General features: G+C 72.7%; 37 protein-coding genes and 1 tRNA gene (1 of these 38 only partly in view). 20 read left to right on the top strand and 18 right to left on the bottom strand.

The window, feature by feature from the left end:
- Positions 1 to 573 precede the first annotated feature (573 nt).
- From WME96_RS07205 to WME96_RS07195, 3 genes are all read right to left on the bottom strand, one after another.
- Positions 574 to 963: a tautomerase family protein gene (locus tag WME96_RS07205; RefSeq protein WP_437289427.1), complete on the bottom strand. Its 390-nt coding sequence runs from the start codon at positions 961 to 963 to the stop codon at positions 574 to 576.
- Positions 964 to 1,003: 40 nt separating this feature from the next.
- Positions 1,004 to 2,200 (bottom strand): FIST signal transduction protein, encoded by a 1,197-nt coding sequence (locus WME96_RS07200; protein ID WP_437289426.1) that lies wholly within the window; start codon positions 2,198 to 2,200, stop codon positions 1,004 to 1,006.
- 221 nt (positions 2,201 to 2,421) lie between these two features.
- Positions 2,422 to 4,386: a D-glucuronyl C5-epimerase family protein gene (locus WME96_RS07195; RefSeq protein ID WP_437289425.1), complete on the bottom strand. Its 1,965-nt coding sequence runs from the start codon at positions 4,384 to 4,386 to the stop codon at positions 2,422 to 2,424.
- Between the two features lie 383 nt (positions 4,387 to 4,769).
- Between WME96_RS07195 and WME96_RS07190 the strand changes: the two genes are divergently transcribed.
- The 5 genes from WME96_RS07190 to WME96_RS07170 all read left to right on the top strand — a co-directional run bounded on the left by WME96_RS07190 (position 4,770) and on the right by WME96_RS07170 (position 13,706).
- The gene (locus WME96_RS07190) at positions 4,770 to 7,913 is read left to right on the top strand and encodes a beta-propeller domain-containing protein (protein ID WP_437289424.1); all 3,144 of its coding nucleotides are present in this window, start codon (positions 4,770 to 4,772) and stop codon (positions 7,911 to 7,913) included.
- A 157-nt stretch (positions 7,914 to 8,070) separates the two neighbouring features.
- Positions 8,071 to 9,237, top strand: coding sequence for an RtcB family protein (locus WME96_RS07185; protein WP_437289423.1), 1,167 nt, complete (start codon positions 8,071 to 8,073; stop codon positions 9,235 to 9,237).
- A gap of 216 nt (positions 9,238 to 9,453) precedes the next feature.
- Positions 9,454 to 11,241: a Rieske 2Fe-2S domain-containing protein gene (locus WME96_RS07180; protein ID WP_437289422.1), complete on the top strand. Its 1,788-nt coding sequence runs from the start codon at positions 9,454 to 9,456 to the stop codon at positions 11,239 to 11,241.
- A 252-nt stretch (positions 11,242 to 11,493) separates the two neighbouring features.
- Positions 11,494 to 12,381 (top strand): serine/threonine-protein kinase, encoded by an 888-nt coding sequence (locus WME96_RS07175; protein WP_437289421.1) that lies wholly within the window; start codon positions 11,494 to 11,496, stop codon positions 12,379 to 12,381.
- Between the two features lie 5 nt (positions 12,382 to 12,386).
- Entirely contained in the window at positions 12,387 to 13,706 is a 1,320-nt protein-coding gene (locus tag WME96_RS07170; protein WP_437289420.1) for a GNAT family N-acetyltransferase, read from the top strand.
- A 30-nt stretch (positions 13,707 to 13,736) separates the two neighbouring features.
- Here WME96_RS07170 and glgX read toward each other — a convergent pair whose 3' ends face one another.
- Entirely contained in the window at positions 13,737 to 15,866 is a 2,130-nt protein-coding gene (gene glgX, locus WME96_RS07165; protein ID WP_437289419.1) for a glycogen debranching protein GlgX, read from the bottom strand.
- 68 nt (positions 15,867 to 15,934) lie between these two features.
- Positions 15,935 to 16,189 carry a hypothetical protein gene (locus tag WME96_RS07160; protein WP_061619349.1) on the bottom strand — a complete coding sequence of 85 codons (255 nt, stop codon included), beginning with the start codon at positions 16,187 to 16,189 and terminating at the stop codon, positions 15,935 to 15,937.
- Between the two features lie 612 nt (positions 16,190 to 16,801).
- On the opposite strand from WME96_RS07160, the gene WME96_RS07155 reads away from it, so the two are divergent.
- Positions 16,802 to 17,935, top strand: a complete 1,134-nt coding sequence (locus WME96_RS07155) for a hypothetical protein (RefSeq protein ID WP_437289418.1) — start codon at positions 16,802 to 16,804, stop codon at positions 17,933 to 17,935.
- A gap of 223 nt (positions 17,936 to 18,158) precedes the next feature.
- Here WME96_RS07155 and WME96_RS07150 read toward each other — a convergent pair whose 3' ends face one another.
- Together WME96_RS07150 and WME96_RS07145 are read right to left on the bottom strand one after the other, a co-directional pair.
- Entirely contained in the window at positions 18,159 to 19,340 is a 1,182-nt protein-coding gene (locus tag WME96_RS07150) for a glycosyltransferase family 4 protein (RefSeq protein WP_437289417.1), read from the bottom strand.
- Between the two features lie 14 nt (positions 19,341 to 19,354).
- Complete coding sequence (locus WME96_RS07145) at positions 19,355 to 20,467, bottom strand: glycosyltransferase family 4 protein (RefSeq protein ID WP_437289416.1); 1,113 nt, start codon at positions 20,465 to 20,467, stop codon at positions 19,355 to 19,357.
- A gap of 230 nt (positions 20,468 to 20,697) precedes the next feature.
- Here WME96_RS07145 and WME96_RS07140 point away from each other — a divergent pair, with 230 nt between their 5' ends.
- The 4 genes from WME96_RS07140 (at position 20,698) to WME96_RS07125 (ending at position 25,089) form a co-directional block, all read left to right on the top strand.
- Complete coding sequence (locus WME96_RS07140) at positions 20,698 to 21,594, top strand: hypothetical protein (protein WP_437289415.1); 897 nt, start codon at positions 20,698 to 20,700, stop codon at positions 21,592 to 21,594.
- A gap of 40 nt (positions 21,595 to 21,634) precedes the next feature.
- Complete coding sequence (locus WME96_RS07135) at positions 21,635 to 22,714, top strand: nucleotidyltransferase domain-containing protein (RefSeq protein ID WP_437289414.1); 1,080 nt, start codon at positions 21,635 to 21,637, stop codon at positions 22,712 to 22,714.
- A complete protein-coding gene (locus tag WME96_RS07130; protein ID WP_437289413.1) occupies positions 22,714 to 23,430 on the top strand; it encodes a hypothetical protein in 717 nt (238 codons plus the stop codon). The genes WME96_RS07135 and WME96_RS07130 overlap by 1 nt, the downstream gene beginning before the upstream one ends.
- A gap of 201 nt (positions 23,431 to 23,631) precedes the next feature.
- Positions 23,632 to 25,089 (top strand): ATP-binding protein, encoded by a 1,458-nt coding sequence (locus WME96_RS07125; RefSeq protein WP_437289412.1) that lies wholly within the window; start codon positions 23,632 to 23,634, stop codon positions 25,087 to 25,089.
- Here WME96_RS07125 and WME96_RS07120 read toward each other — a convergent pair.
- From WME96_RS07120 to WME96_RS07110, 3 genes are all read right to left on the bottom strand, one after another.
- Positions 25,086 to 26,318, bottom strand: a complete 1,233-nt coding sequence (locus WME96_RS07120) for a glycoside hydrolase family 113 (RefSeq protein ID WP_437292283.1) — start codon at positions 26,316 to 26,318, stop codon at positions 25,086 to 25,088. The two genes, WME96_RS07125 and WME96_RS07120, sit on opposite strands and share 4 nt — an antisense overlap.
- Positions 26,319 to 26,370: 52 nt before the next feature.
- Positions 26,371 to 28,377 (bottom strand): protein kinase domain-containing protein, encoded by a 2,007-nt coding sequence (locus tag WME96_RS07115; RefSeq protein WP_437289411.1) that lies wholly within the window; start codon positions 28,375 to 28,377, stop codon positions 26,371 to 26,373.
- Between the two features lie 294 nt (positions 28,378 to 28,671).
- Positions 28,672 to 29,010 (bottom strand): transcriptional regulator, encoded by a 339-nt coding sequence (locus WME96_RS07110; RefSeq protein WP_437289410.1) that lies wholly within the window; start codon positions 29,008 to 29,010, stop codon positions 28,672 to 28,674.
- A gap of 201 nt (positions 29,011 to 29,211) precedes the next feature.
- On the opposite strand from WME96_RS07110, the gene fusA reads away from it, so the two are divergent.
- Positions 29,212 to 31,323 (top strand): elongation factor G, encoded by a 2,112-nt coding sequence (gene fusA, locus WME96_RS07105; protein ID WP_437289409.1) that lies wholly within the window; start codon positions 29,212 to 29,214, stop codon positions 31,321 to 31,323.
- Between the two features lie 64 nt (positions 31,324 to 31,387).
- Here fusA and WME96_RS07100 read toward each other — a convergent pair whose 3' ends face one another.
- Positions 31,388 to 32,935, bottom strand: coding sequence for a L,D-transpeptidase (locus WME96_RS07100; RefSeq protein ID WP_437289408.1), 1,548 nt, complete (start codon positions 32,933 to 32,935; stop codon positions 31,388 to 31,390).
- A gap of 302 nt (positions 32,936 to 33,237) precedes the next feature.
- Between WME96_RS07100 and WME96_RS07095 the strand changes: the two genes are divergently transcribed.
- Positions 33,238 to 33,311: transfer RNA gene (locus WME96_RS07095), tRNA-Arg, on the top strand.
- A 136-nt stretch (positions 33,312 to 33,447) separates the two neighbouring features.
- On the opposite strand, the gene WME96_RS07090 is transcribed toward WME96_RS07095, so the two are convergent.
- Positions 33,448 to 34,506 (bottom strand): GNAT family N-acetyltransferase, encoded by a 1,059-nt coding sequence (locus WME96_RS07090; RefSeq protein WP_437289407.1) that lies wholly within the window; start codon positions 34,504 to 34,506, stop codon positions 33,448 to 33,450.
- Between the two features lie 70 nt (positions 34,507 to 34,576).
- Between WME96_RS07090 and WME96_RS07085 the strand changes: the two genes are divergently transcribed.
- The 3 genes from WME96_RS07085 (at position 34,577) to WME96_RS07075 (ending at position 37,712) form a co-directional block, all read left to right on the top strand.
- Positions 34,577 to 36,034 carry a PLP-dependent aminotransferase family protein gene (locus tag WME96_RS07085; RefSeq protein WP_437289406.1) on the top strand — a complete coding sequence of 486 codons (1,458 nt, stop codon included), beginning with the start codon at positions 34,577 to 34,579 and terminating at the stop codon, positions 36,032 to 36,034.
- A gap of 458 nt (positions 36,035 to 36,492) precedes the next feature.
- The gene (locus tag WME96_RS07080) at positions 36,493 to 36,990 is read left to right on the top strand and encodes a Kazal-type serine protease inhibitor family protein (RefSeq protein WP_437289405.1); all 498 of its coding nucleotides are present in this window, start codon (positions 36,493 to 36,495) and stop codon (positions 36,988 to 36,990) included.
- Positions 36,991 to 37,049: 59 nt separating this feature from the next.
- Positions 37,050 to 37,712 carry a methyltransferase family protein gene (locus WME96_RS07075; RefSeq protein ID WP_437289404.1) on the top strand — a complete coding sequence of 221 codons (663 nt, stop codon included), beginning with the start codon at positions 37,050 to 37,052 and terminating at the stop codon, positions 37,710 to 37,712.
- Positions 37,713 to 38,014: 302 nt separating this feature from the next.
- Here WME96_RS07075 and WME96_RS07070 read toward each other — a convergent pair whose 3' ends face one another.
- Positions 38,015 to 39,337 (bottom strand): serpin family protein, encoded by a 1,323-nt coding sequence (locus tag WME96_RS07070; RefSeq protein ID WP_437289403.1) that lies wholly within the window; start codon positions 39,335 to 39,337, stop codon positions 38,015 to 38,017.
- Positions 39,338 to 39,683: 346 nt separating this feature from the next.
- Between WME96_RS07070 and WME96_RS07065 the strand changes: the two genes are divergently transcribed.
- Positions 39,684 to 40,169, top strand: coding sequence for a gluconokinase (locus WME96_RS07065; protein WP_437289402.1), 486 nt, complete (start codon positions 39,684 to 39,686; stop codon positions 40,167 to 40,169).
- Positions 40,170 to 40,236: 67 nt separating this feature from the next.
- On the opposite strand, the gene WME96_RS07060 is transcribed toward WME96_RS07065, so the two are convergent.
- Complete coding sequence (locus WME96_RS07060) at positions 40,237 to 41,631, bottom strand: hypothetical protein (protein WP_437289401.1); 1,395 nt, start codon at positions 41,629 to 41,631, stop codon at positions 40,237 to 40,239.
- A gap of 249 nt (positions 41,632 to 41,880) precedes the next feature.
- On the opposite strand from WME96_RS07060, the gene WME96_RS07055 reads away from it, so the two are divergent.
- Both WME96_RS07055 and WME96_RS07050 read left to right on the top strand, forming a co-directional pair.
- A complete protein-coding gene (locus WME96_RS07055; protein WP_437289400.1) occupies positions 41,881 to 43,113 on the top strand; it encodes an NAD-dependent epimerase/dehydratase family protein in 1,233 nt (410 codons plus the stop codon).
- Between the two features lie 205 nt (positions 43,114 to 43,318).
- The gene (locus WME96_RS07050) at positions 43,319 to 46,246 is read left to right on the top strand and encodes a GAF domain-containing protein (protein WP_437289399.1); all 2,928 of its coding nucleotides are present in this window, start codon (positions 43,319 to 43,321) and stop codon (positions 46,244 to 46,246) included.
- 636 nt (positions 46,247 to 46,882) lie between these two features.
- On the opposite strand, the gene WME96_RS07045 is transcribed toward WME96_RS07050, so the two are convergent.
- The 4 genes from WME96_RS07045 to WME96_RS07030 all read right to left on the bottom strand — a co-directional run bounded on the left by WME96_RS07045 (position 46,883) and on the right by WME96_RS07030 (position 53,389).
- A complete protein-coding gene (locus tag WME96_RS07045) occupies positions 46,883 to 47,200 on the bottom strand; it encodes a hypothetical protein (protein ID WP_437289398.1) in 318 nt (105 codons plus the stop codon).
- 847 nt (positions 47,201 to 48,047) lie between these two features.
- Entirely contained in the window at positions 48,048 to 50,198 is a 2,151-nt protein-coding gene (locus WME96_RS07040) for a response regulator (protein ID WP_437289397.1), read from the bottom strand.
- Between the two features lie 696 nt (positions 50,199 to 50,894).
- The gene (locus WME96_RS07035; protein ID WP_433934328.1) at positions 50,895 to 52,010 is read right to left on the bottom strand and encodes a prephenate dehydrogenase/arogenate dehydrogenase family protein; all 1,116 of its coding nucleotides are present in this window, start codon (positions 52,008 to 52,010) and stop codon (positions 50,895 to 50,897) included.
- Positions 52,011 to 52,168: 158 nt separating this feature from the next.
- A complete protein-coding gene (locus tag WME96_RS07030; RefSeq protein WP_437289396.1) occupies positions 52,169 to 53,389 on the bottom strand; it encodes a serine/threonine-protein kinase in 1,221 nt (406 codons plus the stop codon).
- 97 nt (positions 53,390 to 53,486) lie between these two features.
- On the opposite strand from WME96_RS07030, the gene WME96_RS07025 reads away from it, so the two are divergent.
- Both WME96_RS07025 and WME96_RS07020 read left to right on the top strand, forming a co-directional pair.
- Complete coding sequence (locus WME96_RS07025; protein WP_437289395.1) at positions 53,487 to 53,852, top strand: MYXO-CTERM sorting domain-containing protein; 366 nt, start codon at positions 53,487 to 53,489, stop codon at positions 53,850 to 53,852.
- 222 nt (positions 53,853 to 54,074) lie between these two features.
- Positions 54,075 to 57,671, top strand: partial view of a sensor histidine kinase gene (locus tag WME96_RS07020; protein WP_437289394.1) — the 5' portion only. 1,476 nt of this gene lie beyond the right edge of the window; the window shows 3,597 of its 5,073 coding nt (coding positions 1-3,597); the start codon lies at positions 54,075 to 54,077; the stop codon falls past the right edge of the window.

The following is a 57,671-nucleotide window of genomic DNA, read 5'->3' as shown; positions in this document are numbered from 1 at the left end:
GCCCGCGGCGCGCAGCGCGATGCCTGCAGCCGGCCGACGCGTCGTTTCAAGGCGATCTGCGCCGCTCGGCGTCACGGCCGGCGCGACGCCTGCGCCGCAGCATCGCGTGATCGCGATTCTCGATCTCGTGATGCTGGCCTGGCAGATGTGGCGTGAAGAGCGCCCTGTCGCCGCGTGGACCGGTGTTCGATCGTTCGTCGCTCATCCAGGAGGGTGGGCGGAGCGCGCAAGGGAGCTCCGATCACCCGTGGCCGACATGGCGATTCGGCCTTGACATCCTCGAACCGTTTTGCCTCTACCCTCCCCTGCGCCGGCCCCGCCGCCGCTGCCGGTGCCCTCGCCGGCTCCACCGATCCTGCCCGCGCCGATCGCGCCGGAACCGACGCCCAGCCCATCCCGGGAAGAGCGGCCGGCGGCGGCGCGGCAAGCGGGAGGAAGCAGGTCAGGAAAGCGGCGACCCATGACCCCGCAGTGTACACCCGGTGGGCAGGGGTCGGGAAGCCGGATGACGGCCGGAGCGCTCACGGAACCGCTGCGGCGCACCGCGGCATACGGGGGCCCGGGAGCACGGAGCTATAGATTGACCTTGTAGTTCAGCTTGACCTCGTCGCCGTGCATGCCGCGAAACCCCCAGTCGTGGGGCGGCGACTCCGAGATGCAGATCTCGATGTCCTGATGATCGATGCCGACCTCGTCGCGGATCCTGTCGAACAGGAGCCGCACGAGCTTCTTCTTCGTCTCGACGCTGCGGCCGGTCATCATCGATATCTCGATGATCGTGTAAGCGTCGGTGCGCCCGCCCGGGGCCAGCATGTCCTCGCGCTCCATCGGGAAGAAGCGGTGCGCCCGCTTGTCCTGCGGGAGCTGCAGCGCCTCCATGACGCAGGCGTGGATCACCTTCGAGAGGGTCTCCTTCACCGGGTTGAGCCTCTCCTTGATTCCGTAGATCTTCACTTGAGACATCGATCGTTCTCCTGGAGCGCCGGGCGAATCGAGCCGTGGGCTACTGCTCCTCTTGCCCGAGCAGGACGACGGCGATGGACAGGTTCGCGTGCTGGTTCTTGCCCCGGACGAAGCACCCCTGTTCGCCGAACGCGAACGTGCCGAGGAACGGCGTCGGGCCGAGCGCGGCGGTCACCCCCTGGACCACGCGATCGATGTCGTCGCGCACCGCGAGCATGCACCCGGCGCAGAAGATCACGAGCGCGCCCTGCGGCCGGAACGAGGGCCGCGCGGACGAGAGCGCGGCGCTCGCCACGGACTGGACGCGCTCGAGCAGGTCGTCCCGCGTCGCCTTCATGAGCACGAGCTCGTCCCCCTCGTTGATGTGCACGCCGAAGGTCAGCGCGTTGTCCCCGTCCACCGTGTTCGGGTGGATGAGCAGGAACTGCGGGACCTTGCCCGCCCACCCGGCAGGCCGGCCGAGGGGGCAGAGCGTGCTCTCCGCCCCGATGGAGCCGCCGCCGAGCTGCGCGGAGAACGCGCCGCCGGTCCAGCGGTCGTAGACCTCCGCGGCCGGGAGCCCGTCGATCTCGGGCACCCGCCGCCCCTCGGAGCGGGTGACCCAGCCCCGGCGCTCGGTCGGGGTGTATCCGGAGCTGAACGCACAGGCGATCTCGCCCGCAGGGTACAAGGCCGACAGGAGCACCGCGCCGCGGTGCGCCTGCCCCCGCGCGAGCTGCGACAGCGCCCCGTCGAGCGAGTTCGCCGCGGAGGAGCCGCCGAACACCGGCACGTCCGGCCCCACCGCGTCCTCGATCCCGCAGAGGACCTGCTCCTCCACGCCGGGCGGCGCGGTCAGCCAGAACAGCGCCGGCGGCTTGCCCGCCCGGTCGGCGTCCTCCATCGCGCGGCGCGCCGCGCGGGTGGCCGCCGCGCGCGGCGCGTCGCCGACCGGCTCGGCCGCCGCGCCATAGGCGCCCTGCGCGTCCGCGACGCCGAGCACGGCCAGGCCAGGCCCCCCCGCGCCGTGGACCCCGGCAGAGGTCATGACCGAGAGACACGAGCTCGAGCCGTGGACCCGGACCGAGGGCGGGAGCGCCGCCGTGGCGCGCGCGAGCGCGTCGAGATCATGAGACTCGGTGTAGCTCAGGAAGACGTGGTCCGGCTCTCTGCCCAGGCTCGCGCGGAGCGCGGACATGGCCTCCGCGAACGCGACATCGGTCGAGCCCGCCGTGGAGGACGCGGTGGCCACCTTCATCGTCCCTGCCGCCCCTCCAGCGCCCGCACGGCTCCCCCGCGGAGCCTCCCTCGCCCCGGCATCCCCCTCGGGGAAAGCGCCGTCAGTCCTGCTCCGATCGTTGCTGTCCATCGGCTCTTGACCTCCTGCCGTGCCCCGAGGATCGGGTCGATCACGCCCGATCTCTATACACCAACCCGCGCCGGGTCGGCGGGATTCGAGCGCAGGAGTGCGAGCGACCCTCAATCGTCCGGATCCTCGCGCCGCGGCCCGGACTGCCCTGCGGCGGCCTCCTCGCCCTCCTCTCCGTCCTCCGCGGAGTCTTCTGCGGAGAGCCCGGCGTTCGCCGCGTCCGCGGCCTCCGATTCCGCGGCGAGCGCCATCCGATCGGCGAGGGGCCGCTCCGGCAGCGTGAGCAGCGGGCCATCGCCGAGCTCGCTCATCATGTTGAGGTACGCGTTCATCGCGTGGCACACCGAGTCGGTGCGCACGTAACGATCCCTGACGCTCCAGAACACCCCGCCGGCGGACGCCTGCGGGTTCTTCACCACGAACGAGTTCTCCGGGCCGTATGTGTATTGCAGGAGCAACCGGATCGCGGCGACCACCGCGTCCTTGTAGCGATCGCAGCCGTCCCTGCCCTTCTGGCGGCAGTGGTGATAGACCTCCGACATCACCTCGGCGAGCCAGCCTGTCCCGCTGCTCGACAGCGATCGCTGCCAGCGGCCGTAGCGGTAGGCGTCCTCGGGCCTGCGCCACTGCCGCTTCACGAGGTCGTCGGCGCAGCGGAACACGGCCTGCTCGGCGCGCTGATCGCCGCTCGCCTTCGCGAAATCGAGCAGCGACTGGACCGCCCACGAGCTCGAGATCGGGTTCGGCTTCCTGTAGTCGTCGCCGAGGAAGCAGCCCTTCTTGGCGATCCTGGCGAGCAAGAAGTCCGCGGTCTGCGCCGCGGCGTCGAGGTACTTCTTGTTGTTCGTGGCCCGGTAGGTGCGCGACAGCGCGGAGAGGACCTGTCCGGTGTAGAGCATCGACTCCTTGCCCTGGACCTTCCACGCGCCCCCCTCCTGCCCGCTCAGGGCCGAGCGCACGCTGCCATCGGGCCGCTGCATCGCGATCAGCCAGTCGGCCGCCATCACCGCGGACTCGAGGTACTTCTTCTCCTTGGTCAGGGCGTGGAGCTCGACCAGCGTGAAGATCGACTTCGACGCGGTGCCGACGACGAGCCGACGCTCGGGCCGCTTGCGCTCCAGGTCGAACGCGTAGAAGAAGCCGCCGGCCGTGCGATCGCGCATCTCGCGGCTCTGCATGCCCATCATGAAGCCCGCGGCCTCTGTCGCGAGGCGGAGCAGGCGCTCGTCGGGCTTGTAGGCGTGCAGCTTCAGCAGCGTCAGCGCCGTCGACGCGGTGTAGATCGTGTGGAGCTCGTTCTCGAACCGGTCGGCAGGGGCATGGTAGTACTTGTGAACCCCCTTGTGCTGCGGGTCGATGACGCGCAGGAGATAGCCCTTGCCGTCCTCGATGCGCTTCGCGAGGAGGGCCTTGTCGAGGAGGCGGACCGGCACGAGGCCCTGGGTGAGCTCTACCCCCTTCCCCTTGCCCGCGACGCTCTCGACGCTCTCGACGCTCTCGACCATGGACTCGTGATGATCCGGCAGCTCCACGACGAGCCGCGCGCCGGCGAGCGCCTCGCGCGTGCCGCCCGCCGCCGCCACCGCCCGGCGCGCGGCGCCCTTCAGCGCGACGCAGAGCCCCGCGTCCGACGCGTCGCCGCGCGCGATCTGCTTCCCCTCCTGAAAGCCCATCACGACGGCGCGGAAGGGGCGTTTGGACGACAGGGACAGATCGCATGTCACCTTGTCGCCGCCCGCGATCACCTGGCGGACGAAGGCCACGGTGCGATCGCGGAAGGTGCCATTGTCGAGCTCGGCGCCCGCGCCGCCTCCCTCCGCGGGCTGGATCGCCGGATCGGGCACCCGGGACAGATTCGCGGCGATCTGGGCCGCAAAGCGGTCGTCCCCTGGCGGCGGGGCGGCCTTCCGGGCCTCCTGGGCGCTGGTCGACGCGGCCGGAGCGGCGGCGGCGGCGGGCTTCGCAGCCGCGGCCTCCTCGCCGGGCTTGCGGCTGTCGCATCCGGTCGTGAGCGCCGAGGACACGGCGGCCAGCGCCGCCAGGGTTGCGATGGTGAGAGCGCGAGCAGACGGCATGGACAAGTACCCCGGAAGAAGCGATTTCGACGCGTATCAGCAACTCCGAGGCTCCGCAAGGCCGAAGCCGGGCGGGGCACGCGGCCTCGCCGAGGTCGAGCGCGCGCCTGGCTGTCGGGGGCACAGCGATGCTCACATCGGCGCCATTTGTGCGCACAACCAGGCTTGTCTTGTACGTACGCGACCGCCTGTGACAGCCGCGCAGCAGCGTGGTTCCTCGATGAACTCAGGCTATTTCTCACTTGCGCCGAACGCCGCGCGGGGGCGATATAAGCTACTTTCGCTCCCTCATCGGATACGAGGGAAAGGGGCCAGGTGGCGGGATGAGATTCTTAACACAACGCAACGCGGCGTTAACATGCTGGCTGGGGGGGTCGCTCCTCGTGATCGGCCCGGGGTGCACGGCCGGAGCGGATCGCGCGCCGACAGGCGACGTCGCCGAGAGCGCGGCAGATTTCCTCAGCGGCACGACGTCATTCGTGTCGGCGGACGATCTGCCCTCGGTGTTCTACGGGGAAGAAGAGGAGGAGGAAGAGGAAGAAGAGGAGGAGGAAGAAGAGGAAGAAGAGCGCGAGCTGGAGGAGGGCGACATCTACCGGGTCCTCGGGGGCGGGCACCTCCTGAACCTCAATGGCTATCGGGGACTCCAGGTCATCGACATCCATGATCCGGGGAGCCCGACGATGGTCGGGCAGATGCAGGTCGCCGGGAGTCCGGTCGAGATGTACGTCGACGGCGATCGCGCGATCGTGCTGATGAACAACTGGGTCGGGTTCCGCGCCACGCCGGGCAGCCTCGCCATGGAGCGCCGCGCGGGCGGGGCCGTCCTCCTCGTCGACATCTCCAACCGGAACGCGCCCAGGCTCCTGTCGCAGTTCGACGTGCCGGGGTACATCCAGACGAGCCGGTACGCGAACGGCGCGACCCGGGACGCCCTCTACGTGGCCAGCACCGACTGGGGGTGGGTCGACCTGGGGAACGGCGAATACGAGTATCACAACCAGGCGGTGGTCAAGAGCTTCGACGTGACCCAGCGCGGGCTCACCGAGCGCAGCCAGCTCGACCTCGGGGGGTACGTGACGGACATCCACGGCGAGGGAGACGTCCTGCTTGTCGCGCGCGGCCCCGAGGGCTGGGATTACGAGAACAGCCAGGTGTCGATCGTCGACATATCGAGCATCGACGGCTCGATGGCGCTGCGGGATACGGTCACGGTGGACGGCTACGTGCGCTCGCAGTTCCACATGGACTTCCGCGACGACACGCTGCGCGTCTTCTCGGGCCCGCAATGGGGCGGAGGGGTGAGCCACCTGCAGACGTGGGACGCGTCCGATCTCGACCATCTCACGCCGATCGACGACGAGGACTTCGGCGAGGGAGAGTCGCTCTTCGGCGCGGTCTTCCTCGACGACCGGGCGTTCGCGGTCACCTACTTCCGCACGGACCCGTTCCACGCTTTCTCGATCGATCCCCGCGGGAACATCGAGGAAAAGAGCGAGTTCATCGTCTCCGGCTGGAACGACTTCCTCCGTCCGGTGCTCGGCGCGACCCGGCTCATCGGGATCGGCGTGAACGACGAGGGCGGCGGGCGCAGGCTCGCGGCCAGCCTGTACGACATCACCGATCTGACCAACCCGAACCCGATGATCGCGCGCTCCGAGGTGGCCGGGGACGATGACGGCTGGAACTGGTCGGAGGCCAACTGGGACCACCGCGCGTTCACCGTGCTCGACGGGGCCGTGCGCGTGGCCGCGCCGACCGGCGAGACCGAGACGGGCCTCGTGCTCCTGCCGTTCTCCGGCTGGAGCGAGGAGGAAGGCCGGTGGAGGCAGAACTCTGCCGTGCAGATCTTCACGTACTCGAGCACGACCCTAACCCGCCGCGGCGTGATGAAGCACGCCTCCCCGGTGCGCCGCTCGTTCCGCGCCGGCCGGGACACCGCGGCGAACGTGTCGGAGACGCAGCTCAGCCTCTACGATCAGCGCGATCTGGACGACCCGGAGAAGCTCGGCGAGCTCGACCTCGCGCCCAACTACACGACGATCCTCGGGTACGGCGACCACCGCGTGCGCATCCGCAACCCCGAGCAGGACTCCTGGGAGCGCGAGCCCGACCAGATGGCCGTGGCGGAGGTCATCGACGCGTCGGACGTGGCCGACGTGGCGACGCCGCTCGCGACCTTCCCGGTCACGCCCGACGCGAGCTACTACAAGATCGGCGACGACCTGCTCGCCGTCGTGACCTCCAGGTACGTGGACTGGCCCAGGTACGAGACCACGATCAGCGTCGTCGATCTCTCGAACCCGCTGCGGCCGCGCGCGGCGGGGCAGCTCGTCACGACGGACCTGCCCCCGACGTACGGCCGTTATTACGACTACTACGATTACGCGCCGACACGGGTCCACCCCACGAACAGGTCGCTCACGTTCGCGGGCAAGACCGACTCCTGGGCCGAGCTCGGCCCGGCAGAGCGCTGCGAGTCGTACGTCACCTACAGCCACGGCGACTACGCCTGCTCCGGCGTGGACAACTGCAGGTACTACACCGGGCAGCGCACCTGCCAGTCCGTCGACGGCGGGCCGGAGTACTGCACGGGCGGGTTCGCCGCGTGCACGACGCGGCTCGGCGAACGCGACGTCTGCACGCCCGTCCTCGACGAGGCCGCGCTCGACGGGGTGCTCGAGTCGTCATGCTACGAGGGCGAGGCGCGCCGCCAGATCCGGCAGATGACCGTCCACGTGGTCGACCTCTCGGACCCGGATCACCCGGCCCTGGCGCCGCCCGTCGCGCTCCCGGCCGACGAGGACGCGGTGAGAACGCTGGCGCACGAGGGCAACCTCTATGTGTCCGTCAAGCTGCCCGCCGTGGTGCCCGACGACCCGCGCCCCCACGCGCGCTACTTCGTCCGGCGCGTCGACCTGTCCCGCCCCGGAGCGCCCGTCCTCGGCGCCGCGATCAACGTCCCCGGCGAGGCCCTCGCGATCCGCGGGACGAAGGTGTTCACGCGTGACCGGGTGTGGGGGAGCTACTTCATCGAGCCGGCGATCGCGCGGTCGACGCTCTTCAACGGGCGCGCGCACCTGAACAACTACCAGGAGCTCGCCGGCAAGACGATCGACGAGACCATCCTCATCGACCAGCACCAGCGGGCCCTCATGACGTACGGCGAGCGGATCTGGCCGTCGTACTGGCGGTGGAGCTACGGCTACGAGTCCGGCAGCCTCGCGATCCTGAGGCCGAGCGACACGATCTCGTCGACCGGGTTCGACGTGCTCTCGGAGACGCCGACCGATCGCTGGATGACGCTCATGCCCTTCACCGCCGAGCGCCGCGCGTTCTTCAACGTGTATAGCGGCACGCTGATGGTCGATTACGAGGACCCGCGCCAGCCGGTGGCGCAGGCGTTCTTCACGGGCGCGTGGTACCCCGAGCTGCTGGTCGACCGGGCCCGGGACGAGGTCCTCGTCGCCGCGGAGCGGTACGGCATCCACCAGATCGATCTCGACGTCTCGAACCTCCTCCCGTAGCGCGCGCAGCGCGCATCCCCCTCCGGCACCAGGCCCATCGCGGCGCGCTCGTCGACAGGCGGGCGACAGCCCTGCCGAGCTCGGCGAGCGCGCCGCCTCACCGCCGCGACCGGAAGGCCAGCGCTGCGGGCGCCGCGCGGCGCGCTATCCTGCCGGCATGGGACCCGCGCAGATCAAGGGCAGGAACGTCGACATCAAGATGTGGACCCGGCCGGAGGAGGTCGAGCAAGTCGCGCTGGAGCAGCTCCGCAACATCAGCGCCCTGCCCTGGGTGTTCCACCACGTCGCCGCGATGCCCGACGTCCACTTCGGCAAGGGCGCGACCGTCGGCTCGGTGATCGCGATGCGCGGCGCCGTCGCGCCGGCCGCCGTGGGCGTGGACATCGGCTGCGGGATGGGCGCGCTCCGCACGAACCTCAGGGCCGCCGACCTGCCCGACGACCTCAAGCGGATCCGCAGCGACATCGAGCGGGCGATCCCCGTTGGGTTCGCCGCCCACGACGCGCCGCCGAAGGAGTTCGCGGGCCTGCCGCTCTGGGAGGAGTTCTCGAGCCTGACCCCGAAGGTCAAGGGCCTGTTCACGAAGGCGCGCTGTCAGCTCGGCACGCTGGGCGGCGGCAACCACTTCATCGAGCTCTGCCTCGACACGGAAGGCGGCGTGTGGCTGATGCTCCACTCCGGCTCTCGCAACATCGGGAAAGAGCTGGCCGAGATCCACATCGCCACGGCGAAGAAGCTCGCCCACAACCGCGACCTGCCCGATCGCGACCTCGCCGTGTTCCTCGCCGGCACCCCGGAGATGAAGGCCTACCGTCACGACCTCTTCTGGGCGCAGCGGTACGCGCGCGCGAACCGCGAGGCCATGTTCCACCTCGCCGAGGGCGTGCTCCGGCGGCACTTCCCGCAGCTCGAGATCCAGGAAGCCATCTATTGCCACCACAACTACGTGGCCGAGGAGCACCACTTCGGCGAGGAGGTGCTGGTCACGCGCAAGGGCGCGATCCGCGCGGGCAAGGGCGAGCTCGGCATCATCCCCGGATCGATGGGCACGCGCTCGTACATCGTCCGGGGCCTCGGCAACCCCGAGGCGTTCGAGAGCGCGTCGCACGGCGCGGGGCGCAAGATGAGCCGCGGCGAGGCGAAGCGGCGCTTCACCGTCAAGGACCTGGCCGCGCAGACGGCCGGCGTCGAGTGCCGCAAGGACGGCGGGGTCCTCGACGAGATCCCCGCCGCCTACAAGCCGATCGAGCGGGTCATGGAGGACCAGCGCGATCTCGTGGAGATCGTCGCCGAGCTGCGCCAGGTGATGTGCGTGAAGGGGTGAGCGGGGTCCGGGGCGGAGAACAGGCGCGATGACCGGCGAGCCGGCGGGCAGGCGACCGGCGCGCCGCCGCCGATGTCTCTCGGTGTCTTTTCCGCGGCAGGCCGGATTCACGGTCCCTCCCCGCCCTGCCGTCGGCTACGATCGCGTCGCCGGCGCGACGCACGCCGCGGTCGGACGCCGCGTTCGCCGCTGCGTGCGCGGCCGCGCGGAGACGTCATGAAGTCGGACTGGATCGATCTCGGCCCCCTCTCCGAATTTCCGGCGGAGGAGCCGGTGCTGCGCAAGGACGACGCCGGGCGGCGCTTCGCCTGCGTGCTCCGGGGCGGCGAGGTCCACGCGCTGGACGACCGGTGCCCCCACCAGGGTTACCCGCTCTCGCAGGGCGCGCTGCGCGGCGGCGTTCTGACCTGCGCGTGGCACAACTGGAAGTTCGACATCGCCACCGGCGCCTGCTCGTTCGGCGGCGAGCCGGTGCGGCGCTACGCCACCCGCGTCGACGGCGGGCGCGTGCTCCTGAACCGCGCCGTCGACACCGCGGCCGAGGTGCGGCGCCTCGTCGCCGGCCTGCGCGAGGCGGTCCGGCGCGACGAGCCGGCGCGCGCCCTGCGCGAGGGCCTCCGGCTGGGGGCGCTCCGGCTCCACCGGGCCGAGACGGGCCTCGGCAGCCTGCACCTCGCGTTCGAGGTGCTCGCCAGGGACGGGGCGGAGCGCGCCGAGCACGGCTTCGATCACGGCCTCGCCCTGCTCGCGGACCTCTGCACCTGGGTCGAGCGCGGCTGGGTCCCCGCCGAGGAGGCGTTCGTGGTCGCCGCCCACGCGATCGGCGAGGCGTCGGCCCGGCTCGGCCCGCGCGGCAAGGGCGCCGGCAAGGCCGGCGGGAGCTCGGCGCTCGCGCGCATCGCCGACTTCGAGCTCGACGAGCCGGAGAAGGTGAGCGAGGCGCTCGCGGCGGAGCGGCGCGACGAGGCCGAGGCGCGGATGCGCGAGCTGATCGAGGTCCGCGGCACGGCCGGCGCGCGCCGGGCGCTCCTGCCCTTCGTCGCGCAGCACCTCCACGACTACGGGCACGGCGCGATCTTCCTCTCCAAGGCGCTCGAGCTGGCCGAGCGGTTCTCCTCCGCCGCGGACGAGGTCCTCGCGGCCTCCACGGTGCAGCTCGCCTGGGCCACCGCCGACACGAGCTTGCCGCCCTTCGCGGCCACGCGCGCCGCGCTCGCGCGCGTCGCCGAGCTCCCCCTGCCCGCGCCCGAGGGCGCCGCGGCGCCGGCCGCCCCGCTCGACCCCGCGGAGCGCGCCGCCTTCGAGGCGGAGGTGCTCGCCGGCGAGCGCCAGGCCGTCGAGGCGACCGCGCGCTGGCTCGCGCGCGGCGCCGGCCCGCTCGCGCTGCTCGGCGCGATCGGCCACGCCGCGGCCGTCCGCCTCGCGCGCTTCGATCCGGCCTGGGAGCAGCGCCTCGACGCCGAGGTCGGGGTGCTCGACGTCACCCACGCCGTGACCTTCGCGGAGGCGGCGGCCGCGCTCGGCCGCGACGCGCTCCCGCGCGAGGCCGCGCAGCTCGCCGTGCTCGCGGCCGGCTTCGTCGGCAAGCTCCGCAGCGCGGACGCCGCCGCGCCGGACGCCGCGACGCCGTCCCTCGCCGCGCCAGCCCCCACCCCGCGCGCGTCCGGCGGCGCGCTGCTCGAGGCGGCGGCGGCGCGCGACGTCGGCGGGGCGCTCGCGATCGCGCGGCAGCTCGACGGCGAGGGGCGCCGCCGCGCCTTCGCCGAGCTCGCCCCGTTCGCCGCGCTCGACGCCGCCGTGAGGCCGATCTTCACCGCGCACGCCGTGAAGACGCTCGAGGCGCTCCAGCGGCTCGAGTCGTCCGATCCGCGGCCGGACGGCGCCTACCTGGAGGCGCTGCTCGCCTACCTCGTGCCCGTCCGACGGGAGCTCCACGTGCGGCGGATCGCGGCCGTGGCGAGGAAGTTCATGTCCGATGGCCGGCCCCCGGAGGGGCTGTACTGAGCCGCGCGCGCCCTCCCTCGAGGGGCGCCGACGCGGCGCACACGCGCCGGCGCGACGCGACAGCGACGAGCGCGAGCGGAATCCGATCGGGACGACGACGCGCCGGGGGCGCGAGCGACGAGAGCGTGGTGAGAACGTGCAGACAACGCGTCGGCGACGCGACAACGCGATAGCCGCCGCGCTCCGCGCTGCCCGCCGGGCCGATTCCCGCCTTGTGGCCAGCGGAGGACGCTTCATGCATACTGGCCATCCATGCGGCTCGAGCCCGGTTCCCACGTAGCGCCGCACCTCACGCTCGTGAGCCTGCTCAGGATGGGCGGCATCGGCAGCATCTGGGCGGCGCGCCACCTCGGGCTCGGCAAGGACGTCGCCGTCAAGTTCATGTCCGCGTCGCTCGCGACCGACCCGACCGCGGTCGCCCGGTTTCACCGGGAGGGCGCGCTCATGGCCAGGATCAAGAGCCCTCACGTGGCCGAGGTCCACGAGCACGGCGTCGCCGAGGACGGCCTCCCGTACATCGTGATGGAGCTGCTCCGCGGCGAGGAGCTGTCCGACCGGCTCGCGCGCGCCGGTCGCCTCTCGCTGGACGAGACGGTCTCCATCGTGTCGGAGCTCTGCGACGGCCTCGCCGCGGCGCACACGCTCGGCATCATCCACCGGGACATCACGCCCGAGCACGTCTTCCTCGCCGACGTCGGCGGGAGCACCAGCGTCAAGCTGCTCGACTTCGGCGTGGCGCGGGGCGACATCGACCCCGACGGGACCACGCTGACGGCCACGGGCGCGGTCGTCGGCAGCCTCGTCTACATGAGCCCGGAGCAGTTCTTCAACCCGAAGCGGGTCGACGGCCGCTCGGATCTCTGGTCCGTCGCCGTCATGGCGTACCAGGCGCTCACCGGCGCTCCGCCGTTCGAGCAGAAGGGGCTCGAGGCGCTGCTCAGCGCCATCCGCATCGGCAACTTCCCGCTCCCGAGCGAGCGTTGCGCCGACATCACGCCTGCCCTCGACGCGTGGTTCGTCAAGGCGCTGTCCCGCGATCCGTCCGGCCGCTTCGGCACGGCCGCGGAGATGGCGGGCGCGCTGCGCGGGGCCGTCGCCTCAGGGCAGCCGCCGGCGGGCGCCACCGGCAAGGCGGGCTAGCCGTCATGGCGCGCGCCCGCATCCCGAGCCGTTCCAACCACGAGCTCGTGTTCCGCAGCGCCCGCAAGGGCGAGGAGGGCACGCTGGCGACGGTCGCCTACCGCGCGTTCCAGGCGGGCGATCCGGAGGCGTGGCTGCGGTATTTCACCGAGCACGCGCACCTCTCCCTCGACAACGTGATCGTCGCGGAGACCGACGGCCAGCTCGTCGGGCACGTCGCCTCGCTCGACCTCACGATGAGCTTCGCGGGCGCGGACGTGCCCTTCCAGGGCCTCGCGACCGTGGCCGTGCTCCCCGAGTTCCGCCGCCGGGGCATCGCCGATCGGCTCGTCCGCGAGAGCCTCCGCCGCATGCGCCGCCGCGGCGAGGCGCTCGCGCTGCTCCACCCGGTCCGGCTCTCGTTTTACCGCCGGTTCGGCTTCGGCGTCTGCGAGCTCCGGGACGTCGTGCGCACCTCGCCCGATCGGCTCCCGGACTCGGTGCTGCGCCGCCACGTGCGGGCCTTCTCCCGCCCCCGCGACGAGCCGCTCATCAAGCAGGCCTACGATCTCGCGCGGACCGACACGACGGGTCAGCTCAAGAGGAGCGAGTACTGGTGGGACGTGCGCGTGTTCAAGCGCTCCCCCAGCGGCGCTGTCTACGTCGATCCGGGCTCGAAGGCGATCGCGGGCTACCTTCTCTTCGACGTGCCGGAGGGCGGCGCCTACGGCGTCCAGCAGCTCCTCGTCCGCGAGCTCCGCGCGCCGACGCCGGGCGCCTACCGCGGGCTCATCGGCTTCCTCGGCGCGCTCGGCGACCAGTACGAGGTCGTGGAGCTCATGCTCCCGCGCGGCTACGGCGCGCCGCTGCTCGACGAGCCCGGCATCCGCGACGAGCCCATCCTCTACGAGACGGCGGCCCGGCACCCCGGCCTGTGCCCGCCCGTCCACGTGGCGCACCGCCGCAACGTCCTCGGCCTGACGGCGGCCGGCGCGATGGGGCGCATCGTCGACGTCGCCGCCGCGCTCGCGCTGCACCCCTCGCCGAGGAAGCACGGCGTGCGCGGCGCCATCGGCCTCGACGTCGAGGATCCCGTGTTCACGGACGCGCCGCGCGCCTTCGACGTGACCTTCGCGGCGCGCGGCGTCCAGACGGCGCCCGGCAGCACGGCGGGCGACCGCCTCTCGCTTTCCATCGAGCGGCTCACGCAGATCTACTTCGGCGCCACCTCGGCGCGCGATCTCCTGAGCCAGGGCTTCGTGGTGGGCAGCGCCAAGGCGGCCGCGCTCCTCGACGCGGCCTTCGCCGGGCCCCCTCTGTTCCTGGGCACCTTCAACGGGTTCTGAGCGAGCGGCCGCGGGCGCGGCCGCGCCCGGTCAAGCGCCGCGGTGGGCGCGGAGGAAGAGCTTGAGCGACCGCGACTTCAGCGCCGTCTCTTCCCCGCCCTTCCGCGTCTCGGTGGCGGCGTCGTCGTGGGTGTCCACGAGGAGCTGCCACGGCCTGGAATCGTCGGCGAAAGGGAGGACGAAGCTCAGGTCGCACGGAGACGCGTTGAGCAGCAGGACGAAGTCGTCGTCGACCAGCCGGTCGCCGGACTCGTCCACGTCGTCCAGCCCCTCTCCGGACAGGAACACCCCGAGGCACTGCGTGCAGTGGTTGCACCAGTCCTCGTCGGTCATCAGCTCCGCGTCCGGGCGATACCACTGGATATCGTAGGTCTTGCCGCCGCGGATCGGGCGCCCCTTGAAGAACGTCGATCGCCGGAGCCCGGGGTGCTCGTGCCGGATGCGGAGGCACTTGCGCGTGAACTCCATGAGGGCCCTCGACGGCTCGTCCCAGGTCCACGGCTGCCACGTGAGCGGGCTGTCCTGGCAATATCCGTTGTTGTTCCCCTCCTGCGTGCGCCCCCGCTCGTCGCCGTGGAGGATCATGGGCGTGCCCTGCGAGAACAGGAGAGACGCCATGATGTTGCGCATCTGCCGGGCGCGGAGCTGGAGGATCTCGGGATCTTCCGTGGGCCCCTCGGCGCCGCAGTTCCACGACCGGTTGTCGTCCGCGCCGTCGCAGTTGCCCTCCCCGTTCGCCTCGTTGTGCTTCTCGTTGTACGAGACGAGGTCCGCGAGGGTGAAGCCGTCGTGGGCCGTGACGAAGTTGATGCTCGTGTACGGCTTGCGCCCGTTGTTCTCGTAGAGGTCGCTGCTCCCCGTGATCCGGAACCCGAGGTCCGAGGCCGTGCCGCCGCTGCCGCGCCAGAAGTCGCGCAGCGTGTCGCGGTAACGGCCGTTCCACTCGGCCCAGCGCACGGGGAAGTTGCCGACCTGGTAGCCGCCGGGGCCGACGTCCCAGGGCTCGGCGATGAGCTTCACCTGGCTGAGCACCGGGTCCTGGTGGACGATGGTGAAGAAGCTGGAGAGCTGATCGACGTCGTGCAGGCCGCGCGCGAGCGCCGCGGCCAGATCGAACCGGAACCCGTCGACGTGCATCTCGAGGACCCAGTACCGCAGCGAGTCCATGATGAGCTGGAGCGCCTGCGGGTGGCGCACGTTGAGGGTGTTCCCGGTCCCGGTGTAATCGAAATAGAAGCGCTCGTTGCCGGGGACGAGCCGGTAGTAGGTCGGGTTGTCGATGCCGCGCAGGCTCAGCGTCGGGCCCATGTGGTTGCCCTCCGCCGTGTGGTTGTAGACGACGTCGAGGATGACCTCGATGCCGGCGGCGTGCAGCGCCTTGACCATCTCCTTGAACTGCCGGACCTCGGCGGTCACGTCGTTGCCCGCGCGGTACCCGACGTCCGGCGCGAAGAAGCCTATCGTGTGGTAGCCCCAGTAGTTCCGGAGCCCCTTGTCGAGCAGGAACTTCTCGTGCACGAAGGCGTGCACGGGCAGGAGCTCGATCGCGGTGATGCCGAGGTATCTCAGGTACCCGATCATGGCCGGGTGGGCGATGCCCAGGTACGTGCCGCGGAGCTCCTCCGGGATCTCCGGGTGCAGCATCGTCAGGCCGCGGACGTGCGCCTCGTAGATGACGCTGCGGTGGAACGGGACGCGCGGAGACCGGTCTCCGGTCCAGTCGAACGAGGGATCGATGACGACGCCGAGGGGGGCGCCGAGCGCCTCGCTCTCCGACATCTTGAGATCCCCGTCCGGCTCATCGATGCGGTGGGCGAACGAGTTCGCGTTCCACTGGACCCGCGACGCGAGCGCCTTCGCGTAAGGATCGAGCAGGCGCACGTTCGGGTTGAACCGCAACCCGCGCTCCGGGGCCCACGGCCCATGGACACGGTAGCCATACCGCTGTCCCGGTCCGATCTCCGGCACGTAGACGTGCCAGACGAAGGAGGTGCGGTGACGCACCGGCAGGCGCTGCTCGTTCCCCTCGTCATCGACGAGGCACAGCTCGACGGCCTCGGCGTTCTCCGAATAGAGCGCGAACTGCGTACCGGAACCGTCCCATGTCGCGCCGAGCGGATACGGATCTCCGGGTCGCAATCCCTTGCGCTTGAATATCATGCTGGTCTCCAGGCCGGGTGGGCCCCCCCGTGCGGCCTTCGTGTTCTAGGCGACGCGCGTGCCGAAGGCTAGGCAGCGTGGATTCGCCGGCTGCGCATGACGTCGGACACGGCATCCGCCACGCTGCGCGCCATCCCCTCTGCGATGCGGAGCGTCTGGGCCTGATCGCCCTCGGGGGTGCACACCCTCAGGCGCTCGATCATGTCCGCGAGCCGCCGGGCTAGCTCGCACGCCTCCGCCATGGAGGGTGATGACTCGATGGAAGTCCTCCGCGGGGGGAGGGAGACCATGTCTTCGGTCGGCGTCATCGTGGTTGAAATCATGCCTGGCTCCTTACGCTGCGGTGATGCCTACAGTCAACCACGGCGTGGTGCAGGCATCGTGCCACGAGGTTCCCGTGGGGACGCTCACCGCGGACACAACGGTTGGCGGTGGACCTGTGCAGGCCGCTGCTGCAAAGCGCCACAGGTGGGGCGATTTGACTCCCACAGGAGGGGGACAGATCGTTCGCTGGATAGCCAGACGCGAAAATTGCAAGCAGGATGCGCGCCGCCGGGCTGAAGTGGGCGTTCCCTGTCCCCGACGGTAAGACGACCTCGGTCGGCGGAACGGTCGAGCTCCTGCGGCCGTGCGTGAATTTCCGCGGCGGGGAGCGGGCGAGCGTGCGGCGCGCGCTCGCATCGGGTCCACCTTCGACAGCACGTTTCCGACGCGGCGGGCGGGTCCGCGGGTGCCGCTCCGCCATGAGCCGTGGGCCATGAGGCGTCCTGCCTCGCGGCCGGCGGCGGGGCCGGCCTGGGCGCCGGCCGCCCGGAGAGGCGGTCTCGATCGCGGGGCCGGCGACGAGGCGGCTGTAGCAGCGCCCCTCGGTGCCAGGTTAGTATCCGGTCCGCCGCGGCGGCCGCCGGTCCAACGCGTCGCGGTCGAGAAAGCTCATGATCGGAACACTCCAGGCGAAGCTCCAGTATCTCAAGAACAAGAACCTCCACAACTGGCTCGGCGGCTACGCCCGTCAGAGGCTCGAGAACGCCCGCGCTCCGCGTCCGATCGGCCCGCGTCACCTCCTCTTCGCGGTGTGCGATCACTGGGAGCCTGGGTGGGAGAACGCCACGCCGGAGGTCGGCGACGCGCGGGTGAGGGCGTGGTCGGAGCGGTATCCCGAGATGGCGAGCGCCTACCGCGACGCGGACGGCCGGCACCCGCGCCACAGCTTCTTCTTTCCGGGGGAGCAGTACACGCCTGGGTGGCTCGACGCGCTGGCGGACCTCACGCGCGGCGGCTTCGGGGAGGTGGAGCTCCACTTGCACCATCACAACGACACGGCGGAGAACCTGCGCGCGGACATCCTCAGGTACCTGGACATCCTGGGGAAGCACGGGCACTTCTCGCGCGACGCGGACGGCCGCATGCGTTACGGGTTCATCCACGGCAACTGGTGTCTGGCGAACTCCGGGCGGGACTCGCGCAACTGCGGAGTCGACGAGGAGCTCCCGCTCCTGTTCGAGACGGGCTGCTATGCCGACTACACGTTCCCGTCGGCGCCCGACGAGTCACAGCACAGCATCGTGAATCAGATCTACTGGCCGACGGGCAACCTCGCGCGCCGGAAGGCCCACACCGTGGGGGAGCGGGCCAGGGTCGGCGAGGTGCTGGAGGACCGCATCCTGATGATCGAGGGACCGCTGGCGCTGGCGCTGACGCGCCGGGGGAACAAGACGCGGATGCGCATGGAGTACGGCGCGCTCCAGGCGGTCGACCCGCCGACGCCGGAGCGGGTGAAGACGTGGGTTGACCAGAACATCCACATCGAGGGGAGGCCAGAGTGGGTGTTCGTCAAGGTCTACACGCACGGCGCGCCCGAGGATCAGGCGGAGTCGCTGCTCGGCGCGGGGAGCCACGGCCTGCACCGGGAGCTCACCACCCGCTACAACGATGGCAAGGAGTGGGTGCTCCACTACGTGACCGCGCGGGAGATGTACAACATCGCCATCGCGGCGCTCGATGGAAAGACGGGCAATCCGGGGGACTACAGGGATTACCGGCTGAAGCCGCCGCCCTGCGCGAGCTGACGCGCGGCTGAGGAATCCCCTCCAATTCTTCGAAAAATTCACAGGGAGGCGGGGAGGCGGGGAGGAAGCTTTTTCAATATACTCCCTGTCTCCCCGCCTCCCTGTTCAATTTCTCGGCTGAAAGGGGCTGCTCAAGGAGGGGATTCCTCAGGACGCGCGGGGGGGCCCACCCCGCGCGCAGAACATCCTCCCAGAGGGCCGGGCAGCTCGGCAATGCCTCAGCTCACCTATGCCGCTCCCGGAGGACCTCCTCCAGGAGCGCGTGGTAGCGCTGCCCCACGACATCCCACGAGAGCGCTCCCACGCTGCCCCGCAGCGCCTCCGGATCCCACGCCTGCTCCAGCGCGCGGACGAGCGCGTCCCCGAGCGCCTGCGGATCGCCGGCAGGGACGAGCAGGCCGTTGCCCCCCTGCCCCTCGCGCACGAGCTCGGGCACGCCCCCCACCCGGGTGGCGACGACAGGTCGGCCCGAGGCGAGCGCCTCCAGGACGACGTTCGGACACCCCTCGCGGCGGCTCGGCAAACAGAACACGTCGCACGCCGCCATGTACTCCGGGATCTCCGCAGGGAGCGCCCAGCCGAACAGCTGCACGCGGTCGCCGAGGCCGAGGGCGCTGACCCGCGCGCGCAGCGGCTCGAGCAGCTCGCCGCCGCCCACCATCATCAGGTGCACGTCGCGGCGGCCCATCCGATCGAGGTGCGCCATCGCCTCGACGAGGACGTCCACGCCCTTCTCGGGCACGTGATAGCCGGCGTAGAGCACCACCCGCGCGTCCGCCGGGACGCCGAGGCGCGCCCGCGGCGCGGCCCGGTCCCGGATCGTGAACCGCTCGCCGTCGACCGCGTTGAGCTGCACCACCACGCGCTCCCGCGGCACCCCGAGCTCGACCAGGCGATCGCCGAGCGCGCCGCTCACCGCCACCACGCGGGCGCAGCGCTGGAGCGCCGGCGCGATCTGCGCCCGCAGCACGGCGCTCCTCGGCTGCTCGTTGATGTCGCTGCCGAGCACCGTCGTGACGACCGGCACCCCCGCGCCCCGCGCGAACGCCTCCGCGGCGACGGTGTCGGGATAGGCCCACGCGGCCAGGATCACGTCGTAGGGGAACTCGCGGCGCAGCGCGGCCATCGTGCCCCGGAGCGAGGCGTGGATCGCGCGCGCGTGCAGGACCGGCAGCCCCGGGACCGACCAGTAGGTGGGGAACAGCGCGTCGATGCCGGTGTGCGACTCGCGCGTGCCGCCGAGCAGCTCGCGCGAGGCGCCGCGCGCCCGCGTCCACCAGGGCGTCGGCGCCACGAGCCGGACCTCGCAGCGGCGCGCGAGCGCCCGGTAGGTGTGGTAGCTGTACGGCGCCATCGTCGGCAGCCGCATCGACGGGTAATGATGGGTGAAGACGAGGACCTTCATCGCGCGCCCGCCGGTCACGTGAGGCTGAAATAGAGCTGCTCGTATTTGCGCGTCATCTTCTCGAACGAGAAGTCGTCGCGGACCCGCACGTGCCCCGCCTCGCCGAGCCGCCGCCCGAGCGCCGGATCGCGCGCGAGCCGCTCGATCGCGTCCGCCAGCGCGTCGGGGGCGTCCACCGGGACGAGCAGGCCGTGCTCCTCGTTGCGCACCACCTCCGGGACGCCGCCGACCGGCGTCACCACGACAGGCAGCCTGCGCGCCATCGCCTCGAGCACCGCGAGCGGCAACCCCTCGTCGCGCGAGGGCAGGACGAAGAAGTCGGCCGCGACGAGGAGATCGGGGACGTCCTTGCGAAACCCGAGGAAACGCGCCTCCTTTCCGTGGATCCCGAGCTCCCGCGCGAGCCCGTGGATGCGGTCGCGCTCGTCGCCGTCGCCCACGATGAGCACCGTGACCGCGACGCCGCGATCCCGGAGCCGCGCGAGCGCCCGCAGCAGCACGTCGTGCCCCTTCACCGGGTGGAACGCGGCCGGCATGATCCCGAGGAACGCGCCGCCAGAGGCGGCCGCGGGCGCCGAGGCCGCGGCCTCCGGCGACGCGGCGGGCGCCGTCGCCGCGCCCGCGTCGAAGCCGAGCTCGGCGCGCACCTCCTCGCGCGCCCGCCGCGCCGGGGTGATGTCGATGCCGTTGTGGATCACAGAGATGTTGCTGGCGACGCCCACTGCGCCGCTCTTGTCGGCGGTGTCCTGCGAACAACCGACGACGGCGTCCGTCTCACGCCACTCGAAGCGCGACGGGACGCGGATGATCCCGCGCGTCTGCGCGTGATCGGTGAAGACGAGTCGCGCCCGCGTGAGCAGCTTGCCGACCGTGGCGTAGTGGAGCGAGGTGGGGTTGTGCGCGTGGATGATGTGCGGCCGCCGGCGCGCGAACGCGAGCGCCGTGTGCGCGGCCCGCGCGGCCAGGCCGCCGCGCAGGACCGTGAGGGGCAGCGCCCGCTGGCGCGCCAGATCCTCGAGCGGCCCGCCGCGCAGCGCGAGGATGGAGGCGTCATGGCCGTGGCGCCGCTGCGCCTCGGCCAGGCGCAGCACGAAATGCTCCATGCCTCCGCCGTTGAGGCTACTCACGGCATGGACGATCCGCAGCGTCGAAGTCCCCATGTGGCTTGCTACCCGAACCGGGTCTCCCGTTGAAGCGCGGACAGCGCCGCGCAGCCTCACCCAAGCTGCCACCCCGCGTCGCCTGCGCGCCAGCGCTCGTCGCGTCTGGCGCCCAACGTCGCTGGACCACGGTACCACCTCGCGTCGCCGTCCCCGCACCTTTTGATTTGGCGAGCGGAAGCAGGTACTAGACGGGCATGAACCCTGAACTTCGGCGCGCCCTCGATCAGGGCCTGCGCCGCGTGCCAGGCATGGACGCCGCGTCGAGGCTGCTCGCCGCGCGGATCGAGACGGTCAGGGCGCTCCTAACGCGGCGGCTCGACGAGAACCCGCTCCCCGTCCCCGACGCCGTGACCCCGAGCGACATCCCGTCCGTCGCGGAGCTCGGCCCGGGGGACAGGGTGCTCGCCGAGCTCGATCAAGACGGGTTCGCCTTCGCCATCCACCCGGCCGACGTCCCCTTCTTCAACCGTCGGAGCGAGAAGATGCCGCGCCTGCGGTACCGGCTCCACGTCGTGCTGCGCCGCGGGTACGTCTGCGTCCGGAAGCGCTTCATCGGCCAGCCGAGGAACGCGCCTTTCGACGCGCACCTCTTCTCCCTGCTCGGCCTCTTCTTCTACAATGAAGCGGCGTCGCTCCTCCGCCTGCGCGACCTCCCGAGCGTCCCGAGGGTTCGCGATGTGCACCTCGCCACGCGCACCCTCTTCATCGATTACGTGCGCGCAAAGACGCTCCAGCAGCAGCTCGCCGAGCGCGGGGAGAAGGTGCTCGACATCGACCTCGCGCCGCTCGGGCAGCTCTTCGATCCCGATCGCGACCGGCGGGAGATCGAGGCGTTCGCGCAGGGAGAAGGCGACGCCCACCGCGGCCGCGTCGAGGAGATCGTCCGGGCGATGAACGCGCGCGGCGTCGCGCCGCTCGACGTCAAGCTCGGCAACGTCCTCATCGGGGAGAAGACGGGCGCCCTGTACTGGGTCGATTTCGAGCGGGCCGCGCTCGAGGGCACCCCCCGCTACCGCGAGCGCCTCGCCGAGCACCATGATCTCGTGAACCGGTGGTTCGGGCTCTCCCTCCCGGGCGACCGCGGGGCGTGAGGCGCGCCGGGCGCGGCAGGTGCGTTCGAGGGTGCGATCGATGACACGAGACGAAGGCGGGGCGCCGCGGAGCGCCATCGAGCGGATCGGCGAGAAGGCGGGGCGGTCGTGGCCGAGCATCGAGGCGGCCGCGCGGCTCTCGGCGGAGACCCGCGCGCGGCTCGCGGCGCTGCTCCGCGAGCAGATCCCGTGCGACACGAGCGTGGTGGTCTTCGGCTCGCTGGCGCGCGGCGAGTACACGACCGGCAGCGATCTCGACTGGACGCTGCTCATCGACGGCCAGGCCGACGAGGGGCACTTCAGCCAGGTCCAGGCCATCACGAAGATCCTGAGGGACGCGAAGTTCCACGAGCCAGGCCCGACGGGCGTGTTCGGGAACGTGGCGTTCAGCCACCCGATCCTCCACCAGATCGGCGGGCAGGAGGACACGAACAAGAACACGACCCAGCGCATCCTGCTGCTCCTGGAGTCGCTCGCGATCGGCAAGCCGGACGCCCACGAGCGGGTGCTCAGGCTCGTGCTCTCGCGCTACGTGGAGGACGATCGCGGGCTGCACTACGGGAGCAAGCGCGAGATCATCCCGATGTTCCTGCTGAACGACATCGTCCGCTACTGGCGCACGGTCGCCGTGGATTTCGTCTACAAGCAGCGGGAGCGCAGCTCGGGCTGGGCGCTCCGCAACGCGAAGCTCAGGATGTCGCGGAAGCTCATCTTCCTCAGCGGGCTCATCACCTGCTTCAGCTTCGAGCTGTTCGGAAAGGACCGGGCGACGTGGGCCGACGAGGGCGGCATCTCGACGCCGTCGCTCGTGCGCTTCCTGAGGGAGCGCATCCGGGTGACCCCGCTGGAGAGCCTGGCCGAGGTGCTGCTCCGGCCGTCGATCTCCGCGGAGACGGCGCGCATGCTGTTCGACAGCTACGACGCGTTCCTCGCCCTCCTTTCGAACGAGGAGGAGCGCGGCCGCCTGAAGCAGCTACCGCTCGACGAGCACCTGGGCAACGATCCGACCTTCAAGCGGGTGCGCGACATCGCGCGCGCGTTCCAGGACGGGCTCAACCGGCTCTTCTTCAAGGAGGACGACGAGCTCAGCGAACTCATCCAGCGGTACGGGGTGTTCTGATGCGACCGATAGGGTACTCGACAGGGGCGCTCGCGCTGAGCGACGTCGAACGCGCGCTCGCGATGCTGGAGGGGAGCTCCGCGACCGCGGTGGAGCTGTCCGCGCTGCGCATCTCGGAGCTCAGGCCGCTGCTCCGGCTGCTCGGGTCGCTGGACCTGTCGCGGTATCAGTACGTGTCGTTCCACGCCCCGAGCCGCTTCGGCGCGGCGGAGGAGCGCGCCGTCGCCGACGCGATGGCCGAGGTGGCCGCGCTGGGCTGGCTCGTCGTCCTCCACCCCGACACCCTCCACGATCTCGGGGCCTGGAGGCAGCTCGGCGGCCTGCTCGCCATCGAGAACATGGACAAGCGCAAGCGGACCGGCCGCACCGTGGAGGAGCTCGCGGCGTTCTTCGACGCGCTGCCCGAGGCGTCGTTCTGCTTCGATGTCGGCCACGCGCACCAGGTCGATCGCACCATGACGGAGGCGCATTTCCTGGTGAAAGCGCACCGGGCGAGGCTGAGGCAGCTCCACGTGAGCGAGGTGAACGCGGGGAGCCGCCACGACGCCCTGAGCCAGAGCGCCGCCCACGCGTTCCAGCGCGTCGCCGCGCACGTCCCGGGCGACGCGGCGCTCATCCTGGAAGCGCCGGCGTCGCCTGCAGATCTGGAGCGGCAGATGGCGATCGCGAGCGCGGCGCTGTCGCCCCCGAGGGTCGTCGAGCGGGCGCGCGCCTGAGCCTGTCCGCGCCGCGACGGCGGCGCGGGCGCGCCGCCTTTGCGCGTCGCCGGCATCGATCCTGAAGGGCCCCGGCTCGGACCGCTCCGCCGGGGGACATCGGGATCTCCGGGGCGCCGGCGGACGGTCCGCGGGCGTCCCGGAGCGCTACGCTCAGCGCGCCTTCCGGCGCGCTGAGGGCCGGAATCGGGGGAAACAACGATGAAGCTGAAGACGCTCGCGGCCGCGAGCACCGCGTCGCTCGCCGCCCTCGCGTTGCTGACGGCGAGCGGCCTGACGCTCGGCACGGCGTCCATGCGCCGCGAGGTCATGTGCCTCTTCAACCTGGTCCGGGAGGTGCGGTCCGTCATGGAGCTGGAGGTCCACATGCTCTCTCACGAGCGCGAGAGCGCCCGCGTCGCGCTGACCCAGCGCCCGGAGCACGCTCACGCGCGCGAGGCCGCGGAGCGCGAGGTGAGGCGGTGGATCGAGGAGCTCCGCGAGAACCCGGTCACCGCGGAGAACGCGGACGCCTTCAACGCGGCCGAGATCGAGGTCGAGCGTTACCTGGCCACGCGCGCCCGGGTGGACGAGAGGGCGCCCCCTCCGACGGCAGCCCTGGCCGCGTCCGCCAGGGAGACCGATCGCGCCTACGCTGCGATAGAGCGGCTGCTCGCGGCCAAGCTCGAGGAGGCGCAGGTCGCCCGCGGCCGGGTCGACAGGGTGAGCGCGCTGTCGAACGCCATGAGCGTCGCGGCCGTCCTGGCGCTGCTCGCGGGCACCCTGGCGACGCTCTGGCAGAGCAGCAGGTGCCTCTATCGCCCGCTCCTCGCGCTCCGCGCCGCGATCGATCGGTACGGGGCAGGCTCGCACGACGCCCGGGCGCCGCACGGAGGGCTCGACGAGCTGCGCGAGATCGCCGTGGCGTTCAACGAGATGGCCGCCGCGCTGGCCGAGCAGCGCCGGAAGCAGCTCGGGATCCTCGCGAGCGTGGCGCACGATCTGCGCAACCCGCTCGCCGCGCTGAAGCTCACCGTCGACCGCCTGCGGCCGGACCGGCCGCTGCCGCCGGAGGAGCAGCTCAGGCCGATGCTCGCCCGCATCGGGAAGGAGGCCGCGCGCTGCGACCGCATGCTCACGGACCTCATGGACGTCGCGCGGATCGAGGGCGGCGAGCTCGAGCTGCGCACCGAGGTCCGCGACGCGTGCGAGCTCGCCCGCGAGGTCGTGGAGCTCTACCGCCCGGCGGCGACCGCGCACGAGCTCGGGCTGTCGCTCCCCGAGGAGCCCGTCCCGCTGCGCTGCGATCCGATCCGGATCGAGCAGGTGCTCAACAACCTGGTCGCGAACGCCATCAAGTACTCGCCGGGCGGCGGCGCCGTGCGGGTCGCCGTGGCGCGCGAGGGCGCCGAGGTCACCATCGCTGTCTCGGACCGGGGCGTCGGCATCGCGCGCGAGGACCAGGGACGGCTGTTCGAGCGCTACTTCCGCGCGCCGTCGTCGGGCCGCGTGGCCTCGGGCGTGGGCCTCGGCCTGTGGGCCGCGCGGCGCATCGCCGAGGCGCACGGCGGCCGCATCGAGGTGGCGAGCGCCCCCGGCGAGGGCTCGACGTTCACCCTCCACCTTCCCGGCCAGCGTCGCGAAACGGACGCCGGGGTGAGGAGCCCCGAGGAACGCTAGAGCTCGTCCGGATCGAGCTCCCAGCCGAAGACGCCGGGGGTGCGCGCGCGGTGCTTGCCGAGCACCTCGCCGGGGAGCCAGGGGCCGTCGGCGGCCCAGCGGGCGGTGAAGGCGTCGCGCAGCACGAGCTCGGCGAGCTTGCCCCGCGGCGAGAAGCCCCACTCGGCCTCCTGCGAGACGTCGTCCGGATCGGCGTAGAGACGCCAGACGAAGAAGCCGGCGCAGGTGCGCGCGTCGAGGAACGGCGCGATCACCGCGGCGTAGGCCTCGGCCTGCGAGCGCTGGTCGACCACCACGCCCTTCATCCGGTCGGGCCACTCCCACGGGCGCACCGCGGGGTCGCGCCGCGTGGTGTAGCCGATCTCGGTGAGCAGGACCGGCTTGCCCCACGCGCGCGCCACCGCGTCCACCCCGGCCGCCACCTTGCGGCCGCCGCGCAGGAGCTCCTCGAACGACGCGCCCTCGCGCTCGGCCAGCGGGTAGAACGCGTTGATGCCGATGAGATCCAGGGCGTCGAAGATCAGCGTGTGCTCGACGTCGTCCCAGTTCGCCGAGTAGGTGAGCAGCCCCGGGTACACGCGGCGCACCGCCTCGATGATGGGCAGGAAGCTCGCCGCGCGCGGCGTCGTCACCCAGCTCCGCAGCTCGACGCCGACGCTGAGCATCTCGGCGCCGCCCTCGCGCGCGACCTCGGCCCACGTGAGCAGGAACCGGCGGTACGACGCGGCCCAGCGCGCCCAGCCGGCGTCGTCTCCCGGGTCGATCAGCGCGCGCCACTCGCCGCTCTCGACCCAGAGGTGCGGGACGAGCAGCACCTTGAGCCCGCGCGCGTGCGCCTGCGCGATGGCCGCGAGCACGTTGCGCCGGTTCTCCTCGAACGGCGCCTCGAAGACGAGATCGACGCCGGTGCCCTTGCCGTCCCACACGCGGCCGAACGGGGTCAGGCTGATCCAGGTCGCGCCCATGGCCGCCGCCTCGTCCATCGCCCGCCCGCTCGCCGCGGTGCCGTAGCCGCGGCCCGGGTGGCGCTGGTTCTCGATCGGCCCGATCGTCACGCCGCGCACGCCGCCCCAGCCCGACGTGGCCCACCCCGCCGCGCCGTGCGGCAGGTGCTCCGGCGCGATCTTCGGCGCGGCGCTCGCGGGGCGCGCCGGGCCGCAGACGGCCGCCGCCGCCACGGCGAGCGCGGCGCCCGCCGACCGGGCGAGCGCGCGTAGCTCTCGACTCATCGCTGACACGGGCGCGTTTATACCAGGCGGACGGCGCGCGGGATCGCGGACGTCACCCGCCGTCCGGGCGCTGCGCGCCGTCGCTCGCGGCGGGCGGCTGCGGCTCCCGCGCGCTCCCCTCGGGCGGCTGCGCCTCCCGCGCGGCGCCCTCGGGCGGCGATGCTTCCCGTCGGATCGCGTCGCGCTGCTGCCGTGCCCGCTCGGTCGCCTCGCGCCACTGCCGCTCGCGCTCGATCTTCGCGCGGCGCAGCCGCTCGCGCTCGACCTCGTCGTAGATCACGTCGGGGCGCGACGGCCGGTACGGACCCCCCGGCGCGGCCTGCGGCGCCTCGCCGCCCGGGCGGGCGGCCTCCGGGCCCGCGACGCCGTCGGCGCCCGGCTCGGCCGCCGTCGGCTCCGGAGGGAGCTCGGTCGCGGGCTCCGGCGTGGGCTCTGGCGTGGGCTCCGGCGTCGGCCGAGCGGTCGCGGCCGGCCGCCGCGACGCGGCCGCGGAACGCACCGCCTGGACCGCGCGCCCCTCGACGCCCTTCGCCGCGGGCGGGACGCCCTTGCCGGCGTCGAGCGTGCGCGCCTGCACGAGCCACACCCCGATGAGCCCCGCGAGCAGCCCGAGCCCCGCGGCGGCGACCGCGAGCCGCCGGGGCCACGGCGACGGCGGGCGGCGCACCACCGTGAGCCGCTCGGTCTCGGCCGGCGCGCGCGCGTCGATCGTCGGGGTGACGCGCGGCGCGGCGTCGGTGCTGACCCGCTGCGCGCCCCGGCCGGCGAGCGGGACGGGCGTGTCCTCGCCCGAGGGGCGCTGCCCCGGCCCGTTCGCGGCCGGATCGGAGGGGCGCTCCGGCGCGCTCACCGTGAGGACCGGGGGCGGCGTGCGGCTCGCCCGGAGCTGCTCGCCGCCGTCCCACGACGCGCCCGCGTGCGACACCAGCGTGACGTCGGAGTGACGGGTGCCCGCGGCGGCGTCCCACTTGGCCGTCGTCTCGAGGTCGCGCAGGAGGTCGTCGGGCGACATCCTCGGCAGGTCGGCCAGCGTGTCGGGCGCCCACTCGTCGACGGCCGCGGGGGCCGGCGTCGCCATGCGGACCGTTTCATCCTCTGCCCGGAGCACCTCCCACACGCGCTCGGCCGCGTCCTCCGCGCCCTCCCCTCCGAAGCGCGCGAGGGCGAAGGCGAGCTTCGCGACGTCCGGGGGGCGCGCCCCCGGGTCCTTGTCGAGGCAGCGCAGCAGGAGCGCCCTGAGCTCGACGGGCTCGACGTGCGGCGGGAAGGGCGAGGGCGGCTCGTTCAGGACCCGGGTGCAGATGTCGAGCTCGGTCGGCGCGTCGAACGGGCTCACGCCGCAGAGGAGCGCGTACGCGACCGCGCCGATCGACCAGATGTCGACGCGCTCGTCGATGCCGCCCGCCGACCGCATCTGCTCCGGCGCCATGTAGAGCAGCGAGCCGCGCATCGCGCCCGAGGCGGCGTTCGGGCCCTCGCTCTCGACGCCGCAGGCGACGGCCGAGACGCCGAAGTCGAGCACCTTCACGCTCGGCGCGCCGGCGCCGATGCTGAGGAACAGGTTCTCGGGCTTGATGTCGCGGTGGAGGAGCCCGGCCGCGTGCGCCTCGGCGACGGCCTCGCAGATCTGCAGGAGGTACTTCACCGCCTCCCTCACCCGGAGCGGGCCGCGGCGGTGCAGGTAGCCTGTGAAGTCGGACCCCTCGAGGTACTCGCTGACGATGAACGGGGCGCCGCCGTCGACGCCGACGTCGAGCACCCGCGCGACGTACCTGCCCGAGAGGGCGCGCGCGGCGCGAGCGCCCCGGAGCAGCCGCTCGACGGCGTGCCGGTTCTGGGCGATCGCCGGATCGACGCGCTTGAGCGCGACGTGCCGGCCCGACTCGAGATCGGTCGCGAGCTGGACGACGCCCAGACCGCCGGCGCCGATCCGGGTCTCCACGGCGTACCTGCCGGCGACGACCTCCTGTTTGCCGGGGACGCCCTCGGGCGTCCGCGGCGCATCGGTCCGCTCCCGTGCGGCCGCGCGATCCTCTGCTCTGGGCTTCAGCGACGTCAACGCACTGCCTCGGTGTGTCCGCGAGCTCCGCGGAGAGAGTCAAAACTGTCCTAGGAATAGCAGACTCAGAGTGCTGCTATCGCGTCCATGACGTGTCGTCTAGCGACACCTCCGCACGGAAATGCCCTTTCCGTGCACAGCGTGCTGGCCGGCCAGCCGGCCGGCTGGCCGGCCAGCGTTCGCTGCCGTCTGCCGCGCAGCCATCCCCAGCCGTGCAGTCCATGCGCCGTCCTGGCCATCCGGCCATCGGGCCATCTCGCGGGCGGGCCGCGCCGCGCCGCCCCGCCGCTCGGCTCACGGCGGGAGCCCCAGCGCGAGCGCCACCAGGTAATCGATGCCGCTCATGACCAGGACGATCGCGGAGGTCGACGCGACGCCGAGTCCGAGCGCCGCCGCCGCGCGCCAGCGCCGTGTCCGGCGCGCAATCAGCCGCCCGCGCTGGACGCCGCGCGTGACCCAGCACCACCCGAGCATGGACAGCGGGCCGAACGCGTAGAGAGCGGCGCCCCACGTCGCTCCGTTCCAGCAGGCATTGCGCTGTTCCGTCGTGAGTCGCCGGCGGTCCCAGAGCTGGAGCGCGAGCGGCAGCGCGATGCCGAGCGCCATCTGGAGTGCGAGGCGCAGAGCGCTCATGTCGCGCACCGAGGCGCCGCGCCCGAGCGCCGCTCAGGCAACACCGGACAGGCGCTGTCCACTCGAGTACGCCGCAGCGCGTCGCGGCAGAGCTCGGGTGAGCGACGCGCACGTCGTCGCTGTCCGCGCGCGTCGAGGAAAGCGCCGCGAAAATCGCGTACCGGCCTTCTCGTTGCCGACGGGGGTTGATACGAACGAGGGATGACAACGACTGAGGCAGGGGACATCAGGAACGTTGCAATCATCGGACACAAGGGGGCTGGGAAGACATCGCTTGCCGAGGCGCTGCTGTACGTCGCGAAGGCGACAACCAAGCTCGGCAAGGTGGACGACAGGACGAGTGTCCTCGACGACGCCGCCGAGGAAAAAGAGCACGCTTGCTCGTTCGAGGCGAGCGTCGCGCACCTCTCCTGGGGAGGAAAGAAGATCAACCTCGTCGACACGCCGGGAGAGGGGAGCTTCCTCGCCGAGACGCGGCTCGCCCTCGCGGCGGTCGACGCGGCGATCCTCGTCGTGAGCGGCAAGGACGGCGTGCAGCCGATCACCGAGCGCGTCTTCGGCTGGGTGAGGGAAGCGAAGCTGCCGTGCATGATCGTGGTCACGAAGGTCGACGCCGAGAACGCGCGGCCCGACGAGGTGCTCGCCGACGTCCGCGCGCGCCTCAAGGCGCCCCTCGCGGTGATGGAGGAGCGCGTCGGCGACGGGCTCCAGTACCGCGGGGTCGTCGCGATCCGCACGCGGAAGGCCTGGCTCGACAAGCCCGAGGCGCCCGCCGCGGCCGCGGGCTCCCCCGTGCCGGCCGACGTTGCGGCCGCCGTGGAGCGCGCGCGGGGGAAGCTCGTCGACGACGTCGCCGGCAGCGACGACGATCTCACCGAGAGCTACCTGAACGAGGGCGATCTCACGCAGGAGCAGCTCGATCAGGGGCTCCGCGCCGCGGTCCGCGGGGGGGTCCTCGTCCCGGTCTACTTCGCCTCCGGGGTGCGCCCGAGCGGCGTCGCCGCGCTGCTCGATGGCATCGTCGAGCTCGTTCCGCCGCCGACCGAGCACCCGGCGTGGAGCGGCGTCGTCCCGAGCGGCAAGCCCGGGGCCGCGCCGCAGCCGGCGGAGCGGCCGGCGTCGGCGGAGGCGCCGGCGGCGGCGTTCGTCTTCAAGACGTCGATCGATCCGCACGCCGGCCGCACGTCGTTCGCGCGCGTGCTCTCCGGCGTCGTGCGGCCCGACGCCGCCCTGATCAACGCGAGCACGGGCGCCTCGGAGCGCCTCGGCAAGATCCACACGGTGGTCGGCAAGGACCACAAGCAGGTGGACGAGGCGCGGGCCGGGGACATCGTCGCGCTGCACAAGCTGAAGGCGACGCTGAGCGGGCACACGATCTGCGACGAGAAGCAGCCGTTCCAGCTCGGCGCGCCGGAGCTGCCGCCGGCCCTCTTCTCGCGCGGCGTGCGGTTCGACGCGAAGGGCGGCGAGGACAAGGTCGGCAACGCGCTCCACCGGCTGACCGAGGAGGACCCGGGGCTCAGCGTGCACCAGGACGCGTCGACCCGCGAGCTGGTCGTCTCGGGCCTGGGCGCCCTGCACCTGGAGATCACGGTCGAGCGCATCCGCCGGCGGGTCGGCGTCGACTGCCGGCTCGGCCCGCCGCACATCGCCTACAAGGAGACGATCACGCGGAGGGCCGCCGGCGTCGAGGGCAAGCACAAGAAGCAGACCGGCGGCCACGGCCAGTTCGGCGTCTGTTACATCGACATGGAGCCGCTCTCGCGCGGCGGCGGCTTCGTCTTCGAGGACGCGGTCGTGGGCGGCGCCGTGCCGCGGCAGTTCATCCCCTCGGTCGAGAAGGGCGTCGTCAAGGCGATGTCGAAGGGCGTCCTGGCCGGCTACCCGATGGTCGACGTCAAGGTGCGGCTCACCGACGGCAAGTACCACGACGTCGACTCGTCGGACGCGGCCTTCCAGATGGCCGGCAGCAAGGCCTTCAAGGCCGCCGCGGCGCAGTGCGCCCCGGTGCTGCTCGAGCCGATCGTGCGGCTCTCGGTGACGGTGCCGAGCGCCACGATGGGCGACATCATCGGCGACATCAACAGCCGACGCGGCAGGATCATCGGCACCGATTCCGTCGAGAGCCAGACGGTCGTGAACGCGTTCGTCCCGCTCGCCGAGGTGCTCGAGTACGAGTCGAAGCTGAAGAGCATGACCCAGGGCAAAGGCACGTTCACGATGAGCGTGGAGCACCTCGAGATCTGCCCGCCGGTGGTGCAGGACAAGGTGATCAAGGAGAGCGGCTTCAAGGCCGAGGCCGACGAGGACTGACGCCGCGCCTCGCAGCTCGCGCCCCTCACGAGCCGCACCGTGGGCCCGCGGAGGGCGCGCCCGCCTAGGGATGGATGTGGACGATGGTCCCCTCCCCCGTCGCCTTCCCCGCGCTGACCCCGTGCCACCCCTCCGGCACCGGCGGGTCGGTCCACAGGAACACCCGGCGCGCGTCGAGCGGCGACAGGTTGATGCACCCGTGGCTGCGCGGCTTGCCGTAGTCGTCGTGCCACGGCGCCGCGTGGATCGCGTAGCCCGCCTCGAAGTACTGCACCCACGGCACGTCGCGGAGCTCGAACTTGTTGTCGACCTCGTGCGCGTCCATCGTCGTCGTGACGTGCTTGTCGCGGATCCGGAACGTCCCGCGCACCGTCGAGAACGTCTTCTTGGGGTCGCCGAGCCCGTCGCGGCCCGTGGCCGCCGCGGTCGCGTAGACGGGCTTGTTGCCCTCGTAGAGGATCAGCGTCTGGGTGAGGATCGAGATGTCGATCCACTTCACGTTCCCCTGCGCGAACGACGGCAGCTCCGAGGGCTTCACCGCGATGGCGACGTCGGAGTCGCGCACCCACGTCCCGTCCTTCGCCTCGACGAGGCGCGCCCCGCCGACCTTCTTCGAGCGCCCCGTGAGCTGCACGGCGGTGTGCCAGGGCAGATCGCCCGCCTTCTCCATCTCGCCGCCCGAGATGTCGTAGCGCTTCGCGTCCTGCCGGTGCACGAACGCGAGCGGCAGCTCCCAGCCCTTCGTCATGTCGACGCCGTGGAACGTCGAGCCGCGCGCGGGCTTGAGCTTCGAGGTGGGCACGAGCCGCGCGTCGGTGGTCAGCGCGAAGCGCCGCCCGTTGTCGCCCATGAAGGTGTCGATGAGCGCGAGCCCCGCCTTGCGCGCGATCCGGTTCGTGATGATCGCGTAGCCCGGGACCTTGAAGGACGAGATGTTCGGGAGCTGCCGCCCGCCCTTGAAGAACCAGGGGATCTCGTCGCTGCCGTTGCCGCCGAAGAGCTCGCTGTCGCCGAGCTCGGGCGGCTCCGCGGGCGGGTCGCCGACGGCGTTGCCCTGCGCGTCGATCGGCACGTCGTTGGCGCCGACCTTGACCTCGTCCCACTTCTTCTTGAGCTTCTTGTAGCTGCGGAGGTGCCGCTCGAGGCTCATCTCGTACTGGAACTGCTCCTTCTTGGACGGCATCCGGTAGTAGTTCGGCGCGATCGCCCGGACGAACGCGTACGGGTACGGCATCGGCTTCGACAGGTCGGGCCGCCGCGTGAGCGCCCGGAGGATCGGGTGCTGCATGTCGATCGTGGCGTCGCCGTCCGCGCAGACGTACCCGGCGGGCAGCACGCGGTAGTAGCCGCCCTGGCAGTCGTCGAACGCGGCCGGCTTCTCCCCGCGGGGCGCCGTCCCGCCCGCGCGGAGGTAGCCGAGCTTGGCCGAGCGCCGGTCCGCCTTCTCGTAGATGGGCGCGACCATCTGCACGGCGCCGATGCGGGGCCCGTCGGGGCGCGGGATGGTGGCGGGGTCGTTCTCGGCGGCCGTCTGGGGCGCGGCCCCGGAGAGGCTGACGATGCCCTCGGGCGTGGCGCTCTCCCCGCTGCTGCAGGCCGGCAGGACCGGCAACGCGAGGGCGGCGACAGCCAGGGCAAGCGGGAGGGGGCCGCGCGCGGGGGCTTCGATCGCAGAGCTTCGCTGTCGGGCATCCATGACCCGGGGATGCCGGACAGACGGGCCGGTGGCCAAGTTTTGGCCTGCGACGCGCGGCCGCAGGGCGGGCGGCGGCCGCGACGCGCGGCGTGCCCGGGGCCATCGCGGGGGCGCCCCCTCGACGAAGCGCGGCGTCGGTGCGCGATGGTGCTGGAATGGGGTTGCGCTGGAGCCCGGCGTTGGGTAGGTTCGGGGCCCTCGCGAAACCCCGCGAGAGTGCGCCACTAGCTCAGCTGGATAGAGCGTCGGCCTCCGGAGCCGAAGGCCAGTGGTTCGAATCCACTGTGGCGCGCAGGGTTCTCGTCGGTCCCGTCGCAAGAGCGACGGTGCAGGCCGCACCGCGGTGCGTTGGTGTTCGCCGTCCTCCTGCGCGGGCGGCCGGGCTGCCATGTCCACCGGACACAGCGGGAGGGTGCCCCCTTGTGCCTCTACGCCGTCCTGGTGAGCACCATCTCGGTCGACGTGAACGGCGGCGGCGGCAGGTCCGCGCGGCGCTGGAACCCGAGCCGCGCATAGAACGCGTGCGCGTCCTGGGTGCCCAGGTGGACGCTCCGCGCGCCGCGGACCGCCGGGTGATCGAGCAGCAGCCGCACCACCGCCTCGCCCACGCCGAGGCCGCGCAGCGACGGGGCGACCATCACGTCGAACAGCCACGCGCGCTTGCTCCCGTCGCCGATCGCCCGCCCCGTCGCCACGAGCCGGCCCGCGCCGTCGCGCGCGCCCACCCACGCCGACGATCCGAGCTGCGCGCGCGCGAGCGCCTCGCGCGGCACGCCCTGGTTCCAGTAGGCGCCCTCCAGCAGCTCGACGGCCGCGTCCACGTCGCGCGGCCCGAGCGCGCACGCGAGCGCGCAGCCCGCCGGCGCCCGCAGGAGCTCCGGCAGCGGCGTGTCCGGGCACGCCGCGCGGAGCAGCTCGATCGCCGCGGGATCGCCCGGCGCCCCCCGCTCCCAGAGCCGCGCGAGGAGCCGCGACCGCTCCTCGGGCGTGCGGTTCTGCGCGAGCTTCGCCTTGCCGTCGAGCCGCTCCAGGGGGACCGCGAGCACGAGGATCCCCGCGATCGCCTTGCGGTAGAGCGGGCTCGCGGCGTCGAGCGGCGCGTACCCGCCCTCGGGCTGGTACTTTCGCATCAGCGCCTCGAGCACCTCGGCCTTGTGATCCGGATCGTCCACGCGCGCGATCACCCCGTGCGCCTGCGCGCTCCGGTACAGCGTCGTCGCCGGGCAGGCGCGCTCCGGATCGGTGAAATAGCTCGGGATCGACGCGACGATCTGCTCGCACGACACGACCGCGGGCCGGCCGACGGCCTCGGTCTTCTCGCCCGCGGGCGCGCCGTGGAAGGCGATCGCCCCCCGCACGATCACGCCGTGCACCGTCCGCAGCACGGGCTCGCCCTCCGCGGTCGTCGACGCCACGTGCACCACCGGCGCGTGCCCGAGGAGCGCCTCGGCCTCCGCGCGATCCATCCGGAAGATCTCCCTGCGCATGGGCGGAGAGTGCCGCGCAGGTGGTCCACGCAAAAGATCCGGTCCGGCGATTTCTGCTAGACCAGTCCGCATGGCCTGGGAGCTCTCGCTCGCGGTCGATCCCGCCTCTCCGCAGCCGATCTTCCTCCAGATCGCGCGCGCCCTCTCCGACGACATCCGCCGCGGCCGGCTCCGCGCGGGCGCCGAGCTCCCGGGCAGCCGCGCGCTCGCGCGGTCGCTGTCGGTCCACCGCAACACCGTCCTCGCCGCGTACCGCGAGCTCGCCGCCGAGGGCTGGATCGAGGCGAGCGCCGCGCGCGGCACCTTCGTCGCGGCGGAGCTGCCGGCGCCGGCGCCCCGCCGCTTCGCCCGGCGCGCCGCCGCCCGGACCGAGGCGCCGGCGAGGCTCGGCTTCGACCTCGGCGCGACCTCCCTGCGGCCCTTGCCGCTCGCCGCCGAGGGCACGCTGCGCATGAGCGGCGGGCTACCCGACATGCGCCTCGTCCCGACCGACGCGCTCGCGCGCGCCTACCGCCGCGCGCTCCGCGCCGAGGCGAAGCGGCTGCTCGACTACGCCGATCCGCGCGGCCACGAGCGCCTCCGCGCCGCCCTCGCCGCGATGCTCTCGGCGGTGCGCGGCCTCGCCGCCGGGCCGGAGTCGGTCCTCGTCACGCGCGGCAGCCAGATGGCGATCGACCTCGTCGCGCGCGCGCTGATCGCGCCCGGCGACGCCGTCGCGGTCGAGTCCTACGGCTACCGCCCCGCGTGGGAGGCGCTCCGCCTCGCCGGCGCGCGGCTCGTCCCGGTGCCGGTCGACGCCGCGGGCCTCTCCGTCGACGCGCTCGCCGAGCTCGCCGAGCGCGAGCGCGTGCGCGCCGTCTACGTCACCCCGCACCACCAGTACCCCACGACCGCGGTGCTCGCGCCCGGCAGGCGCATCGCGCTCCTCGAGCTCTGCCGGAGCCGCCGCGTCGCGGTCATCGAGGACGACTACGATCACGAGTTCCACTACGACGGCCGCCCGGTGCTCCCGCTCGCCAGCGCGGACACGGCCGGCGTGGTCGTCTACGTCGGCACGCTCTCGAAGATCCTCGCCCCCGGGCTCCGGCTCGGCTTCGTCGTCGCGCCCGAGCCGCTCATCGAGCGGCTCGCGCTCCACCGCGCCTTCGTCGACCGGCAGGGCGATCACGCGGTGGAGCGCGCCGTCGCCGAGCTGCTCGAGGACGGCGAGGTGCAGCGCCACGCGCAGCGCGCGCGGCGCATCTACCGGGCCCGGCGCGATCTGCTCGTCGAGGCGCTCCGCGCGCGGCTGGGCCACGCGCTCGACTTCCGCGTGCCCGCGGGCGGCATGGCGCTGTGGGCCCGGGTCGACGCCGCGATCGACGCGGACGCGTGGGCGGAGCGCGCGCTCGCGCGCAAGGTCGCGTTCTCGGCGGGGCGGCGGTACGCGTTCGACGGCAAGAGGCGACCGTTCCTGCGGCTCGGCTTCGCGGCGCTGGACGAGGGAGAGATCCGCGAGGCCGTGGAGAGGATGGTCAAGGCGATCTGAGCCGCCAGTCCGGCAGCCGGCTCACCACCCTTGCGCAGCGAGCTCGCGCGACAGCCGGGAGATTCCCTCTCTCGCTGTCCGGCGGCCGTCGACCGTCCTTGCGGGCGACGGGAGCACATCGAAAAAAACTCGGATTCTCCCCGTGAGCCTGTGGCTCGTTGATGGACTCCTCACCGGCGACCCCGCCCACCACCACGCCTGCGAGGAGGCCAACATCGCTCGGCCGCCCCTGATGCGGTCGAGGCCTCTCCTGTCGATTTCACCGAAGCCGATATTTTTCAGCCTTGCTTGACAGAGCATTTCTCACGTCCTACTACCTCGCCCAGTCCGAGGCAGCAGACGAGGGCGCAGCTCCTCCAGCGAACCACGTCGGGCTTTGCGCGCCTGGGGCAGGGGGTCGGCTCTGCGTCGAGATCGCCGCGTGCCATGGACTTCCTTTTATCCGAAGAGGTTGATTCATGAGACGATTCGACGGACTGGGTGTTCTCCTCGCTCTCGCGGCGTCGGGCTGCGCGGTATCCACCGAGATGGACGGCGCGGCGGCCGGGACAGCCGAGGCCGAGATCGCGCCGGAGGCGGTGAGCGCGGCCCCCGCGGCGCTCGGCCAGGGGCCCCAGGGCGCGGCGCCCCCCGGCGCCGCATGGATCGATGAAGGCGAGCCCCCGACCGACACCCCTGCTCCGATCGCCGAGGTCGGGGAGAGCTGCGGCGGCTTCACGCGGGGCCCCGCCCCCGTCTGCGCCGAGGGGCTCTATTGCGACTACACGCTCGAGGACGTGTGCGGCTGGGCGGACGCGTCGGGCCTCTGCGCGGAGCGACCTGCGTCCTGCACAGAGGAGTACATGCCTGTCTGCGGCTGCGACAACCGGACTTACGCGAATGCCTGTCTGGCCGCGATGGACGGCGTCGCCGTCTACACGAAAGGCGAGTGCGCCGGCACGCCCAAGAGCGAGTGATCGAGCGCGCTTGACCGCGCACGCGCCCGCTTGCACGATCCTACGTAAGGGGGATCACAATGAATGGCGCGGTGCTCTACGACCTCGCGATGCGGCTGCCGCTCGCCGTCCTGATGCTCTATAACGCCCTGTTCGTCGGGCGGGATATCCATGCTCATCTGTTTCTCTCGCGCGGGCCCGCGGGGCTCACGTACGGGACGACGCTGGCCGCGCTCCTCGCGACGGAGGCGTACCTGCTGCTGGTCGCGACGCTCACGCTGGTGCGCCTCCGCCCGCTGCGCAAGCTGAAGGGCGTCGTCCCCCGCGTCACCGCGCTCGTCGCCGGCCTGCTGCCCGCGAGCCTGGCGTGGCTGCCCAAGATCCCGCCGACACCAGGGCGCCAGGTGCTCGGGGCGCTGCTCATCACCGCGGGGCTGGCGCTCGCGCTGGTCAGCCTCGGGTGGCTGGGCAAATCGTTCAGCGTCATGCCCGAGGCGCGCCGCCTCATCACGAGCGGTCCGTACCGGCTCGTGCGCCATCCGGTCTACCTCGCGTCGTTGATCCAGGGCGCCGGGGTGATCCTGCTCTATCCGTCCCTGGTCGCTGTCCTGATCTACACGGTCGAGCTGGTCCTGCAGGTCGTGCGCATGGGGTACGAGGAGCGCGTGCTGCGCGAGACCTTCCCCGAATACGACGACTACGCGCGCCAGACCTCCGCGCGGCTCGTCCCCGGCCTCTACTGACGAGCCGCTCGCCTCGGTTTTACCCCCCTCGAGTCACCCCTGGAGCGCGCGATGTGCCGCCGGCGCTCCGATGCAAAATGCCACGCCTGTCGCAGGGGCGCCCGGCGCAGCGCAGGGCGCGAGACGGGCGCGCCACACCGCGGCGCACCGCGGTGGACGAGGCTTCATGAAGAGCCGGGCGGGCAGCGAGCAGATCTCGAGAGGAAAAACGCCTCGACGGACTGAGCGCTGAGCGTGAACAAGCGCGGACTCGACCGGAGACCCGGGGAACGACGGCGCCGTCAGGGGACGGACTCGGCCGCTCAGCGGGACGGTTCCATGACGCGACCGATGAACAGGATCGCGCCCGTCGCGGTGTCGCGGATGAAGAAGAGGAACGGGCGGTCGAAGCGGATCGTGGCGGGCTCGGGCGCCGACGTCTCGCCGATGACAAGCCCCGTCGCCGCCGCCGCCTCGGTGCCCGCCTCGTTCACGGAGATGAACGCCTTGTGGACCACGTCGGTGATGAAGAGGCCGCCTTGGGCGTCGATCCCCGAGAAGTCCGCGAGGCCGGTGAAGGCGAGGGGCATCCCGAGCTGCACGAGCGGATCGACGAGGTCCAGACTCGACTCGAACTTGAACCTCGGCAGCGTCATCGTGACGCTCCGCGTCTCGAGCGAGGCGAAGACGCCCTCGAGCCACTCCGGCTGGATCTCCAGGAAGCGCGCCCCGCCGGCGCCGGCCGACGGGAGCACGAGCACCATCGACAGCTCGCCGCCGTCATAGGGCAGCTCCAGCGCCTCGAAATCGTCGCCCTCGCCATGACGGACCTGCGCGCTGTTGCTCATCATCGGCACGGAGACCGCAGAGCCGTCCACCAGCGTGAAGTCGCCCGGGGCCGTGTCGTCCTCGTCGAAGGGGAACTGCCATGCTGCGTTGAAATAGACGGCGTTCGTCAGCACCAGCCGGGTCACGGGCTGGATGGCGCCCTCGGGGAGGATGTCCTTGATCCGGTCCTCTGTCCGATCGGCCACCCAGCCGTTGATGATCCCGCGCGCCTCGTCGGGCGCCTGCGCGAAGTCGACGACGTGCAGCCCGGCCCCGTAGCTCTCGGCGAGCACGTCGAGGAACGACGGCGCGAACGAGGAGCCGACCTGCCCCCAGAGCGCGTTGGCGACGTTGAGACGGAACCCCTCGCCGTCCTGCCCCCCGGCGCCCTTGCCGCGGCTCGCGAGCGCCAGGCCGAGCGCGTTGAACGCCGGGTGCAGCCGCTCCTGCGGCAGCGTGAAGCGGAGCGCGCGCGACATTTGCGCCTCCGTCTCGCCTCGTGCGCCGGCGTACGTCATCGCGAGCGCGCTCGACACGCTGTACGGCGAGTAGATGAGGTTGCTCGACCAGCTGGAGACCCTGCGGTAGAGGTCGAGCGCAAAGGTCGTGTTGCCGGCGACGAGCGCCTTCGCGTCGGCCTCCGGCACGGCAGGCTCGCGGTCCCGCGGCTTGTCGGAGGTGACGACGCAGCCCGCGGTGTCGGCATCGCTGCACGCGGGCGGCGAGGGCTGCGGCTCCGGATCGGCGCTCCTGGGGGCGCAACCCGCGACGAGCAGGGAAAGTGGCAAGACGGCGGCGGGGATCGAGGGGCTACGCATGCCGCCCGGCAGAGCAGAGGGCATGCCGGAGCGCCAGGACGGGCCGCAACCCGGGTGAGACGGGCGCGCTGGCGGGGCCGCAACCGGGTTGTGCCGAGCGCGCCGGCGGGGCCGCTGTAGGGGCGCATCGAGCGCGCCGGGCCGGGCCGCAGCCCGGGCGCGGCGAGCGCCGGACCGGGCCGCAGCCCGGCGCGCGGCGCAGCCACCGACCGTGATCGCGGGGCCCGGGACGGCGCACTGTGGCGCACGCGCCGGCGGGCGAGCCGTGCGCCGCGGCCACGCGTGGTAGCATCGCGCTGGACATGTCGAGAGAGCGAGAGGCGGCCCTGATCGAGGCGCGGCGACCGTGATCGTGCTCGTGATGGGCGTGAGCGGCGCCGGAAAAACCACGGTGGGGCAGCGCCTCGCGCGCGACCTCGCCTGGGAGTTCGTCGACGCCGACGACCTCCACCCCGCCGCCAACGTCGAGAAGATGCGGGCCGGCAAGCCGCTCGACGACCAGGACCGCGCGCCGTGGCTCGCCGCGCTCGCGGCGTGCATCCGCCGCCTCCTCGACGAGGGGCGCGACGCCGTGATCGCCTGCTCGGCGCTGAAGGCCGCCTACCGCGCGCAGCTCCTCGTCGATCCCGCGCAGATGCGCCTCGTGCACCTGACCGGCGACCCCGCGCTGATCGCCGCGCGCCTCGCGTCGCGGTCGGGCCACTTCATGCCGGCCGGCCTCCTGGCGACCCAGCTCGCCGCGCTCGAGCCGCCCGAGGACGCCCTCCGCGTCGACATCGGCGGCACCCCGGACGAGATCGCCGCCGACGTGCGCCGCGCGCTCGGCGTGTGAGCCGGGCGCGCGGCGCGCACCGCCCTGCCGAGCGCGCGCCGCGCGCCGCCTTGCCGAGCGCGCGCGGTCAGTCCCGTTCCGCCATGCGGCTCAGGAACAGCGCGCCCTGATCGCTGGAGAGGCGCTCGCTCCCGAGCTCGATCGCGCCCCGGAACGATCCGGCCAGCATCGGCTGCTCCCACGGGTCGAGCTCCAGCCCGGAGAACTGGACGTCGGCGCCGAGGCGCTGCGTCCACTGCTCCTCTCCGTCCTCGCTGAGCCTGGCCGTCCATGCGCTGCACGACGCGGGCTCCGCGGCGTTGCACAGCGCGTCTCCGGCCAGCACCACGCTCTGCTCGGTCGCCGTGACCTGGCGGGGGCTCTGCGCGTCGTAGCGCTTCACCCAGAGCACCTCGCCGTCGTCGTCGATCTTGGCGACGAACGGCCGCGGCCCGCCCGGCAGATGGGCGTCGCCGAAGACGCCGCTGCCGGAGAGCAGCACGGCGCCGTCCGGATCCACGGCGACGTCGTACGCCATCTCGAGCTGATCCGGCGAGCCGCGGAACCGCTGGTGCCACTCGACCTCGCCGTCCTCGTCCAGCTTGGTGACGAACGTGGCCGAGCCCCGCGCGTCCTGGGCCGCGATGAACGCGTTGCCGTCGTCGTCGACCTCGATGCCGATCTCCTCGGTGTCCGAGCCGCTCGGCGGCAGGCTGACCCACTGGAAACGGCCCGCGGCGTCCAGCCGGACGACGAAGGTGCCGAGGCCCCGCCGCTCGATCCGCACGCCGCCGACCGTCGCGGCCCCCTCGAGCTTGCCGAGCACGAGCACGCCGCCCTCGCCGTCCCAGGCCAGCGCTGTGCCGCCCAGGATGGCGTCCTCCTCCCCGGAGATCTGCACCGCCCAGCGGGCGGTGCCGGTCGGGCCGAGCTTGGCGACGAACAGATCGTTGCCCCAGGACGACGCCGCGGTGAGCTGGCGCGTCCCGAGGTCGATGGCGCCCGAGAAGGAGCCGAGCACGAGCGCGTTGCCGCCGTTGCCCGCGACGACGTCGATCGCCCGCTCCGTCGCGGCGCCGCCGAACCGCTTCGCCCAGATCAGGTCGCCGCAGGCATCGAGCCGCGCCACGAAGGCGTCGGACTCGCCCGCGCTCTCCAGCCGGGTGCCGCCGAAGTCGAGCTCCCCCTCGAACGAGCCGGCGAGCAAGGCGCGGCCCGCCGTGTCGACCGCGAAGCCGCGCAGGATCGCGCCCGATCCGGGGAACTGCCGGACGAACGACCGCCGCCGGCACGCCGGCTCGGACCGCGCGTGCATGCCGGGCTCGGCCACGCCGGAGGGGATCCCGCCGCGTTCGACCGCGGCGTCCTGGCACACCCCCGTCGCGTCCGCTGCGCCCGTCCCGCACATCCCCGAAGGCGATCTGTGCTCCGCGTTCGCCCCCACGGGGTCGAGGCCGTCGCGCCACGGCTCGCCCTGCGCCACGCCATCCGCCCCTCCCGAAGCGCAACCAGCTCCCCAGCAGATGACCCCACAAAGCGCGCTCAACGCCCCCAAGACAGACCGCATACGGCACTTCTCCTCTCCCGCATCGAGCGGGCAGGCTGGAAACATTGCAGGATGTGGACCAGGGCCCCTCGCTTTCAAACTTATCCCCACTACACGCAATCCAATTTTTCTGGGTCCATGCGAACTCATCTGGGACGGGAGAACGCGATCGGGTAAAACCGCCTCATGCCCTCTTCACGCCGCCATTTCCTCTCGCTCACCGCCGCGGCGGGCTCGATGGCTGCGCTCGGCTGCTCGGCGCCGGCCAGGCTCAGCGCGCCGGCTGCCGCCGGCCCGGGAAGCGGCGCATCGCGCGGCCCCGAGCCGAGCGAGCCGTCCACGCCGCAGCCGCCCTCGCCTTCGGGGAAGAAGACGCTGCTCGTCCTCGGGGGAACAGGCTTCCTCGGGCCGTCCGTGGTCGAGGCGGCGAAGGCGCGCGGCTATACGGTCACCCTCTTCAACCGCGGCAAGACGCGGCCTCACCTCTTCCCCGATATCGAGAAGCTGCACGGCGACCGGGACCCGGCCAAGGGCGACGGGCTCAAGGCCCTCGCCGGCCGCTCGTGGGACGCCGTCATCGACAACTCCGGGTACGTGCCGCGGATCGTCAAGGCGTCGGCGGAGCTGCTCGCCCCGAACGTGCGACAGTACGTGTTCATCTCGAGCCTCTCCGTGTACGCGAGCCACACGACGCCAGGCGAGGACGAGACGGCCCCTGTCGCGACGATGCCCGATCCCACCGTCGAGACGATGGGCAAGGAGTTCGAGAACTACGGCCCTCTCAAGGCGCTCTGCGAGCAGGCCGCCGAGGCCGCGATGCCCGGCCGGGTCACGCGGGTTCGCCCGGGCTTCATCGTGGGTCCCGAGGACCCGACCGACCGATTCACGTACTGGCCTGTCCGCGTCGAGAGAGGCGGAGAGGTCCTCGCGCCGGGCGCGCCGCTCGACCCGATCCAGATCATCGATGTCCGCGATCTGGCCGAGTGGCTCGTCACCGTCGTGGAGAGCCGGACGACAGGCATCTTCAACGCCGCCGGGCCCGGAGAGCCGCTCACGATGGGCGGGCTGCTCGACGCGTGCAAGGCCGCCTCGGGATCGAGCGCGCGCTTCACGTGGGTCAGCGCGAAGTTCCTCGAGAAGCCCTCCGGCGAGCCGGTCGACCTGCCGATCTGGGCGCCCGCGGAGGGCGAGACCAGGGCCTTTCACCTGCGCAGCGCCGAGCGCGCGCGCAAGGCAGGGCTCAAGTTCCGCGCCGTGCAGGACACGGTCAAGGACACGCTGTCGTGGTGGAAGACTTTACCGCCGGAGCGGCAGTCCAGGCCGCGGGCGGGGCTCTCGCCGGAGCGCGAGGCCGAGCTCCTCGGGGCCTTCCGCGCGTGGCGAGCGCAGCCGAAGAAGACCGGGGCACTGCCACCGTAGCGCACCCGTGCCGCTTTCAGGTAGGATGCCTGAGCACGACGCCAGCGGACGTCGCGCCGCTGGGGGAGCCCGTGTCGCGGGCGACGTCCCTCCATGGTCCCCTACCCCTCTACGATCACGAAGGAGCTCCCTGTGAGCGAAGGGGCCGCCGCGCGGACGCCCGGAGCTCTCTGCCGGCGCCCCCGCGATCGCCTCGGAGATCGTGATGAAGCTCCTCTGCAAGCCGGCTGACGAGCGCTATGCGGGCGCGCAGGCGCTGAAGGTCGATGTCGAGGCGTGCCTGCGGCGCTGGGACGCGCGCGCGGGCACCGTCTCGTGGGACCTCGGGGCCCTCGCCGAGGCGCAGCGCCTCGACGACGGCGCCTCGTCCACCCAGCGCACGCTCGACCGGCTCTCGCCCGCCGCGCGCCGCGCCGTGGCGCTCGGCGCCTGCATCGGCCACGAGCTCGACGCGGCCACGCTCTCGCAGCTCGCCGAGCAGCCGCAGGCCGAGGTGAACGCGCTGCTCCGCGAGGCGGAGAGCGCCGGCATCCTCACGCCGCAGCGCGACGACGCCGCGCCCGAGCCGCTCGACGATGACGCGCTGCGGCTGCGCTTCCTGCACGACGGCGTGCACCAGGCCGCCTACGCCGCCCTGCCGGACGCGGAGCGGCGCGCGGTGCACCTGCGCCTCGGGCGCATGGCCGAGGCGCGGTCGCAGCGCCAGCGCTCGGACGAGGCGCTCTTCGAGGCGGCGCAGCACCTGAACCTCGGCGCGACCCTGATCGTCGAGCCGCGCGAGCGCGCGGAGCTCGCGGCGATGAACCTCACGGCAGGCCGCAAGGCGAAGGAGCGCGGCGCGCCCCCGGCGGCGGCCGACTTCTTCGAGGCCGGGATCTCGGCGCTGCCGGACGGGTGCTTCAAGGAGGACCACGAGCTCGCCTTCTCGCTGCACGCGGAGGCGGCCGAGTGCGCGCACCTCGCCGGCCAGATCGAGCGCGCGGAGGCGCTGCTCGAGGTGCTCGCGGCCGAGGCGCGCTCGGACCTCGAGCGCGCCCGGGCGCACGAGCTGCGCATCACGGTGCACACGACGCGGGGCCAGATCGAGAAGGCGCTGGCGCTCGGGAAGACGGCGCTCGCGCTGCTCGGCGTGCCCCTGCCCGAGGACGGGGCGGCGGCGCGGAAGGCGGCCGCGGACGCCGAGCTCGCGGCCGCGCGCACGGCGCTCGGCGCGCGCCGGCTCAGGGACCTGCTCGACGAGCCCGAGACGTCGGACGCCCGGACGCGCGCGGCGCTCCGGCTGCTCATGTCGCTGACGCTGCCCGCGGCGCTCGTGAGCCCGCCGCTCTTCGCCTTCATCGCGGCCAGGCAGGTCAACCTGTCGCTGGAGCGCGGGCACGGCGGCGTGTCCGCCTACGGCTACATGGCGTACGCCTGGGTCGCCGCGCGGGCGTTCCGCCGCTACGACGAGGCCTACGAGCTCGGCGAGCTCGCGCTCGAGATGGGCGATCGGTCCGGGCAGCACGAGCTCTCGTGCCGCCTCCGCCTCCTGCTCGGCGCGCACGTCAGCCCCTTCGCGAAGCACCTGCTCTCGAGCCTCGATCTCTTCAAGGAGGCCCACGAGGCCGGGATCAGGGCGGGCGATCTCACCTACGTCGCGCAGGCGTGCGTCCATACCGCCCTGGTCCGCTTCGGGCTCGGCGACGAGTGCGAGGCGGTGCGGGACGAGGTCGACGGGTTCCTGGCGATGGCGCGGGGCGCGCGGGAGGAGCTCGCCGTCGCGGCGCTGACCAGCGCGCGGCGCGCGCTCGACGAGCTGATGGATCCGTCGCGCGGCGGCATCTCGCGCGCGCCGGACAGCCGCGCGTTCCACGACGCGGCCCAGGAAGAGCGGCTGGCGGCGCCGAGCTACAGCGCCGTCGCGCTCATCCATTGCGCGCTGCGGCAGCAGCTCTGCTTCCTCCTGGAGGACTACGAGGGGGCGCTGCGGATGGGGTCGCTGGCGGAGGCGAAGGTGCAGGGCGGGGTCGGCGACCACCTCGCGACCGAGGTCTTCTTCTACGCGTGCCTCACGCAGCTCTCCCCGGCGCTGTCGCGCGGCCGGCAGCTCAGCGCCGTCTCGCTGGCGAGCTACAGGGACCGGCTCTCGGCGTGGGCGGACCAGTGCCCGGACAACTACCGTCACAAGCACCTCCTCGTCCGCGCGGAGTCCGCGCGGGCCGCCGGCGAGGAGCTCGCCGCGATGAAGCTCTACGATCAGGCGATCGAGGCGGCGAAGGTGAACGGCTTCGTGCGGGACGAGGCGCTCGCCAGCGAGCTCTGCGCGAAGTTCCACCTGGCGAGCGGGAGGGAGCGGATCGCGCACGTCTACATGATGGACGCGCACGAGGGCTACGCGCGGTGGGGCGCGACGGCCAAAGTGCGACAGCTGTCGCGAAAGTACCCACACCTCGTGGCGCGCATGGGGATCCTCGGGCAGCCGAGCCGGCCGGCGGAGGGGTCGATCCCGCCGAGCGTGGACCGCGGCGGCGCGCTCGACGCGATGGCCGTCCTCCGCGCGTCGCGCGCGCTCAGCGGGGAGCTCGTGCTCGAGCGGCTCTTCGAGCGGCTGCTGCGCGTCCTGAGCGAGAGCACGGGGGCGCGGCGGGCCGTGCTGCTCCTCGCGGGCGACGGGGCGCTGACCGTGGAGGCCGAGCGCACGAGCGATCCGGAGGTGGTCCGCGTCGGCCCCTCGACGCCGCTCGAGGAGGCCGCCGGTCTCGCCGCGAGCGTCGTCCAGCACGTCGCGGAGACGCAGCAGCCGGTCGTCCTCGGAAGCGCGGCGACGGACGAGCGGTTCGCGGAGGACCCGTACGTGATCGAGGCCGGAGGGAAGTCGATCCTGTGCCTGGCCATGACGCACCAGGGTCGCCTCGCGGGCGTGATCTACATGGAGAACGACGCGACCGCCGGGTACTTCCGCGCCGGGCAGGTCGAGCTCTGCGGGCTGCTCGCGTCGCACGCGGCGGTCGCTGTGAACAATGCGCTGCGCTACCGCGAGGCGCAGAGCGCGTCGAACGAGCTACGGCGCGCCAACGAGGCGCTGGCGGCAGAGGTCGAGCGGCTCACCGAGGAGCTCCGCCACGCGGGTGGCCGCGAGGGGCATGGCGCCTAGGACGGCGCCGACCAAGCCCTCGTCCTGGGTTGGGCCGACATGGCCCCTCCCCACGCCGCGCGACGAACAGGGTTTCCTCGAGCCTACTGTCCTGGAGAGCGGCCTTCACCCGCCGCGCGATGGAGAGGGGCGCCTCGCCATGACGCGGGCATGACACCGGTGTCGCGGTTCGACGCCGGCGTGACATTGATTTCGCGGTACAGGATGAGGGCTTGAACCGCCAACACGCTGCCATCAACCCAAGGTCCTCCTGGCGATCTGCTGGACCCGGGGCGATGCGCCCGGCGCAACCGAGCCCAACGATGGATCCATGTGGGGTCGGCGCGCTGCGAAAGCCGTGTGCCGCAATGCAAAAAAGGCGCACCAATGCGCGAAAGGGGCGTGGCAGCGGGGCTGCGCGGCGCGACAGCACGAGCATCCCTGGACGCAACTCCGCCCTCCAGGCCGGATTGAACCGGCACCGCGGGCCGATGTGCTGAGGTGAAAAGTGCTCGGGATCTCGGGGGAACGAGGGGAGGCAAAGCATCTCCCGCCCCCCGGCCCTCCCGCGATCCCCTTCCGGGTCAGGAAGGGGCTCTTCCCTCGCCACCCGCGTCGCGGGCCCGGCGAGGGAAGAGCGCTACAGGCGAGCTGGGCTCAGGCGCCGCCGCCCGCGCCGCCGGCGCCGCCCGCGCCACCCGCGCCACCCGCGCCACCCGCGCCACCCGCGCCGCCAGCGCCACCCGCGCCGCCAGCGCCGCCAGCGCCACCCTCACCGTCGTCGCCGCCGTCGCCGTCGTCGCCGCCGTCGCCGTCGTCGCCGCCATTGCCGCCCGTGCCGGAGGCGGAGCTCGACGAGCTGGTCGAGCCGGTCGAGGGCGGATCATCGGCGTCATCGCCGCATCCCGCGCCGATCATCATCATGGTTGCGCCAAGCAGCAGCGCGCTTGCAAAGATGCTCTTCGAAGCTTTCATGTATCGTTCTCTCCGTTGGGTTGTTCCCCCCCAAAGAATGGCTCGGTACAGCCCCGCGCCGACCACTGCGCCACACCCCTGCGCAGGTCGAGCATGCGGAAAAGTGCATGAAATATGCGCTGGCGAGCCCCACCAGCGCTCACATGCAGCGGCTCGGTGTCATTCTCCCGACAATTCCGTTATTGTGGATGATAGGCCACCATACTGGATTACGCAAGCTTTTTGTCTCACTGCATCATCGTTGCATGTGCGCATCTCACCGCGAGCGCCCGCCGGTCAAGCACATTCGCGGACACGCCCGGACACATATCGAAGTGCATCGTGGGCAGTGAGCGACGGTTGTCGGGGCGTCCGTTATAACGGATAAACCTCCTGAGGTGAAGCCCCGTGAGTGGGAGCCCTGCTCGATCGAGCGAGGTGGCCGAGCACCGCCGGCGCGCGCGCAACGCGAACCGAGCAGCGCCGCGGGCGAGCTTCGTCTGGCTCCCGCTGTGGGGTTGGCTCCGGTCTGATCATGAGACGTCACGTGAGCTGCAAGTCCCAGGCCTGAAGCTCGCCGGGCTCGGCGCTCCGCGCTGCGCTCGCCGTCGCGTCCTCATCCGCGCTGCGCTCGCCGTCGCATCTGCGAGGAGCGCCGTTGTCCGTTCTGGTGAGCGTGGGACTCCCCGAGGCGCTATCGACCTCGAGCGCCCCCGGGAGAGCTCAGGAGCAGTGAGCGAGCACGAGGAGGGCGAAGGAGATCCCCACAAAGGATGCTCCGTTACCTGAGGGCCCTTCGTACGTTCCCCGAAGAGCAGCGGGGTAGAGGGCGCGTGAGGCTTCGTACCCCACGGCCTCCCGTGGGCCGTCAGGGGTTGATCTCCTCGCTGGCGCCGTGCTCGCGCGCGGAGGACAGCTCGCCGGCGCGGGCCCTCGCGGCGAGGCTGGCCACGGCGGCCACGAGGGCGGCGGGCTCGATCGGCTTCGTGGCGTGCATGTGGAAGCCGGCGTCGAGGGCGCGCTGCTGATCCTCCTTGCGGGCATAGGCCGTCAGCGCCAGCGCGGGCAGATCGCCGCCGGCGTGCGGCGGGCGCTGCCGGATGGCGCGGATGAGCTCGTAGCCGTCCTCGCCCGGCATCGCGATGTCGCTCACGAGCACGTGCGGGCGGGCCGCGATGAACGCCGCGAGCGCCTCGCGGGCCGACGCGACGGCCGTCACCTGGGCGCGGTGCTGCGACAGCACCTCCTGGAGGAGCTCCCTCGCGTCCGCGTCGTCCTCGACGAGCAGGACGTGGAGCCCGCCGAGATCGGACGAGGTCTCGGAGCACGCGTGAGCGGCGTGCGCGCGCGAGCGCGCCTCCCGCGGCGCCCCGGCCAGCAGGGTGCGCCCGATCCCGAGCAGCGGCAGGCGGACCACGAACGTCGCCCCCTTCTGGAGCCCGGGGCTCTCGGCCACGACCGAGCCGCCGTGGGCCTCCACGATGTGGCGCACGAGGGACAGGCCGATGCCGAGCCCGGCGTGCGACCTCCGGCTCGTGCTGTCCGCCTGACGGAAACGCTCGAAGACGAAGGGCAGGAAGTCCGGCGCGATCCCCTCCCCGGTGTCGCGCACCGTGAGCTCCGCGTAGGCGCCGGCCCGCCGCAGGGAGACGAGGATGTGATCGCCGGGGCGCGTGAACTTGAGCGCGTTCGACGTCAGGTTCGAGACGACCTGCTGCAGCCGATCCGCGTCGCCGTTCACCTCGATCGCGGGGTCGAGCGAGACGTCGATCGTGAGCCGCTTCGCCTCGGCGGCCGGGCGGATCGCGTCGATGGCGACCTCGACGACGGACGCGATCGACATCGGCGCCGCGCTGATGCGCAGCTTGCCCGTCGCCACCCGCGAGACGTCGAGGAGATCCTCGATGAGCTTCGTCTGGGCGGCCACGTTGCGCTCGATCACCTCGAGGCCGTGGGACACCCGCTGCTCGTCGAACGGCTCGCTGCGCAGGAGGTGCGTCCAGCCGAGGATCGCGTTGAGCGGGCTGCGCAGCTCGTGGGAGAGCGTGGCGAGGAACTCGTCCTTCAGGCGGCTCGCCTCGCGCGCTTCAGCGTGGACGCAGTTCTGGATGGCGATCGACGCGAGCTGCGCGAGCTGCACGAGGACGGTCTCGTCGTCGTCCGAGAACTCGCCGTCGCGCCTGTCCGAGAGCTGGATGCACCCGATGTTCTGTCCGTCCGCCGCGGTGAGCGGCACGGCGAGGTGCCCCCGCGGCGGCGGCGTGCTCCCGCCCTCGTCCAGCCACTCCGGGTGCAGCGCGAGCTCGCGCTGCGTCATCCGGAGCGGCCTGTTCCTGCCGCACACGAACGCGCACAGCCTGCCGGCGATGGTGGGCGGCGCCTCCTGCTGGAACGTCGCGTACCGCTCCGAGAGCGACACCGCGGTCCGCGCCCGCTCACCGGGCTTCTCCAGCTTCACGAGCGTCATGGCCTGATGGGCGCAGGCGACGTCGCGCGCCGCCTCCGTGATCGCCGCGACCATGGCGTCGAGCGACAGGGCAGAGTTGATGGTGAGCGCGGCGCGGTTGAGCCGCTGGAGCTGCTCGGCGTGGGCGCGCAGCGACTCCGCCTGGAGCCGGATCTGCTGCGTCTTCTTGAAGAGATCGACGAAGACAGACACCTTGGTGCGCAGGACCTCCGGGGCAAACGGCGTCATGATGTAGTCGACGGCCCCGAGCGAATAGCTGCGCTCGACATAGAGGCGGTCGTTGTGCGCCGTCAGGAAGATGATCGGCGTGTGCCGCGTGCTCCGCCGCTGGCGGACGAGGGTCGCGGTCTCGAACCCATCTATCTCCGGCATGTTGATGTCGAGCAGGACGACCGCGAACTCCTCCTGAAGGAGGCAGCGGAGCGCCTCCCTGCCAGACGCCGCCTTGACGATGTTCTCGCCGAGCGGCGCGAGGACAGCCTCCAGGGAGAGGAGCTGCTCGGGCCTGTCGTCAACGACCAGGATGTTGACTCTGCCTACTTCTGCCCGCATCCCGCGTCTCCTTGCCCCCACCCCGACGTCAGCGCCGTCGCCCGCCTCGCAGCATCGTCAGTAAGTCGCTTCTGTCCACCGGATCCAGGCAGGATCTGGGGCACTTGCGCGAATACGCCGCCCGAGGAGACACAGGGAGACGATGTCGCCTGATCGGCGCCGCGCGTGCCCGCGGTGGACCGCGAACCGGCGTCCGCACCGCGCCAGCACAGAGGCCGGCATCACCCCCCGCGCGCCAGGAGACCTCCGGCAGGCGCCCGGTGCGCCGGCGCGCGTTCCTCGGCCCTGCCGCTCCTGCCCCCGGAACGCTCGGACCTCTCGGCAAGGCCGCTCCCCTCGATCATTTCAGCCCTCCCTGAATGCACTGACGAGCCCGTATCGTAATCGAGTCGCGGTCTTACCGGCGACCCAGGGCTGACCTGCAGTGCCAATGGGGGGTCTCCCGATGCGCCTCCATGATCCCCGCAACGAAACCCTACACCGAAGCGCGCTCGCGTGGAAAGAGGAATTCGGCGTCACATCCGGCGAGCGCCGCTACTCGGAGATGCCGTGAGGAAGATCGCGAATCGGCAAGGGGGATCCGGCCCTGACGAGACAGCACGAGAGACGCAGAGAGGTACGCGCTGCAGAGTGCCTCTGTGTCCTTCGTGTTTCCGGAGGGAGGAATTTCTCGCCTGCGTCGCGCGGCGCGCGGGGCTAGGACGAAGAGCGCCGCTCCTGGAGGGAGCGCGAGTGCCGGAGGATCACCTCGAAGACCTCGGCGACGCCGTCGGGGTCGAGGCCGAGCTCGACGGCGCAGCGGCGGCGCGCCTCCATGAGCCGCGCCTCGCGCACGGGATCCCGGACCGCCGCGCCGATCGTGGCCTTGGCGCGCGCGGCGCGCTGGACGAGCTCGGAGCGGCGCGCGAGCAGCCCGACGAGCTCCTGATCCAGCTCGTCGATGAGCTCCCGCGTCTCGCGGAGCTCGGGGGAGAGCGAGCCGAGGTCGGGGATCGCGAGCGCGGCGATGTCCTCGGGCGCGGCGTCCTCGGTCGGGACGTCGAGGGTGCGGTCGATGGAGAGGAGCGCGTTGATGAGGCGGCGGCGCGCCTCGCCCGCGAACGGGTTCTCGCGGTGCAGCGCCGCGAACAGGTGGCCGGCGTCGACGCGCACCGTCTCGATCGTGTGCGCGATGCCCTGGAACGAGGGCGGCGCGTACGGGGCGCCCGCGGGCACGCCCGCGTCCAGCATGCCCTTCGCGATGAAGAACGCGAGCGCGTGCGTGAAGGCCATCACGCGATCGTGCTCGTCCGGGGCCTGCTCCAGCACCTGGCAGCCGATCCGCTCGAACAGCGCGACGACGCGGCGCACGGCGTCCGGGTGCGCCGGGTTCGGGCACACGACGGCGCGCAGCGGGCGCTCGCCGCGGGCGAGGCTCGCCGGGCCGAACAGCGGGTGCGTCGCCACCCACGGCCGGTGGGCGCCGATCACCTCGGCCATGGCGGCCGCCGGCACGGTCTTCACGCTGCCCACGTCGGCCACCACCTGGCCCGGCGCGAGGTGCGGCCGCAGCGACACGAGCGCCTCGCGCATCGCCGGGACGGGGACGGCGACGAGGACGAGGTCCGCGCCGTCCACGAGCTCCGGGATCGAGGCGGCCCGCGCGGCGTTCTGGATCTCGGCGCGAGGATCGAGCGCGCGCACCGCGATCCCGGCGTCGCGCAGCAGCGATCCGAGCGCCGCGCCGAAGCGGCCATACCCGAGGAATGCGACCTTGCCGATGCGCGCGGGCGGAGCGGAACCGCCCCCGGAATGCGGGAGAGTGTGCGCCATGCGGCGGATACTACGCCAGCCCGTCCAGGCCGACGCGACGTTTTCTCGACGCGGCCACGCGGCCATCACGCGCGCGTGCGCCTGCGCCCGCGGGATGGTCGCGCGCCGCTCTCCGGCTTCTCCATGCCCGCGCGGCGAGGGCGCGCGGCCGCGTCGATTCAGCGACGGCCGGCGGTCGCCGTCGGCGGCGCGGCCTCCTCCGGGCGCTCCGCCGACGGAGCGCCGGGCGCCCCGGAGCGCACCGCGGCCACGCCGAGGATCGCGATCAGCGACGCGATCGCCGCGATCACCGCGAGGCGCGCCGCGCTGCTCGCCCGGTCCGCCGCGCCCCGCTGCGAGGCCCTCGAGGACGCCGGCGCGCTCTGCCCGGCGCCCTCGTGCGGGGGGCGCGCCGGCGCGGCGCGCAGCCGCGCGTCGAACCCGAGCCCGAGGCCGATGGTGGGGAGCGAGGCGCGGGGGCGCGGGGGGAGCGTCGCGCCGAGCATCCGCGCGGCGCGCTGCGCGCGCTCCTGGCCGCTCGCCGAGGCGTGGGGGGCGAGCGCGAGCGCCAGCTCGGCCACGTTCGCGGGCCGCCGCGCCGGAACCTTCGCGAGGCAGCCGAGGAGGGCGCGCTCGACGGCGGGGGGGATGTCGGGCTGGAGCGCGCTCGGGAGCGCCGGCTCCGCGCCCTCGACGCGCAGCGCGAGATCGGCGAGCGAGCCCGCCTCGAACGGCGGCTGCCCGGTGAGGAGCCGGTAGAGGATCGCGCCGAGCGAATAGATGTCGGCGCGGGCGTCGACCGGCTGCGACGACCGCACCAGCTCCGGCGCCATGTAGAGGGCAGCGCCGAGCGCCTCCCGGGGCTGCGCCGGGTCGCCGCCGTCGCCCTCGCGCGCGCCGGGCAGCTCCTTCGCGATGCCGAGGTCGAGCACCTTCACCAGCGTCGCGCCCTCGGGCGTCGTCGTCAGGAGCAGGCTCGCCGGCTCGAGCGCGCGGTGGACGATCCCCGCGGCGTGCGCCTCGGCGATCGCCACGCAGGCCTGCAGCACGCAGTCGAGGGCCTCCGTGACGTCCAGCTGGCTCCCCTCGCGGAGCAGCTCGGAGAGGCCTCGTCCCTCGAGGTACTCCGTGACCGCGTAGGGCACGCCCGAGCCGAGCTGGCCGACGTCGAGCACCCGCGCGACGTGCTCGCCCTTGAGCTGCATCGCCGCGCGCGCCTCGCGGAGGAACCGCTCGGCGCGCGCCGGGGTGCAGTCGCCGGGCAGGAGCCTTATCGCGACCCGCTGTCCGCGAGCGAGGTGGCTGGCGGCGACCACCGTCTCGGTCCCGCCCCCGCCAAGGACCCGGTCGACCCGGTACTGCTCCGCGATCACGTCTCCTGCGATCACAGGTGCGTTCATCAAGGCTCCCCGAAGCACGCGCACGGGCTCAGGCGCGGCCGCCCCCCCGGACATGCGTAGGTCCACCCTAGCACATCGGCTCCCTGGATTGTCGGTCGTGCGTGAGGACGGCCGGGCTCGGTGTGATGACGGCGACGCGTGCACGGGCGGCGACGCCTGTCGCGCCGGCGCCTGCGCCGGCATCCCGTCGAGCGCCGGAGCGTGCGGAGGCGGCGAGGGCGGCGGGGCAGACGCCGGGGCCGGCCCCGTCGACGCCGGCAGCGACGCCGCGGCCGCCGAGGAGGATGGCGGCCCCGAGGAAGACGCCGGCGCCACCCCGGAGCCGGGCGACGAGGTCACCCCGCCGGGCGGCTGCAGCGCGGCGGGCTCGAAGGACGACGGGTGGACGGCCGCCGTCGCCGGCCTGGGGCTGCTCCTCGCCTCGCGCCGCAGGCGAACGATCGGCGCCCCCCGCTCTCGGTAACAAGCCCGTCCGACAGGCCTGCTCGCCCGCGCGACGCGGGGCCGGCCGCGCAGCGCGCAGCGCGAGGTGCGATGGGCTGAAGACGTCTCGATGAGATATCCCTCCAGGGGCCTTTCACGGCAGGCGCGCGCTCCCGGCCTGCCGCGAAAGCGCGGACTTCCCAGCTCGCACGCCCGCGCCCCGTGCTTTACATTGCCCCGCGTCGCGCGAGGGGGAACGCGTATGACTCGGGTGGAAGCGGCTGAGATCCACCGCTGCGGTCGCTTCCTGCTCCGCAGGCTGACGATCGCTGGCAAGGCGGTGGTGCAGAAGACCGTCCGGGGAAGCCATCCGGCCCCGGGCGCAGCAGCCCTCCTGCTCCGGGAGCACGCCTTCCTGCGCCGGCTCGATGCGCCGGGGGTCGCGCGGCCGCTCGCGCTCGAGGGCACCGAGGCCGCGCCCGTGCTCGTCCTCGAGGACGCAGGCCCCGAGGACCTGGAGCGACGGCTCGCCCGGGGGCCGCTCGCGCTGGAGGCGTTCTTCCACGTCGCCATCGCGCTCGCCGACACCTGCGCGCGCGTCCACGGCGGCGGCGTGGTCCACCGCGCGATCGCCCCTGGCCGCGTGGTCCTCGGCGCGGATGGGCAGGTCACCCTCGTCCACTTCGCGGACGCGGCCGAGCTCACGAGCGTGCCCGGCGCCGTGGAGATCGAGACGCTGAGGGCGCTGCCCTTCATGTCCCCCGAGCAGCTCGGGCGGATGAACCGGTTCGTGGACTGGCGCTCCGACCTGTACGCGCTGGGCGCGACGTTCCACGCCATGCTCACCGGCGCGCCGCCGTTCCGCGACGCCGATCCGCTCGCGCTCGTGCACGCCCACATGGCGAGGAGCCCCGTGCCCCCGCACGTGGTGAGCCCCCACGTCCCGGCGGCGCTCTCCGGCATCGTGCAGCGGCTGCTCGCGAAGATGCCGGAGCTGCGGTACCAGAGCGCCGAGAGCCTCGCCGACGACCTGCGCGAGGCGCGGCGGCGATGGTCGACCGCGGGCGCCATCGCGCCCTTCGAGCTCGGCCGTCTCGACCTCGCGCGGCGGCTCCCGCTGCCCGAGCGCCTGTTCGGGCGCGAGCGCGAGCTCGCCGCGCTGCGCGGCGCGCTCGACCGCGTGTCGCGCGGCGGGACGGAGCTCGCGCTGGTGACCGGGGAAGCGGGCATCGGCAAGACCGCCCTCGTCGAGGCGCTGCGCGACACCATCGCCGAGCGTGGCGGGCGGTTCATCGCGGGCAAGTTCGATCTGCGCGCCGCGAACGTGCCCTACTCGTCCGTGGTCGAGGCGCTCTGCGGCCTCGCGGACGCGCTCCGCGCCGAGCCGGAGGAGCGCCGCGCAGCGCTCAGGGACGCGGTGGGCGAGCCGTGCCGCGCGCTCGGCGAGCTCTGCCCGGCGCTGGCCGAGCTCTTCGGTGAGCTCCCCGAGCTGCCCGCCGTGGATCCGATGCGCGCCGAGCGCCGCTTCCTCCTCGCGGTCCAGGCGTTCGTGCGCGCCGTGGCCAGCCAGCGGCCGCCGCTCGCGATCTTCCTCGACGACCTCCAGTGGACCGACGCGGCGTCGCTCCGCGTCCTCCGCGCCCTCGCCGCGGACCCGAGCAGCGAGCGCGTGCTCCTGCTCGCCGCGTACCGGCCGCTGGCGCTGGGCCTCATGCACCCGCTCCACGCGACCCTCGAGGATCTCCGGCAGGCGCAGGGCGCCGCGATCACCCGCCTCGCGCTCGGGCCGCTCGACGTCGAGGCGGTCGTCGCGCTGCTCGCCGAGGCGCTCCGCTGCGCGCCCGAGCGGGCGCGGCCGCTCGCCGAGCTCATCCTCGCCAAGACCGCGGGCAACCCGTTCTTCATCCGCCAGCTCGTCCGGTCGCTCCAGGAGCAAGGGCTGCTCGTGTTCGACGCGGACCGCGCGACGTGGACCTGGGACATCGGCCGGATCGAGCGGATCGGGGTCACCGACAACGTGGTCCGGCTCATGACGGAGTCCGTCCGCAAGCTGCCCGAGCAGGCGCAGGAGCTCCTGCAGGTCGCCGCGTGCATCGGCAAGCGCGCGGAGATCAGGACCGCCGCGGCGGTGTCGGGCCGATCGATCGACGAGGCGACCGCGGCGCTCGGCCAGCCGCTCCGCGAGGGGCTCCTCGTGCCCGACAGCGCGCGCGAGCGCGAGGCGGAGCTCGCGGTCCGGTTCGCCCACGATCGCGTCCAGCAGACCGCCTACGAGCTCGCGCCGGAGGCGCGGCGGCAGGAGCTGCACCTGGCGATCGGCCGCTTCCTCGAGGCCTCGTGCGACGGCGGGGAGGACGGCGCGCTGTTCGACGCTGTCGACCAGCTCAACCTCGGCGCCGCGCTGCTCGACGACGACCAGCGCGACCACCTCGCGCGGCTGAACCACCGCGCCGGCGTCAAGGCGCGGCGCGCCGCGGCGTTCGGCCCGGCGCTCGAGTACTTCCGCAGCGGCATCCGGCTGCTGCCGGAGGGTGCGCCCCGCGCGCGGCGCGAGCTCTGGATCGCCCTCCGCCGCGACGCCGCGGAGTGCGCCGCGCTGACCGATCGGCACGCCATGGCCCGCGCGCTCGTCGAGGAGGGGCTCCGCCGCGCGACGTCCACCGCCGAGCGGGCCGAGCTCGAGGCGATCCGCCTCATGAGCGCGACGATCACCGGCGAGCACGCGCTGGCGCTCGGGTGGGGGCGCGAGGCGATGCGCGCCGGCTTCGGGGTCGAGCTGCCCGCGGCGGGCCTCGACGAGGAGATCGCGGCGCAGCGGCGGGCGATCGCCGCGCGCCTCGGGGCGCGCCCGCCCGCGTCGCTCGTCGACCTACCGCGCCTGACCAGCCCCGAGGGGCGGGCGTACATGAAGATCCTCGCCGGGATGCTGGCGCCCGCCTGGTTCGCGGACCGGAAGCAGCTCCTGCTCCTCACCCTGCTCGGCGTCCGCTTCACGCTGGAGCACGGCAACTCGAGCGAGGCGATCCTCCCTTACGCAGCGCACGCGATGTTCCTGGCGGCCGAGGGCGCGCTGCAGAGCGCCGAGGGCTTCGGCCGGCTCGCCGTGGAGCTCGCGCGGCGGTTCGAGGATTGCGCGCAGGAGACAACAGCGCTGTACATGTACAACGACTTCGTACGCCCGTGGATCGCGCCGCTCGCGTCGTGCGCGGCGCAGAGCCGCGAGGTCGTCGCCCGGGGCATGTCGTGCGGCGAGCTCCGCTTCGCCTCCTACGCGCACACGGGGATCGTCGAGCACTCGTTCGCCGCGGGGGTCGAGCTCGATCGGGTGCTCGTCGATCTGGACGACGCGCTCGCGTTCAGCCGGCAGACCGGCAACCGATCCACGCTCCTCTACCAGCTCGCCTACCGGCAGACCATCCGGTGCCTCAAGGGGCTCACGCGGGGCCGCAACGCGATCGACGACGACGAGTTCGACGAGCGGGCCTTCCTCGCGGAGGCGCAGCGAGAGCCGCCGGCGAGCTGCGTGTACCACATCCTGCGCCTCGCCACCTCGTACGCGTTCCGGGATCGGGCGCAGGCCCTCGCGCACGCCGACGCGGCGATCCCGTACATGCACTTCATGGGGGGCTACATCCCCGAGTGCCAGCACGCGTACTTCACCGCGCTCACGCTGCTCTGGCGGTGCGACGGGGCCGACGAGCAGGAGAGGGCCGCGCTGCTCGCGCGCGTGGCCGAGCTGCGGCGCGCCCTCCAGCGGTGGGAGCGCGGCTGCGCGGAGAACTTCCGGTCGAGGCGCCTCCTCGTCGACGCGGAGATCGCCCGCGTCGAGCGCCGGTTCGAGGCCGCCGCCGCGCGGTAC

The sequence above is a fragment of the Sorangium sp. So ce406 genome (assembly GCF_051474675.1).
Classification (GTDB): domain Bacteria; phylum Myxococcota_A; class Polyangia; order Polyangiales; family Polyangiaceae; genus Sorangium; species Sorangium cellulosum_G.
The sequence above is the reverse complement of the archived record's forward strand: the minus strand, read 5'-3'. Positions and strand labels throughout refer to the sequence as shown.

Excerpts from the sequence above, each read along its gene's own strand:
- WME96_RS07070 (WP_437289403.1), bottom strand. The coding sequence starts at position 39,337 with ATGCGTAGCCCCTCGATCCCCGCCGCCGTCTTGCCACTTTCCCTGCTC.
- WME96_RS07085 (WP_437289406.1), top strand. The coding sequence starts at position 34,577 with ATGGCCTGGGAGCTCTCGCTCGCGGTCGATCCCGCCTCTCCGCAGCCG.
- WME96_RS07195 (WP_437289425.1), bottom strand. The coding sequence starts at position 4,386 with ATGCCGTCTGCTCGCGCTCTCACCATCGCAACCCTGGCGGCGCTGGCC.
- glgX (WP_437289419.1), bottom strand. The coding sequence starts at position 15,866 with ATGATATTCAAGCGCAAGGGATTGCGACCCGGAGATCCGTATCCGCTC.
- WME96_RS07200 (WP_437289426.1), bottom strand. The coding sequence starts at position 2,200 with ATGAAGGTGGCCACCGCGTCCTCCACGGCGGGCTCGACCGATGTCGCG.
- WME96_RS07040 (WP_437289397.1), bottom strand. The coding sequence starts at position 50,198 with ATGCGGGCAGAAGTAGGCAGAGTCAACATCCTGGTCGTTGACGACAGG.
- WME96_RS07130 (WP_437289413.1), top strand. The coding sequence starts at position 22,714 with ATGCGACCGATAGGGTACTCGACAGGGGCGCTCGCGCTGAGCGACGTC.
- WME96_RS07030 (WP_437289396.1), bottom strand. The coding sequence starts at position 53,389 with ATGAACGCACCTGTGATCGCAGGAGACGTGATCGCGGAGCAGTACCGG.
- WME96_RS07140 (WP_437289415.1), top strand. The coding sequence starts at position 20,698 with ATGAACCCTGAACTTCGGCGCGCCCTCGATCAGGGCCTGCGCCGCGTG.
- WME96_RS07125 (WP_437289412.1), top strand. The coding sequence starts at position 23,632 with ATGAAGCTGAAGACGCTCGCGGCCGCGAGCACCGCGTCGCTCGCCGCC.
- WME96_RS07155 (WP_437289418.1), top strand. The coding sequence starts at position 16,802 with ATGATCGGAACACTCCAGGCGAAGCTCCAGTATCTCAAGAACAAGAAC.
- WME96_RS07170 (WP_437289420.1), top strand. The coding sequence starts at position 12,387 with ATGGCGCGCGCCCGCATCCCGAGCCGTTCCAACCACGAGCTCGTGTTC.
- WME96_RS07075 (WP_437289404.1), top strand. The coding sequence starts at position 37,050 with ATGAATGGCGCGGTGCTCTACGACCTCGCGATGCGGCTGCCGCTCGCC.
- WME96_RS07175 (WP_437289421.1), top strand. The coding sequence starts at position 11,494 with ATGCGGCTCGAGCCCGGTTCCCACGTAGCGCCGCACCTCACGCTCGTG.
- WME96_RS07055 (WP_437289400.1), top strand. The coding sequence starts at position 41,881 with ATGCCCTCTTCACGCCGCCATTTCCTCTCGCTCACCGCCGCGGCGGGC.
- WME96_RS07180 (WP_437289422.1), top strand. The coding sequence starts at position 9,454 with ATGAAGTCGGACTGGATCGATCTCGGCCCCCTCTCCGAATTTCCGGCG.
- WME96_RS07160 (WP_061619349.1), bottom strand. The coding sequence starts at position 16,189 with ATGATTTCAACCACGATGACGCCGACCGAAGACATGGTCTCCCTCCCC.
- WME96_RS07150 (WP_437289417.1), bottom strand. The coding sequence starts at position 19,340 with ATGAAGGTCCTCGTCTTCACCCATCATTACCCGTCGATGCGGCTGCCG.
- WME96_RS07120 (WP_437292283.1), bottom strand. The coding sequence starts at position 26,318 with ATGAGTCGAGAGCTACGCGCGCTCGCCCGGTCGGCGGGCGCCGCGCTC.
- WME96_RS07185 (WP_437289423.1), top strand. The coding sequence starts at position 8,071 with ATGGGACCCGCGCAGATCAAGGGCAGGAACGTCGACATCAAGATGTGG.
- WME96_RS07135 (WP_437289414.1), top strand. The coding sequence starts at position 21,635 with ATGACACGAGACGAAGGCGGGGCGCCGCGGAGCGCCATCGAGCGGATC.
- WME96_RS07035 (WP_433934328.1), bottom strand. The coding sequence starts at position 52,010 with ATGGCGCACACTCTCCCGCATTCCGGGGGCGGTTCCGCTCCGCCCGCG.
- WME96_RS07050 (WP_437289399.1), top strand. The coding sequence starts at position 43,319 with ATGAAGCTCCTCTGCAAGCCGGCTGACGAGCGCTATGCGGGCGCGCAG.
- WME96_RS07205 (WP_437289427.1), bottom strand. The coding sequence starts at position 963 with ATGTCTCAAGTGAAGATCTACGGAATCAAGGAGAGGCTCAACCCGGTG.
- WME96_RS07090 (WP_437289407.1), bottom strand. The coding sequence starts at position 34,506 with ATGCGCAGGGAGATCTTCCGGATGGATCGCGCGGAGGCCGAGGCGCTC.
- WME96_RS07045 (WP_437289398.1), bottom strand. The coding sequence starts at position 47,200 with ATGAAAGCTTCGAAGAGCATCTTTGCAAGCGCGCTGCTGCTTGGCGCA.
- WME96_RS07080 (WP_437289405.1), top strand. The coding sequence starts at position 36,493 with ATGAGACGATTCGACGGACTGGGTGTTCTCCTCGCTCTCGCGGCGTCG.
- fusA (WP_437289409.1), top strand. The coding sequence starts at position 29,212 with ATGACAACGACTGAGGCAGGGGACATCAGGAACGTTGCAATCATCGGA.
- WME96_RS07110 (WP_437289410.1), bottom strand. The coding sequence starts at position 29,010 with ATGAGCGCTCTGCGCCTCGCACTCCAGATGGCGCTCGGCATCGCGCTG.